Source organism: Luteimonas sp. FCS-9, from assembly GCF_001014645.1.
In the GTDB taxonomy this organism is placed as follows: domain Bacteria; phylum Pseudomonadota; class Gammaproteobacteria; order Xanthomonadales; family Xanthomonadaceae; genus Luteimonas.
Genome location: NZ_LASZ01000001.1, coordinates 168,523 through 223,180, shown reverse-complemented (window position 1 = coordinate 223,180; position 54,658 = coordinate 168,523). Strand labels below are relative to the sequence as shown.

54 protein-coding genes, 2 tRNA genes, 1 pseudogene and 1 riboswitch (1 of these 58 cut by a window edge) are annotated in these 54,658 nt (G+C 71.7%); of the genes and pseudogenes, 25 read left to right on the top strand and 32 right to left on the bottom strand.

Annotated features, from left to right (window positions below):
• Position 1: 1 nt before the first annotated feature.
• Positions 2 to 218, bottom strand: a riboswitch (cobalamin riboswitch).
• Positions 219 to 271: 53 nt separating this feature from the next.
• Together WQ56_RS01070 and WQ56_RS01065 are read right to left on the bottom strand one after the other, a co-directional pair.
• Positions 272 to 631 (bottom strand): TfoX/Sxy family protein, encoded by a 360-nt coding sequence (locus WQ56_RS01070; protein WP_047135199.1) that lies wholly within the window; start codon positions 629 to 631, stop codon positions 272 to 274.
• A complete protein-coding gene (locus WQ56_RS01065; RefSeq protein ID WP_047135198.1) occupies positions 628 to 1,110 on the bottom strand; it encodes a GAF domain-containing protein in 483 nt (160 codons plus the stop codon). The genes WQ56_RS01070 and WQ56_RS01065 overlap by 4 nt, the downstream gene beginning before the upstream one ends.
• Before the next feature lie 72 nt (positions 1,111 to 1,182).
• On the opposite strand from WQ56_RS01065, the gene bioD reads away from it, so the two are divergent.
• The 7 genes from bioD (at position 1,183) to WQ56_RS01030 (ending at position 11,757) form a co-directional block, all read left to right on the top strand.
• Positions 1,183 to 1,896: a dethiobiotin synthase gene (bioD, locus tag WQ56_RS01060; RefSeq protein WP_047135197.1), complete on the top strand. Its 714-nt coding sequence runs from the start codon at positions 1,183 to 1,185 to the stop codon at positions 1,894 to 1,896.
• Positions 1,897 to 2,100: 204 nt separating this feature from the next.
• On the top strand, positions 2,101 to 3,321 hold the full coding sequence (locus WQ56_RS01055; RefSeq protein ID WP_047135196.1) for an efflux RND transporter periplasmic adaptor subunit: 1,221 nt from the start codon (positions 2,101 to 2,103) through the stop codon (positions 3,319 to 3,321).
• A 4-nt stretch (positions 3,322 to 3,325) separates the two neighbouring features.
• Positions 3,326 to 6,544 carry a multidrug efflux RND transporter permease subunit gene (locus tag WQ56_RS01050; RefSeq protein WP_047135195.1) on the top strand — a complete coding sequence of 1,073 codons (3,219 nt, stop codon included), beginning with the start codon at positions 3,326 to 3,328 and terminating at the stop codon, positions 6,542 to 6,544.
• A 272-nt stretch (positions 6,545 to 6,816) separates the two neighbouring features.
• Positions 6,817 to 8,103, top strand: coding sequence for an NAD(P)/FAD-dependent oxidoreductase (locus WQ56_RS01045; protein ID WP_047135333.1), 1,287 nt, complete (start codon positions 6,817 to 6,819; stop codon positions 8,101 to 8,103).
• A 42-nt stretch (positions 8,104 to 8,145) separates the two neighbouring features.
• Complete coding sequence (locus tag WQ56_RS01040) at positions 8,146 to 9,801, top strand: acyl-CoA dehydrogenase family protein (protein WP_082132110.1); 1,656 nt, start codon at positions 8,146 to 8,148, stop codon at positions 9,799 to 9,801.
• Between the two features lie 149 nt (positions 9,802 to 9,950).
• On the top strand, positions 9,951 to 10,256 hold the full coding sequence (locus tag WQ56_RS01035) for a metalloregulator ArsR/SmtB family transcription factor (protein ID WP_197076399.1): 306 nt from the start codon (positions 9,951 to 9,953) through the stop codon (positions 10,254 to 10,256).
• 25 nt (positions 10,257 to 10,281) lie between these two features.
• Entirely contained in the window at positions 10,282 to 11,757 is a 1,476-nt protein-coding gene (locus tag WQ56_RS01030) for a DUF2867 domain-containing protein (RefSeq protein WP_082132109.1), read from the top strand.
• Here WQ56_RS01030 and WQ56_RS01025 read toward each other — a convergent pair.
• The 4 genes from WQ56_RS01025 to WQ56_RS01005 are packed head-to-tail and all read right to left on the bottom strand — an operon-like array spanning position 11,721 to position 15,517.
• A complete protein-coding gene (locus WQ56_RS01025; protein WP_047135193.1) occupies positions 11,721 to 13,499 on the bottom strand; it encodes an ABC transporter transmembrane domain-containing protein in 1,779 nt (592 codons plus the stop codon). The two genes, WQ56_RS01030 and WQ56_RS01025, sit on opposite strands and share 37 nt — an antisense overlap.
• Positions 13,499 to 14,089, bottom strand: a complete 591-nt coding sequence (locus tag WQ56_RS01020; RefSeq protein WP_047135192.1) for a YigZ family protein — start codon at positions 14,087 to 14,089, stop codon at positions 13,499 to 13,501. Before WQ56_RS01020 ends, WQ56_RS01025 begins: the two co-directional genes overlap by 1 nt.
• Positions 14,090 to 14,096: 7 nt before the next feature.
• Positions 14,097 to 14,954: a hypothetical protein gene (locus WQ56_RS01015; RefSeq protein ID WP_052772749.1), complete on the bottom strand. Its 858-nt coding sequence runs from the start codon at positions 14,952 to 14,954 to the stop codon at positions 14,097 to 14,099.
• Entirely contained in the window at positions 14,951 to 15,517 is a 567-nt protein-coding gene (locus WQ56_RS01005; RefSeq protein WP_047135330.1) for an RNA polymerase sigma factor, read from the bottom strand. The genes WQ56_RS01015 and WQ56_RS01005 overlap by 4 nt, the downstream gene beginning before the upstream one ends.
• 193 nt (positions 15,518 to 15,710) lie before the next feature.
• Between WQ56_RS01005 and WQ56_RS01000 the strand changes: the two genes are divergently transcribed.
• On the top strand, positions 15,711 to 18,626 hold the full coding sequence (locus WQ56_RS01000) for a GGDEF and EAL domain-containing protein (protein WP_047135189.1): 2,916 nt from the start codon (positions 15,711 to 15,713) through the stop codon (positions 18,624 to 18,626).
• Positions 18,627 to 18,633: 7 nt separating this feature from the next.
• Here WQ56_RS01000 and WQ56_RS19185 read toward each other — a convergent pair whose 3' ends face one another.
• Entirely contained in the window at positions 18,634 to 19,815 is a 1,182-nt protein-coding gene (locus tag WQ56_RS19185) for a hypothetical protein (protein WP_231583311.1), read from the bottom strand.
• A gap of 15 nt (positions 19,816 to 19,830) precedes the next feature.
• Here WQ56_RS19185 and WQ56_RS00990 point away from each other — a divergent pair, with 15 nt between their 5' ends.
• From WQ56_RS00990 to WQ56_RS00970, 6 genes are all read left to right on the top strand, one after another.
• Positions 19,831 to 20,478 carry a M15 family metallopeptidase gene (locus tag WQ56_RS00990; RefSeq protein WP_231583310.1) on the top strand — a complete coding sequence of 216 codons (648 nt, stop codon included), beginning with the start codon at positions 19,831 to 19,833 and terminating at the stop codon, positions 20,476 to 20,478.
• A 94-nt stretch (positions 20,479 to 20,572) separates the two neighbouring features.
• Positions 20,573 to 20,707 carry a hypothetical protein gene (locus WQ56_RS19405; RefSeq protein WP_255350554.1) on the top strand — a complete coding sequence of 45 codons (135 nt, stop codon included), beginning with the start codon at positions 20,573 to 20,575 and terminating at the stop codon, positions 20,705 to 20,707.
• A 27-nt stretch (positions 20,708 to 20,734) separates the two neighbouring features.
• Entirely contained in the window at positions 20,735 to 22,153 is a 1,419-nt protein-coding gene (locus WQ56_RS00985) for a hypothetical protein (RefSeq protein ID WP_052772748.1), read from the top strand.
• 22 nt (positions 22,154 to 22,175) lie between these two features.
• On the top strand, positions 22,176 to 25,901 hold the full coding sequence (gene tssM, locus WQ56_RS00980; protein ID WP_047135186.1) for a type VI secretion system membrane subunit TssM: 3,726 nt from the start codon (positions 22,176 to 22,178) through the stop codon (positions 25,899 to 25,901).
• Positions 25,898 to 26,881, top strand: a complete 984-nt coding sequence (gene tagF, locus WQ56_RS00975; protein WP_047135185.1) for a type VI secretion system-associated protein TagF — start codon at positions 25,898 to 25,900, stop codon at positions 26,879 to 26,881. Before tssM ends, tagF begins: the two co-directional genes overlap by 4 nt.
• Positions 26,882 to 26,883: 2 nt before the next feature.
• Positions 26,884 to 27,666 carry an OmpA family protein gene (locus WQ56_RS00970; RefSeq protein ID WP_156170164.1) on the top strand — a complete coding sequence of 261 codons (783 nt, stop codon included), beginning with the start codon at positions 26,884 to 26,886 and terminating at the stop codon, positions 27,664 to 27,666.
• 183 nt (positions 27,667 to 27,849) lie between these two features.
• Here WQ56_RS00970 and tssA read toward each other — a convergent pair whose 3' ends face one another.
• Positions 27,850 to 28,887, bottom strand: a complete 1,038-nt coding sequence (gene tssA, locus WQ56_RS00965) for a type VI secretion system protein TssA (RefSeq protein ID WP_047135184.1) — start codon at positions 28,885 to 28,887, stop codon at positions 27,850 to 27,852.
• A gap of 96 nt (positions 28,888 to 28,983) precedes the next feature.
• The gene (locus WQ56_RS00960) at positions 28,984 to 30,237 is read right to left on the bottom strand and encodes a TIGR03862 family flavoprotein (RefSeq protein ID WP_047135183.1); all 1,254 of its coding nucleotides are present in this window, start codon (positions 30,235 to 30,237) and stop codon (positions 28,984 to 28,986) included.
• A gap of 91 nt (positions 30,238 to 30,328) precedes the next feature.
• Between WQ56_RS00960 and WQ56_RS00955 the strand changes: the two genes are divergently transcribed.
• Positions 30,329 to 30,592 carry a DksA/TraR family C4-type zinc finger protein gene (locus WQ56_RS00955; protein WP_047135182.1) on the top strand — a complete coding sequence of 88 codons (264 nt, stop codon included), beginning with the start codon at positions 30,329 to 30,331 and terminating at the stop codon, positions 30,590 to 30,592.
• Positions 30,593 to 30,673: 81 nt separating this feature from the next.
• On the top strand, positions 30,674 to 31,021 hold the full coding sequence (locus tag WQ56_RS00950; RefSeq protein ID WP_047135181.1) for a RidA family protein: 348 nt from the start codon (positions 30,674 to 30,676) through the stop codon (positions 31,019 to 31,021).
• 40 nt (positions 31,022 to 31,061) lie between these two features.
• Here WQ56_RS00950 and WQ56_RS00945 read toward each other — a convergent pair whose 3' ends face one another.
• The 3 genes from WQ56_RS00945 to WQ56_RS00935 form a co-directional block, all read right to left on the bottom strand.
• Positions 31,062 to 31,679, bottom strand: coding sequence for a mechanosensitive ion channel family protein (locus WQ56_RS00945; protein WP_047135180.1), 618 nt, complete (start codon positions 31,677 to 31,679; stop codon positions 31,062 to 31,064).
• 164 nt (positions 31,680 to 31,843) lie between these two features.
• A tRNA-Val gene (locus tag WQ56_RS00940) sits at positions 31,844 to 31,918 on the bottom strand.
• 156 nt (positions 31,919 to 32,074) lie between these two features.
• A complete protein-coding gene (locus tag WQ56_RS00935; RefSeq protein ID WP_047135179.1) occupies positions 32,075 to 32,347 on the bottom strand; it encodes a polyhydroxyalkanoic acid system family protein in 273 nt (90 codons plus the stop codon).
• A gap of 104 nt (positions 32,348 to 32,451) precedes the next feature.
• Here WQ56_RS00935 and WQ56_RS00930 point away from each other — a divergent pair, with 104 nt between their 5' ends.
• Complete coding sequence (locus WQ56_RS00930; RefSeq protein ID WP_047135178.1) at positions 32,452 to 33,258, top strand: FHA domain-containing protein; 807 nt, start codon at positions 32,452 to 32,454, stop codon at positions 33,256 to 33,258.
• 34 nt (positions 33,259 to 33,292) lie between these two features.
• The gene (locus WQ56_RS00925; RefSeq protein WP_047135177.1) at positions 33,293 to 33,529 is read left to right on the top strand and encodes a hypothetical protein; all 237 of its coding nucleotides are present in this window, start codon (positions 33,293 to 33,295) and stop codon (positions 33,527 to 33,529) included.
• A gap of 21 nt (positions 33,530 to 33,550) precedes the next feature.
• On the opposite strand, the gene WQ56_RS00920 is transcribed toward WQ56_RS00925, so the two are convergent.
• Positions 33,551 to 34,159: a protein-methionine-sulfoxide reductase heme-binding subunit MsrQ gene (locus tag WQ56_RS00920; RefSeq protein WP_047135327.1), complete on the bottom strand. Its 609-nt coding sequence runs from the start codon at positions 34,157 to 34,159 to the stop codon at positions 33,551 to 33,553.
• 47 nt (positions 34,160 to 34,206) lie between these two features.
• Positions 34,207 to 35,172, bottom strand: a complete 966-nt coding sequence (gene msrP, locus WQ56_RS00915) for a protein-methionine-sulfoxide reductase catalytic subunit MsrP (RefSeq protein ID WP_047135326.1) — start codon at positions 35,170 to 35,172, stop codon at positions 34,207 to 34,209.
• A 131-nt stretch (positions 35,173 to 35,303) separates the two neighbouring features.
• Here msrP and serC point away from each other — a divergent pair, with 131 nt between their 5' ends.
• From serC to aroA, 3 genes are all read left to right on the top strand, one after another.
• On the top strand, positions 35,304 to 36,404 hold the full coding sequence (gene serC, locus WQ56_RS00910) for a phosphoserine transaminase (protein WP_047135176.1): 1,101 nt from the start codon (positions 35,304 to 35,306) through the stop codon (positions 36,402 to 36,404).
• A gap of 85 nt (positions 36,405 to 36,489) precedes the next feature.
• Complete coding sequence (pheA, locus tag WQ56_RS00905) at positions 36,490 to 37,611, top strand: prephenate dehydratase (protein ID WP_047135175.1); 1,122 nt, start codon at positions 36,490 to 36,492, stop codon at positions 37,609 to 37,611.
• Positions 37,608 to 38,939 carry a 3-phosphoshikimate 1-carboxyvinyltransferase gene (gene aroA, locus WQ56_RS00900; protein WP_047135174.1) on the top strand — a complete coding sequence of 444 codons (1,332 nt, stop codon included), beginning with the start codon at positions 37,608 to 37,610 and terminating at the stop codon, positions 38,937 to 38,939. Before pheA ends, aroA begins: the two co-directional genes overlap by 4 nt.
• 181 nt (positions 38,940 to 39,120) lie before the next feature.
• Here the strand turns inward: aroA and WQ56_RS00895 are convergent, their stop codons facing one another.
• Together WQ56_RS00895 and WQ56_RS00890 are read right to left on the bottom strand one after the other, a co-directional pair.
• Positions 39,121 to 39,699: an energy transducer TonB gene (locus WQ56_RS00895; RefSeq protein WP_047135173.1), complete on the bottom strand. Its 579-nt coding sequence runs from the start codon at positions 39,697 to 39,699 to the stop codon at positions 39,121 to 39,123.
• Between the two features lie 74 nt (positions 39,700 to 39,773).
• A complete protein-coding gene (locus WQ56_RS00890) occupies positions 39,774 to 40,421 on the bottom strand; it encodes an energy transducer TonB (protein ID WP_197076394.1) in 648 nt (215 codons plus the stop codon).
• 121 nt (positions 40,422 to 40,542) lie between these two features.
• Between WQ56_RS00890 and serS the strand changes: the two genes are divergently transcribed.
• The 4 genes and pseudogenes from serS to WQ56_RS00870 all read left to right on the top strand — a co-directional run bounded on the left by serS (position 40,543) and on the right by WQ56_RS00870 (position 44,669).
• Positions 40,543 to 41,823 (top strand): serine--tRNA ligase, encoded by a 1,281-nt coding sequence (gene serS / locus WQ56_RS00885; protein WP_047135171.1) that lies wholly within the window; start codon positions 40,543 to 40,545, stop codon positions 41,821 to 41,823.
• Between the two features lie 133 nt (positions 41,824 to 41,956).
• Positions 41,957 to 42,883: pseudogene (locus tag WQ56_RS00880) on the top strand (LysR family transcriptional regulator); the annotation flags it as partial.
• A gap of 365 nt (positions 42,884 to 43,248) precedes the next feature.
• Positions 43,249 to 43,338: transfer RNA gene (locus WQ56_RS00875), tRNA-Ser, on the top strand.
• Between the two features lie 137 nt (positions 43,339 to 43,475).
• Complete coding sequence (locus WQ56_RS00870) at positions 43,476 to 44,669, top strand: site-specific integrase (RefSeq protein WP_047135169.1); 1,194 nt, start codon at positions 43,476 to 43,478, stop codon at positions 44,667 to 44,669.
• On the opposite strand, the gene WQ56_RS00865 is transcribed toward WQ56_RS00870, so the two are convergent.
• The 16 genes from WQ56_RS00865 to WQ56_RS00790 all read right to left on the bottom strand — a co-directional run.
• On the bottom strand, positions 44,638 to 44,838 hold the full coding sequence (locus WQ56_RS00865; RefSeq protein ID WP_047135325.1) for an AlpA family phage regulatory protein: 201 nt from the start codon (positions 44,836 to 44,838) through the stop codon (positions 44,638 to 44,640). The genes WQ56_RS00870 and WQ56_RS00865 overlap by 32 nt on opposite strands.
• A complete protein-coding gene (locus WQ56_RS00860; protein ID WP_047135168.1) occupies positions 44,825 to 45,814 on the bottom strand; it encodes a phage Gp37/Gp68 family protein in 990 nt (329 codons plus the stop codon). Before WQ56_RS00860 ends, WQ56_RS00865 begins: the two co-directional genes overlap by 14 nt.
• Positions 45,807 to 46,448, bottom strand: a complete 642-nt coding sequence (locus WQ56_RS00855) for a hypothetical protein (RefSeq protein WP_047135167.1) — start codon at positions 46,446 to 46,448, stop codon at positions 45,807 to 45,809. The genes WQ56_RS00860 and WQ56_RS00855 overlap by 8 nt, the downstream gene beginning before the upstream one ends.
• Positions 46,448 to 46,798, bottom strand: coding sequence for a hypothetical protein (locus WQ56_RS00850; RefSeq protein ID WP_047135166.1), 351 nt, complete (start codon positions 46,796 to 46,798; stop codon positions 46,448 to 46,450). The genes WQ56_RS00855 and WQ56_RS00850 overlap by 1 nt, the downstream gene beginning before the upstream one ends.
• Positions 46,791 to 47,792, bottom strand: a complete 1,002-nt coding sequence (locus WQ56_RS00845; RefSeq protein WP_047135165.1) for a hypothetical protein — start codon at positions 47,790 to 47,792, stop codon at positions 46,791 to 46,793. The genes WQ56_RS00850 and WQ56_RS00845 overlap by 8 nt, the downstream gene beginning before the upstream one ends.
• The gene (locus WQ56_RS00840; protein ID WP_052772747.1) at positions 47,789 to 48,757 is read right to left on the bottom strand and encodes a UvrB/UvrC motif-containing protein; all 969 of its coding nucleotides are present in this window, start codon (positions 48,755 to 48,757) and stop codon (positions 47,789 to 47,791) included. Before WQ56_RS00840 ends, WQ56_RS00845 begins: the two co-directional genes overlap by 4 nt.
• Positions 48,754 to 50,331, bottom strand: a complete 1,578-nt coding sequence (locus WQ56_RS17495) for an RNA-directed DNA polymerase (RefSeq protein WP_082132108.1) — start codon at positions 50,329 to 50,331, stop codon at positions 48,754 to 48,756. Before WQ56_RS17495 ends, WQ56_RS00840 begins: the two co-directional genes overlap by 4 nt.
• Positions 50,328 to 50,771 carry a hypothetical protein gene (locus WQ56_RS00830; protein ID WP_047135164.1) on the bottom strand — a complete coding sequence of 148 codons (444 nt, stop codon included), beginning with the start codon at positions 50,769 to 50,771 and terminating at the stop codon, positions 50,328 to 50,330. Before WQ56_RS00830 ends, WQ56_RS17495 begins: the two co-directional genes overlap by 4 nt.
• A gap of 22 nt (positions 50,772 to 50,793) precedes the next feature.
• A complete protein-coding gene (locus WQ56_RS00825; protein WP_047135163.1) occupies positions 50,794 to 51,468 on the bottom strand; it encodes a DUF1566 domain-containing protein in 675 nt (224 codons plus the stop codon).
• 70 nt (positions 51,469 to 51,538) lie between these two features.
• Positions 51,539 to 52,030 (bottom strand): DUF1566 domain-containing protein, encoded by a 492-nt coding sequence (locus tag WQ56_RS00820; protein ID WP_047135162.1) that lies wholly within the window; start codon positions 52,028 to 52,030, stop codon positions 51,539 to 51,541.
• 47 nt (positions 52,031 to 52,077) lie between these two features.
• Entirely contained in the window at positions 52,078 to 52,446 is a 369-nt protein-coding gene (locus WQ56_RS00815; protein ID WP_047135161.1) for a hypothetical protein, read from the bottom strand.
• On the bottom strand, positions 52,443 to 53,249 hold the full coding sequence (locus WQ56_RS00810) for a DNA methyltransferase (RefSeq protein ID WP_047135160.1): 807 nt from the start codon (positions 53,247 to 53,249) through the stop codon (positions 52,443 to 52,445). The genes WQ56_RS00815 and WQ56_RS00810 overlap by 4 nt, the downstream gene beginning before the upstream one ends.
• Positions 53,246 to 53,458 (bottom strand): hypothetical protein, encoded by a 213-nt coding sequence (locus WQ56_RS00805; RefSeq protein WP_047135159.1) that lies wholly within the window; start codon positions 53,456 to 53,458, stop codon positions 53,246 to 53,248. Before WQ56_RS00805 ends, WQ56_RS00810 begins: the two co-directional genes overlap by 4 nt.
• Entirely contained in the window at positions 53,455 to 53,697 is a 243-nt protein-coding gene (locus WQ56_RS00800) for a hypothetical protein (protein ID WP_156170160.1), read from the bottom strand. The genes WQ56_RS00805 and WQ56_RS00800 overlap by 4 nt, the downstream gene beginning before the upstream one ends.
• Positions 53,698 to 53,785: 88 nt before the next feature.
• Entirely contained in the window at positions 53,786 to 54,208 is a 423-nt protein-coding gene (locus WQ56_RS00795) for a hypothetical protein (RefSeq protein WP_047135157.1), read from the bottom strand.
• Positions 54,205 to 54,658: the 3' portion of a hypothetical protein gene (locus WQ56_RS00790; protein WP_047135156.1), read on the bottom strand. The gene runs 47 nt beyond the window's last position; only the last 454 of its 501 coding nucleotides appear in the window; its start codon lies off the right edge, out of view — the gene reads right to left on this strand; the stop codon is at positions 54,205 to 54,207. Before WQ56_RS00790 ends, WQ56_RS00795 begins: the two co-directional genes overlap by 4 nt.

Below are 54,658 nucleotides of genomic sequence, written 5' to 3'. Positions count from 1 at the left end.
CAATCAGGTGGAACTCCGTGGCCGGTCTCCGGACTCGCGCGTGGGCCTTCCGGCCCGGCGCCGCGCCTTCCCGTGCACGGCACAGTGGCGAGAGGCGACGCTTGGACACGCTTACCGTTGCGGGGGCAGTGCCGGAATGGGGCCCGCATCGCGGCGCCCGTCACCGGCTTCCCGTTTCAACCCGGGCAGGCCGGGTCACCGCGAAGCAGGCGCGATTGTACGCCAGCGTCCGGCACGGACGGCGCTCGTCGCCGCGGCGCGACAGGCGCGCTCAGCGCCCGGAATCGTCGGGCGTGGCGGCGTCGCCGGTCCCCGCGGCGGCGTGCACGGTCGTCGTGACCGGGCCGGCTGCGGTCCGCGCGCGCGGGTCGGGCAACTGCGCGGTCGCCGCCTCGGCGGCCTCGGTCAATTGCAGGCGCCGCGCCTCGGGCACGTCCTGCCAGTGGCAGTCGAGCAGCGCGCCCTCGATCGAGTAGAGCAGGTTGAGGCTGGGCCGGAACCCGGCCCGGCGCACGCGCACGAAGGCCTCGACCGCGCCGGCTGCCGCGAGGTCCTCGCGCGTGCGCAACCCCACCTGGCGCAGCCAGGCGGCGGAGCGGGGGCCGATGTTGCGCAGCCGCGGCGTCGTCACCGTGCGTGCTCGACGTAGAGCTGCGCCAGCGTCTCCAGTCCGGCCTGGTCGTCGGCGTCGAAGCGTGCCGGCAGCGGGCTGTCGAGGTCGAAGACGCCGATCAGGCGGTCGCCGTCGGCCAGCGGCACGACGAGTTCCGAGCGCGACGCGGCATCGCAGGCGATGTGGCCCGGGAACGCGTGCACGTCGTCGATGCGCTGAGTCCGGCGGGTGCGCGCGGCGGCCCCGCACACGCCCTTGTCGAGCGGGATGCGCACGCAGGCCGGCAGGCCCTGGAACGGACCGACGACCAGCTCAGTGCCGTCGTAGAGATAGAAGCCGACCCAGTTGAGGTCGGGCAGCGCGTGGTAGACCAGCGCCGAGAGGTTCGCGGCGTTGGCGATCGGGTCGGACTCGCCGTCGAGCAGGGCGCGAGCCTGCGCCGCGAGCGCGGCATACTGGTCGGCCTTGCTGCCGCTCAGAGGTGTGGAGGTGAACATGTCGCGCAGTGTAGCAGCGGGGTCGCGCCCGCCCGGCCGCGTCGGTCCGAGGGGCCCGAAGGGCGCGCCGGCATGAGCGCGCGGACGTTCCTGGTCACCGGCACCGACACCGGCATCGGCAAGACTCACGCCAGCGTGGCGCTGCTGCATGCGCTGCGCGCGGACGGCCGGCGCGCGATCGGCATGAAGCCGGTCGCCAGCGGCTGCGACTGGCAGGACGGCGGCTGGCGCAACACCGACGCGCTGGCGCTGCAGGCCGCCAGCCGGCCCCGTCCGGACTACGCCGACGTCAACCCGGTCGCGCTGCCCGAGGCGACGGCGCCGACGCTGGCCGCGCGCGCTGCCGGCGTGGTCGTCGACGTCGCGGCGCTGCACGCAGCGCATGCGCGGCTGGCGTCGGCCGCCGACGTGGTGCTGGTCGAGGGCGCCGGCGGCTGGGACGCACCGCTGGCCGACGGCCTGGAACACGCGGACCTGGCGCGGCGGCTGGGCGGCGCGGTCGTGCTCGTGGTCGGACTCCGGCTCGGCTGCCTGAGCCACGCGCGGCTCACCGCGCGCGCGATCGCGGCCGACGGCTGCCGCCTGGCCGGCTGGGTCGGCAATCGCATCGATCCTGGCTTCTCGCGCGTCGAGGACTACATCGGCCTGCTCGAGGCGGCGCTGCCGGCGCCGTGCCTGGGCGTGCTGCCGTTCGTCGGCGATGGCGGCGATGGCGGCGGCCCGGACGCCGCCGCGCTCGCGCTCGACCCGGCCTGGATCGACGCGCTTCCGCGCCCGGGCGCCTAGGCAACGTCGGAGGATCGCCTAGGCGGCGCAGGCACCCGCGAGCCGGGGGCCGCCACCGCGCGCAGTCCGTCGCTGGACGTTGGTCCGGGGCGGGCCGCGCCTCGCCGCAGCGCAATGACTTCCTGCATGGTGCGTCACCGCTTCCGAATTAGCTATACTGGCCGGTATAGTAAATCCCGTCCGACTCCTCCCCCAGGGCTTCCCATGCGCCGAATCCTGTCCATTGCCGTGCTCGCCGCGGCGCTTTCCGCCTGCGGCAACCAACAGGAGCAGGCCGCTCCGCCGCCGCCCGAAGTGGGCGTGCTGACCGTCCAGCCCGGCGCGCAGCCGCTGCGCCAGGATCTCGTCGGCCGGCTCGCGCCGTTCCGCAGCGCCGACGTCCGCGCCAGGGTGCCCGGCGTGCTGGAACGCCGCGTCTACACCGAAGGCAGCGACGTGAAGGAAGGCGACGTGCTGTTCGTGATCGACCCGGCGCAGCTGCAGGCGGCGCTGGGCAATGCACAGGCCGCGCAGGCGCAGGCGCAGGCGCAGTACACCAACGCCAAGACCGCCGCCGACCGCGCGCGCCAGCTGGCACCGACCGACTTCATCTCCAAGTCCGACCTCGACAACGCGCTGGCCAACGAGCGCAGCGCGCAGGCCGCGCTGGAGGCCGCCCGGGCCTCGGTGCGCACCGCACAGATCAACCTCGGCTACGCCACCGTGCGCGCACCGATCTCCGGCCGCGCCGGCAAGCAGCAGGTCACCGAGGGCGCGCTGGTCGGGCAGGGCGACGTGACGCTGCTGACGACCGTCGACCAGATCGACCCGCTGTACGTGAACTTCTCGATGAGCGTGTCGGACATGGAGGCGCTGCGCGCCAAGCAGGTCGACCGCAGCGAGCAGGCCTCGGTGCAGGTGCGGCTGCAGGACGGCACGGTGTACGAGCACACCGGCAGCCTCGACTTCTCGGCCGACGTCGTCGACCCGGCCACCGGCGCGATCGCGCTGCGTGCGACCGTGCCCAACCCCGATCGCCGCCTGCTGCCGGGCACGTACGTGACGCTGGTCGCGGACATGGGCCGCCAGGACGGCATCTACGTGGTGCCGCAGACCGCGGTGCAGCGCGACGCGACCAGCGCGTTCGTGCTCGTCGCCGGCCCCGACGACCAGGTCGTGCGCAAGGACATCAACCTCGTGCGCGCCGACGGCGGCAACTGGATCGTCGATTCGGGCCTGGCCGCGGGCGACCGCGTCATCGTCTCGGGCCTGCAGCGCGCCCAGGTGGGCACGCCGGTGAGCCCGAAGCCGGTCGAGGCCGCCGCGGCCGCACCGGCCAACGCCGCCGCGCAGCCCGCCGGGGCGCAGGCCCAGGCGCCCGCCGCGCAACCGGCCGCGCCGCCGGCCGCCGACGCGCCGGCCGCGGACGCCGCCGACCAGGACTGATCCCATGCCCAAGTTCTTCATCAACCACCCGGTCTTCGCCTGGGTCGTCTCGATCCTGATCTCGCTTTCCGGCCTGATCGCGCTGCTGAACATGGGCGTCGAGTCGTACCCGTCGGTGGCGCCGCCGCAGGTGACCATCTCGGCGACCTATCCCGGCGCCGATGCGCAGACGACCGAGCAGGCGGTGACCCAGGTCATCGAGCAGCAGCTCACCGGCATCGACAACCTGCTGTACTTCAGTTCCACGTCCAGTGCCAACGGCCGGGCCAGCGTCACGCTGACCTTCGAGACCGGCACCGACAGCGACATCGCCCAGGTGCAGGTCCAGAACAAGGTCTCCCTGGCCACGCCGCGACTGCCCAGCGAGGTGGTCCAGCAGGGCGTGGTCGTCGCCAAGGAGAACACCGGCTTCCTGATGGTGGTGGGCCTGCGGTCGAGCGATCCGTCGATGGACCGCAACGCGATCAACGACCTGATCGCAGCCCGCGTGCTCGAGCAGCTCGCGCGTGTGCCCGGCGTCGGCAATACCCAGCACTTCGGTGCCGAGTATGCGATGAACATCTGGCTCAACCCCGACAAGCTGCAGGGCTATGGCCTGTCGGCGACCGAGGTGCTGGCCGCGGTCCGCGGGCAGAACGTGCAGTTCGCGGCCGGTTCGATCGGCTCCGATCCCGCGCCCGAGGGCGTGGGTTTCAGCGCGACGGTGTCGGGCGAAGGCCGCTTCAGCACGCCCGATCAGTTCCGCGACATCATCCTGCGCACCGACGCCAATGGCGCGGTGGTGCGCCTGGGCGATGTGGCGCGGGTCGCCTTCGGCCCGTCGAGCTACGGCTTCGACACCAAGTACAACGGCCAGCCGACCGGCGCGGTCGCGATCATGCTCCAGCCCGGCGCCAACGCGCTGGGCGTGGCCGAGGCGGTGACCGCGCGGCTCGACGAGCTGTCGGCGACGTTCCCGCCCGGCGTCGAGTGGTTCAAGCCGTTCGACAGCACCACGTTCGTGACGATCTCGATCAAGGAAGTGGTCAAGACGCTGATCGAGGCGGTGATCCTGGTGTTCCTGGTGATGCTGCTGTTCCTGCAGAACCTGCGCGCGACGATCATCCCCACGCTCGTGATCCCGGTCGCGCTGCTGGGCACGTTCCTGGGCCTGAGCGCGCTGGGCTTCACGGTCAACCAGCTGACGCTGTTCGCGATGGTGCTGTCGATCGGCATCGTGGTCGACGACGCGATCGTGGTGATCGAGAACGTCGAGCGCATCATGGCCGAGGAGCACCTGCCGCCGCGCGAGGCCACGATCAAGGCGATGAGCCAGATCACCGGCGCGGTCGTCGCGATCACCGTCGTGCTCGCCGCGGTGTTCATCCCCAGCGCGCTGCAGGGTGGCGCGTCGGGCGAGATCTACAAGCAGTTCGCGATCACGATCGCCGTGTCGATGGGCTTCTCGGCGTTCCTCGCGCTGGGCTTCACCCCGGCGCTGTGCGCGACGTTCCTCAAGCAGCACGAGCCGCACGGCAACAAGCGCGAGAACGTGGTCTTCCGCGTCTTCAACAAGTACTACGACCGCGTCAACGACACCTACGTCGGCCACATCACCAGCGTGGTGCGGCACTCGCCGCGCTGGATGGTGCTGTTCGTGCTGCTGGCGCTGGTCTGCGGCCTGCTGTACGCGCGGCTGCCGACCAGCTTCGTGCCCGAGGAGGACCAGGGCTACGCGATGGTCATCGTGCAGCTGCCGCCCGGCGCCAGCCTGCAGCGCACGCAGGCGGTGATGGACCGCGTCTACCAGACCTTCCGCGGGCAGGAGAACCCGGAGACGGGCGAGCGGACGGGCGGCGTGCCCGGCTTCAAGAACATCCTGCAGGTCTCGGGCTTCAGCTTCGTGGGCATGGGCGAGAACGTCGGCATGGCGTTCGTCGAACTTGATCACTGGGACGAGCGCGACGTCAGCATCAACGAGTTCGTCGACCACGCCAACGGCATGCTCTACGGTGCGGTGCCCGAGGCGCAGATCTTCGTCGTCAACCTGCCGACGATCCAGGGCCTGGGCCAGTTCGGCGGCTTCGACATGTACCTGCAGGACCGCACCGGCCAGGGCCAGGCGGCGCTGACCGAGGCCCGCAACATGCTGCTGGCCAGCGCCGCGGGCAAGTCCGACACGGTCGTGGGCGTGCGCCCGAACACGCTCGAGGCCGCCCCGCAGCTGGGGCTGCACGTCGACCGCGTGCAGGCGCAGGCGATGGGGCTGTCGGTGCAGGACGTCTACAACGCGATCCAGCTGATGCTCGCGCCGGTGTACGTCAACGACTACTTCTCCGAAGGGCGCATCAAGCGGGTGAACATCCGCGCCGACGCGCCGTACCGCACGGGCCCGGAGTCGTTCGACCGCTTCTACACCCCGGCGCCGGGCACGGCCGCCAACGGCCAGCCGGCGATGGTGCCGCTGAGCAACGTGGTGTCGGCCGAGTGGGGCACCGCGTCGCCGTCGCTGAGCCGCTACAACGGCTACTCGGCGGTCAACATCGTCGGCGCGCAGGCGCCGGGGCGCAGCACCGGCGAGGCGATGGCGGCGATGGAAGGCATCGTCACCGACGAGCTGCCGCCGGGCTTCGGCTTCGACTGGGCGGGCATGTCCTACCAGGAGATCATCGCCGGCAATACCCAGACGCTGCTGCTGGTGCTGTCGGTGGTCGTGGTGTTCCTGTGTCTGGCGGCGCTCTACGAGAGCTGGTCGATCCCGGTCGCGGTGCTGCTGGTGGTGCCGCTGGGCATCCTGGGCGCGGTGGTGTTCACGATGCTGCGCCCGGGCCTGTCGAACGACCTGTTCTTCCAGATCGGCATGATCACGGTCATCGGCCTGGCGGCGAAGAACGCGATCCTGATCGTGGAGTTCGCGGTCCAGCAACGCGCGGAGGGCAAGACGTTGCGCGAGGCGACGATCGAGGCCGCGCGGCTGCGCCTGCGGCCGATCCTGATGACCTCGTTCGCGTTCATCCTCGGCGTCACGCCGATGGCGCTGTCGAGCGGCGCCGGCTCCAACGCGCGTCACGCGCTGGGCACCGGCGTGATCGGCGGCATGCTGTTCGCGACGTTCCTGGGCCTGCTGCTGATCCCGGTGTTCTTCGTGATCGTCCGGCGCGTGCTGGGCGACAAGATGGACGAGCAGGATCCGAAGGCGATCGCCGCGCATCAGGCGCGCAACGAGACACCGCAGGCGCACTGACGCAGGCGGTGGCATGACCCAAGGGCCGTCCCGTTCGCGGGGCGGCCCTTTGTTTTTTGGCGCTCTTTTCAGATGGATGAGAGAGAGCGCTATCTCTTCGGATGGGCCATGGCCTGCCGGCCGTTGCCCATCCGAAGTAGTCCTCAGCCCATCCTTGAGAAATAACCCTTCGCGTGCGCTCATGTGCGAGCCGGGCACGTCTTGGCATGGGTTCTGAGCCCATCAGTCGTATGCTGTCGCGCTGTGATCGCCCCACTCGTGTCATGACCGTGATGCCCGTGTCCCCGCGCCGACCGCTGCGCATCGCCATCGTCGGCTACGGCACTGCCGGGCAGGCCTCGGCCGTGCTGCTCGCACACGACGGCCACCGGGTCGAGGTCTTCGAACGCGCAGCGGCACCGGGCCCGGTCGGTGCCGGCTTCCTGCTGCAACCCAGCGGCCTGCAGGTCCTGTGGCGCATGGGCCTGTTGCCCCAGGTGCTGCACCACGGCGCGCGCGTGGATCGCCTGTTCGGCGAGACGCCGTGCGGGCGCGCGGTGATGGACATGCGCTACGCCGGGCTCGACCCGCGCCTGTTCGGCCTAGGCATGCAGCGCGGCGCGCTGTTCGAACTGCTCGACCGCGCCCGCGACGATCGCGCTGCACTGCATCCCGGCGTCGCGGTCGCGGGGCCCGACGACGCCGACGACCGCTGGCTCGTCGACGCCGCCGGACAGCGCCACGGGCCATTCGATCTGGTCGTCGTCGCCGACGGCGCGGCGTCGCGGCTGCGCGCCCGGATCGGCGGCGTGCGCCACGACCGCGTCTACCCGTGGGGCGCGCTGTGGTGCCTGCTGTCCGCGCGCAACTGGCCGTTCGCCAGCGAACTGCGCCAGCGCTACGTCGCCGCGCGCCGGATGGTCGGCATGCTGCCGGTCGGCGGCCGGCCGGGCGATGCCGAGCCGCGGTTGAGCTTCTTCTGGAGCCTGCCGGTGTCCGGGTTCGCGGACTGGCAGGCCACCGCGATCGAACGCTGGCGCGAAGAGGTCGCTGCGATCTGGCCCGAGGCCGCGGCCCTGCTCGACGCCACCACCACGCATGCTCAACTGGCACGCGCGAGCTATCGCGACGTCGCGCTGCGACGCTGGCATCGCGGTCGCTGGGTGCTGCTCGGGGACGCTGCCCACGCGATGAGCCCGCAACTGGGGCAGGGCGTGAACATGGCGCTGCTCGATGCCGAGGCGCTGCGCGACGCGCTGCGCACCCACGCGCCCGCCGAGGCGCTGTCCGCCTACCAGCGGCTGCGCACGCGGCACGTCGGCGTCTACCAGTTCTGGAGCCGCTGGCTCACGCCGGTGTTCCAGTCCGACCGCGACCTCGTCGCCCGCGCGCGCGACCTGGCGTTCCTGCCGCTGGGGCGCCTGCCCGGCGGGCGCGGGCACATGCTGCGCGTGCTCAGCGGCACGCAGCGTGGCGCCTTCGGTGCGCTCGCGCTGGCGCCCGCGTTCGTCGACGCCTTGCAGGCGCCTGCCGACGCCACGCTCGACGGCGCCGTGCCCGAGGCGCCGCCGGCGACCTGACGGATGCGCGCGTCGTGCGCGAGAATCGCCGCAGGTCCGACGATGGAGACGCGCGCCATGCCCGCCGATGTCACGCACGAGGTCGACAACCAGCCGCCGGAGTTCGCGCCGCGCGATCTGTGGCACGACGACGTCGCGCTGCGCGAGGCAGTCGCGCGCGAGGGCGGCGATACGTTCGCCGAGCGGCTGGCCGTCTACGGCGCGCTTGCCGGCGACGCGCTGTACGCCGCCGGCTTCGACGCCAACCGCGACCGCCCGCGATTGCGTACGCACGACCGCTTCGGTCACCGCATCGACAGCGTCGAGTTCCATCCGGCCTACCACCGGCTGATGGACGCGGCTGTCGGCCACGGCGTCGCCGGCCTGTCGTGGGCGCAGCCGGTGCCCGGCGCGCACGTGGCGCGCGCGGCGCTTGGCTACCTGCACCACCAGGCCGAGGCCGGCACCAGCTGCCCGCTGACGATGACCCACGCCGCCGTCCCGGTGCTGCGCCGCGAGCCGCGGCTGCACGTCTGGGCCGACAAGGTCGCCGCGATGCGCTACGACGCCCGCGACGTGCCGGTCGACGACAAGGCCGGCGTCACGCTCGGCATGGGCATGACCGAGAAGCAGGGCGGCAGCGACGTGCGCAGCAACGCAACGCGTGCGACGCCGGCCGGCGACGACGGCGCCTACACGCTGCGCGGGCACAAGTGGTTCCTCTCGGCCCCGATGTCGGACGGCTTCCTCGTGCTGGCGCAGGCCGCCGCCGGGCCGACCTGTTTCCTGATGCCCAGGCGCCTGCCGGACGGCGACCTCAACGGCTTCCGGCTGATGCGGCTCAAGGACAAGCTCGGCGACTGGAGCAACGCGTCCTCGGAGATCGAGTTCGACCGCGCCTGGGCGTTGCGCGTGGGCGGGGAGGGGCGCGGGGTGGCGACGATTCTCGAGATGGTGATGCTGACCCGGCTCGACTGCATGCTCGCGGCCGCGGCGCAGATGCGCATGGCGCTGGCGCAGGCGATGCACCACGCCCGCCATCGACGGGCGTTCGGCCGCCCGCTTCTCGGGCAGCCGCTGATGCGCAACGTGCTCGGCGACCTGGCGATCGAGGCCGAGGCGGCGGTCGCGCTGGCGTTGCGCGTCGCCGGCGCGGTCGATGCCGCGCCCCGCGACCCGGCGCAGGCCGCGTTCGCGCGCGCGGCGACCGCCATCGGCAAGTACTGGCTGTGCCGGCGCGCGCCGGCGTTCGTCAACGAGGCGCAGGAATGCCTCGGCGGTGCGGGCTATGTCGAGGAGTCGGTGCTGCCGCGGCTGTACCGCCAGGCACCGTTGAATTCGATCTGGGAGGGCAGCGGCAACGTGCAGTGCCTGGACGTGCTGCGCGCACTCTCGCGCGAGCCGGGCGTGGCGCCGGCGCTGCAGGCGCAGATCGACGCGGCGCGCGGCCGTGACCCGGGATTCGACGCCGCGGCCGACCGCCTGGCGCGGCAGCTCGCGGATGCGGCACGGTCGCCGCAGGACGCGGAACCGCGCGCGCGGCGGCTGGTCGAGGCGACGGCGCTGGTGCTGCAGGGCGCGGTGCTGCTGCGCGCCGGGAGTCCGGTCGCCGCCGCGTTCTGCGCCAGCCGGCTGGCCGGTGCCCACGCGCTGGCGTTCGGCACGCTCGAGTCCGACGTCGACCTCGACACGCCGCTGGCGCGCGCGCTGCCGGCCTGAGGGCACGGATCCCCAATAGACAGCGGTCGCGGCGCCGCCGGCCCGTGACGTCAGCGGAATGCCCGCGGGCGGGCAGCCCTGGGGCGCGCCCCAGGGTTGACGACGGCCTCCAGTCGCGTAATTAATTAGGTAATTCGTTAACTGATTGGATTGCCATGGACCGTGTCTTCGAAGCGCTGGCCTCGACACCGCGCCGCAGGATCCTCGCCTACCTCCACGCCGGCGAGCTGACCGCCGGCGAGATCGCCGAGCGGTTCGACTTCAGCAAGCCGGCGCTGTCGGGGCACCTGCGCATCCTCGAGCAGGCCGGGCTGATCGCCCGCGAGAAACGCGGCCAGTTCGTGCATTTCCGGCTCGTGCCCGAGCGGTTGGCCAACACCGTCTTCGCCTGGGCGTCGGAGCTGTGCCCGGTCGCGCGCCCGCTCAAGCGCGAACGCCGCAAGGCCGCGGACTGACGTGTCCCTCCCATAGGAGCCGACGATGCTGCTCACGACCGAGGTCTCCGATACGTTCCCCGGCGTCCGGTTGCCGTCGCACGGCGGCGGCCTGCCGGTCGAGGTCACGCTGATCGCGCAGCTGGCGCCCGGCCAGGGCGATCCGCTGATCGCCGACGCCGGGCGCCGCCAGCGCGGGCATCCCGGTTTCGTCGATGCGCACGACGAGCCCTCCTCGCGGATCGGCGCGATGGACCTGGCGCGCGGCGATCGGTCCTCGCTCTACACCTTCGTTGTTGGCGCGGGCGGCCATCCCTTCCACCGTCACGCGGGCAACCGCGTGTTCACCGCGATCTCGGGCAGTGCGGGTACCCAGCTGCGGTTCTCGACCGCGTCGCAGGCGCAGCTCGATGCCGACCCGGCCGCGTTCGTGCGTGCGCTGCACCTGGTCGACATTCCGCCCGACTGCCTGTTCACCGTGCGCTTCGGCGGCGGCACCTGGCACCAGTTCGTCTCGCGCAGCCCGGTGCTGCCGCACCCGGCGCTGTTCGCGCTGTCCTGCCATCCCGACGAACTGTCGGGGGCGCTGCCGGCCGACGTGCGCCGGCGCGTGCTCGACAATGCCGCCGACATTCCCTCGTTGACCGAACTGCTGCCGCCGGCGGCACAGGGACTGCTCGACGCGGCGTTGCGCGAACCGGCACGCATCGCGACGACCTCGTTGTCGCTGCACGTGCCGCCGACGTCGCTGGCGGCGCGCGCGTGCGCCGGGATGCGGGCGTGGGCGGGACGCCTGCGTCGGCGGCTGCCCGCGCGGGGCGGCAGCGGTTTCGGGACCGAGAACGCCGGCCGGCGCCGGGTCGCCCGGATCGTCCCGCCGCCCGGTTCGCTGCTGCAGGCGCAGTTGCCGGACGCCGGGCACGAGGACGCGGCGGCGATCCGCCTGGAGGCGGCGGAGTGCGCCGGTGCGCGGCCGGCCACGGCGATGGCCGCGCTGCTCGAAGGCTTCGTCGCCAATCCGCCGTCCGGCGTGACGCGGCTGATGGCGCTGCGCAACGTGCTCGTGCGTCCGTTCGGGCTGCGGACCTCGCCGCTCGGTTGCCCGGCCTCGTCGCTGCTGTCCGGCGAGGCACCGGGCCGCTTCGCCGGGCGTTTCCCGGTGCTGGCCGAACGCACGTCCGCCGACGGCGATTGCGTGGAGGTCGTGCTCGGCGCCGACGACCGGCACCTCGCGTTCCGCACCTGCATCCGCGTCGAGGCGCTGCCCGGCGGTGGCCTGCGCTGCGCAATGGCGACGCGGGTGCGCACGCGCAACCGGTTCGGGCGCCTGTACCTGGCCGCGATCCGGCGTGTGCACATGACCTACGTGGCGCCGGCAATGCTGCAGCTGGCGGTCGATCACGCGGTTCGCGCGCTGGGCGCAGGCGCCGCGGCCGGGGTCGCGGGCGCGCGGCGCCCGGGGCCCGGCACGTTCGACGCGCCGCCTCAGTCGATGAACTGCAGCCTGGCCAGTTCGGCGTAGAGGCCGCCCTGGGCCAGCAGCTCGGCGTGCGTGCCCTGGGCGACGATCCGCCCGCGATCGAGCACGACGATGCGGTCGGCCTTGAGGATCGTCGCCAGCCGGTGCGCGATGAGCAGCGTGGTGCGGCCCTGCATCAGGCGCGCGAGCGCATGCTGCACCGCGTGCTCGCTCTGCGCGTCGAGCGCCGAGGTCGCCTCGTCGAGCAGCAGAATCGGCGCATCGCGCAGCAGCGCGCGCGCGATCGCGATCCGCTGCTGCTGGCCGCCCGACAGCCGCGCGCCGCGTTCGCCCAGCTGCGCGTCGTAGCCCTCGGGCAGCTCGGCGATGAACGCGTGGGCCTCGGCCGCGCGCGCCGCCGCCTCGACCTCCGCGTCGGTCGCTTCGAGCCGGCCGTAGCGGATGTTCTCGCGCGCGCTGGCGGCGAAGATCGTCGGCTGCTGCGGGACCAGCGCGATCAGCGCGCGCAGCGCGGCCGGGTCGAGCGTGCGCAGGTCGGCCCCGTCGATCGACAGCGCGCCGGTCTCCGGGTCGTGGAAGCGCAGCAGCAGCGACAGCACGGTGCTCTTGCCCGCGCCCGACGGACCGACGAGCGCGACCGTCTCGCCGGGCGCGACGTGCAGCGTGAACCGCTCGAGCGCGGGGCTGTCGGGCCGGGTCGGGTAGTGGAAGGTCACGTCGTCGAAGCGCAACGCACCGCGTGCGGGCTGCACCACGGCGGCCGGCGCGGCCGGTGCGCGGATCGACGGCGACTCGTCGAGCAGCTCGGAGATCCGGCCCATGCCGCCGGCAGCGCGCTGCAGGTCGTTCCAGACCTCGGCGAGCGCGCCGACCGAACCGGCGCCGAACAATGCGTAGAGCACGAACTGCCCGAGCGTGCCCGCGCTCATGCGCCCGGCGACGACGTCGTGTGCGCCCGACCACAGCACCACGGTGACCGCGCCGAAGATCAGCGTGATCGCGATCGCGGTGATGATCGCCTGCAGCCCGATGCGCCGGCGCGCGGTCGCCACCGACGTGCGCACGGCATCGCCGAAGCGGCCGCGCTCGTAGGGTTCGCGCGCGTGCGCCTGCACCGTGCGGATCGCGCCGAGCGTCTCGTTGGCCAGCGCGTTGGCGTCGGCGATGCGGTCCTGGCTCTGCCGCGAAACCTTCTCCAGCTTGCGCCCGCCCAGCACTAGCGGCAGCACGAACAGCGGGATGCCGACCAGCGTGTACGCCGCCAGCCGCGGGCTGGTGACGACCAGCATCGTCAGACTGCCCAGCACCATCACCACGCTGCGCAGCGCGACCGACATCGTCGTGCCCACGACCGAGCGCAGCAGCTCGGTGTCGGCGCTGAGCCGCGAAACCAGGTCGCCGCTGCGGTTCTGCTCGAAGAACCCCTGGTCCAGGTCCAGCAGGTGCCCGTAGAAGCGGTTGCGCAGGTCGGCGACGACGCGCTCGCCGAGCAGCGAGACGAAGAAGAATCGCGCCGCGGTCGCCAGCGCCAGCGCCACCGCGACGACCAGCAGCAGCGCGAACGCGGTGTCGATCTGGTCGCCGCCGGTGAAGCCGTGGTCGATCATGCGGCGCACCGCCAGCGGCAGGCTCAAGGTCGCCAGCGACGAGGCCGCGAGCGCGACCAGCCACGCGGCGAACAGCCCGCGCTGGCGCATGACGAACGGCCACAGGGTCTTGAGCGCACCGATGCGCGCCTTCGGTTTGCCAGCCTCAGGGGTGGCGCGTTGGGATCGGAAGGCCATCAGGCATTGTCGTCGATGCGGACACGGTTGCGGGTGGCGTCGCGCAGCCGGGTTTTCAAGTCGGCGACACGGTCGAGCGGCAGTTCGATGCGCAGCAGTGCGCCCTCGGCGTCGAAGCGCTCGTCGAGCTTGTGCGCGGCGGCGGCCGGCAGCGCGGCATGCACCGAGCCCAGGGTGTCGAACGGCGCGTGCAGCGCCAGCACGGCGGTCTCGACCAGCGGCACCCGCGGCGCGGTGCGCAGGCACTCGGCCGCGCAGCCGCCGTAGGCGCGCACCAGGCCGCCCGCCCCGAGCTTGACGCCGCCGAACCAGCGCACGACGACGACCGCCACGCGGTCGAAGCCCTGGCCGTCGATCGCCGCCAGGATCGGACGCCCTGCGGTGCCGGCCGGTTCTCCGTCGTCGCTGGAGCGGTACTGGTCGCCCAGCCGCCAGGCCCAGCAGTTGTGGGTCGCGTCGGGGACGTGGACCTGCTGCAGGAATGCGGCCGCGTCCTCGGGCGCGCCGATCGGGGCGGCGTGGGCGACGAACCGGCTGTGCTTGACGTCGAGGGCGTGGCTGGCGGTCGCGGCCAGGGTGTCGAGCGGCATCGCGGCCTCAGTCCAGCAGCGCGCGCAGGTCGGGCGGCAGATCGGCGTCCGGGTGGCGGCGGTGGAACTCCGCGAGGCTGGCGCGCGCGGCGCCGATGTCGCCCGCGTCGAGCAGTTCGCGGACCCGGGCCAACCATGCATCACGGACCTCGGGCGCGTCGGCCGAGGCCGGCGGCTGGTCGTCGTCGGGCACGTCCTCGATGAGCGCGATGCCCTGCGGCTGCGCACTGGCCGCGCGATCGGCTTCCGCGGCTTCGTCTGCCCGTGAGGACGCGGGACCGGCGGTCGCGACGCGGCTGCCGAAGGCGGTGGCGCCGGCATCGGACTCGGGCGCGGCGCCCCAGCCGGGCGCGTGGCGTTCGGGTGGCATCCGCAGGTCGGTCGGGGCGGCCTCGACGGCAGCGCGCGTCGTGTCGGGTGGCGCGGCCGCGGTCGTGGCCGCCGCCGGCGCGTCGGGCTCGGCCGTCGCGTCCACGCGGCGTGCGCGTGCCGGCGGGTCCACCGGGGCGGGCGCCTCGGCGGCCGGCATCGGCGCCGAGGCGCGTGTCGCCATCTCGGCTTCCGACCAGGGCGCGTGCGTGGTCTCGGGGGCGGGTCGCAACTGCCAGGCGATGCCGACCGCGACCGCGACCGACGCGGCGGCGCCGAGCGCCACCGGCCAGCGCCGGCGCCTGCGTGGCACGACGTGCGTCGTTGCGGCCGGCGCGACCGTGCGTGCGGCGCCGGCGTCGTCGTGCACCGCGCGGCGCGCCGCCGCCAGGATCGCGGTGTCGACGGCTGACGACGGCACCGGCGCGCCGGCGGCCAGCCGTTCGGCGAGCAGGCGTTCCTCGGGCGTCAGCGGTTCGCGGTCGGGCGTGTTCATGGATTCAACGTCGCGCGCAGTTTGTCCATCGCGTAGCGCAGCCGCGATTTCACCGTCTCGCGGCCAACGCCGGTGATCCGGCCGATCTCCTCGAGCGTGAGTTCCTGTTCGAGCCGCAGCAGCAGCACCTCGCGCTGCTCGTCGGGCAGACCGTCGAGCGCGAGCTGCAGCCTACGGCGCTGCTCGAACTGCGACAGCTGCCGTTCCGGGTCGTCCGGATCGACGATCCGTGCGGTCCGCAGCTCGGCGTCCTCCGGCGGCGGCGGGCGGTGCCGCGCCGCGCGCCAGTGGTCGGCCAGTCGATTGTGGGCGATGTGGTAGAGCCAGGTGGTGAACAGCGCGTCCGGGCGCCAGCCGCCGCGTGCGGCGATCACCCGTTGCCAGACGTCCTGGAAGATCTCCTCGGCCAGCGCAGTGCTGCGCACCTGGCGCACGAGGAACCGGTAGAGCTTGTCGCGATGACGCCGGTAGAGGGTCTCGAACGCGGTGGCGTCGCCGTCCGCCCACGCCAGCATCAGGGCATCGTCGCCCGGGGGCTCCTGCTGGCTGGCGACGTCTTGCATGGACCGCAGGGTACGTGCCACGGCGCCGGGCGGGAAGCCCGCGGCGGCGTTGCGACGAGGCAGTGCGATGGCGGACATGCGTTCGACAACGCACCGGCGTGGCGGGTGGGGTCGCGTCGCGGCAACGGTCGCGCTTTTGGTTATGCTGCCGCGGGGACCCAGATCGTCGAGCACCGTGCCTGCCTGCCATCGCATGTCCGCGGCCGTTGCGGCCGACGACGCCGAAGCGCCGCTGCGCGCCGTCATCGCGACGGCGCCGGCGGGCATGACGGTCGCCGTGGCCTGGACGTGCCGCCTGCTCGGAGCCGGCACCGCGGCGTTGGACGGGGCGTCGGCGGCGCTCGTCGCGGCCGCGCGCGCCTGTGCCCAGCTCGACGCCGACGCCGACGCCGACGTCGATGCCGATGCCGATGCCGATGCCGATGCGGCGATGGCGTCCACGCCCGGACGGCAGATGCGGAGCCTGCTGCACGAGGACTGCCGGATCGCCATCGCGGTCGATGGACCGCCCGGCGACGGCGCCGTCGCGGAGGCCTGGCTGCCCGTCGCGCTGCAGGGGGCGGCGATGTCGCTCGCCCTCGTGCGCACCGAGCGCCGGCTCGAATCGATGCGGCGCGCCGAGCGGCTGCAGCAGGCGCTCTACGAGATCGCCGAGCTCGCCAGCTCGGCGCTGGACATGGACGAGGTGCTCGCGCGCATCCACGCGGTCGTCGGCCGGCTCACGACCGCCGAGAATTTCTACATCGTGCTCTACGACGACCTGCGCGAGACGCTGCGCTTCCTGTACTTCGTCGACGAGCGCGACCCGTGGCGGGCGGATCCGGAGCAGGAGCTGTGCATCGCGCACATGCCCAACAGCCTCACCACGGTGCTGCTGCGCGAGGGGCGGCCGATGCTCGGTCCGTCGACGACGCTGCGCGCATTGCACGGCGTCGACAACACCGACGCCCTGCACGGACCCGACAGCGCGGACTGGCTCGGCGTGCCGCTGCGGCGCGACGGCCGCGTCTGCGGCGCGATCGTCGTGCAGAGCTACGACCGGCCCGACCGCTACTGCGACGAGGACCGCGCGCTGCTGGAGTTCGTCGCCCAGCACATCCTCACCGCGCTCGACCGCAAGCGCGCCCACGCAGAGCTCGAACGGCGCGTGGCCTCGCGCACGCAGCAGCTGCAGGCGGCCAACCGCGGTCTGCAGGCGCAGATCGCCGGGCGCGAACGCGCCGGCACGCTGCAGCGGGCGCTGTACCGGATCAGCGAACTGTCGGCCGCGCCGGGCAGCCTGGAGCGCTTCTATGCCGATCTGCACGCGATCGTCGGCGAGCTGCTGTACGCGCGGAATTTCTACATCGCGATGCTCAGCGCCGACGGCGGCCGGCTCGAGTTCCCGTACTCGGTCGACGAGCGCGATGCGGTGCGCCGGACGCGGGCGCGCGCCGACGGGCTGACCGAGTACGTGATCGCGACCGGCGCGCCGTTGCTGGCGATGCGCGATGACATCGTGGCGCTGGAATCGTCCGGCGAGCTGCGCAGCCACGGCACCCAGGCGCAATGCTGGCTGGGCGTGCCGCTCGGCCGCGACGGCCGGACCGTCGGCGTGATTGCGGTGCAGAGCTACGACCCCGGGATCACGTTCTCGGCCAGCGACCAGGCGCTGCTGACGTTCGTCGCGCACCACATCGACGGCGCGATGGACCGCAAGCGCGCCCAGGACGCGCTCAAGGCCGCGCACACCGACCTGGAGTTCCGGGTCGAGGCGCGCACCCGCGAGCTGGAAAGCGCCAATCGCGAACTGCGGGCGCAGATCGGCGAGCGGGTACGCGCCCAGCAGCGGCTGGTGCACCAGGCGCGCCACGATCCGCTGACCGGCCTGCCCAACCGTGTCCAGCTGCGCGAGCGCCTCGATGCGGCGCTCTCGCCGCTGCGCGATGGCGGGCGCACGCCGTTCGCGGTGCTGTTCCTCGACCTCGACCGCTTCAAGCTCGTCAACGACAGCGTCGGCCACGCCGCCGGCGACGCGATGCTCGTGGAGATCGCCCAGCGCATCGCCGCGCTGCTCGGTCCCGACGACATGGCGGCGCGGCTGGGCGGCGACGAATTCGCGATCATGCTCGGCGGCGTCGACGATCCCGAAGTCGCCGACCGCAAGGCCGCCGCGCTGCTGGCGGCGCTGGCCCGGCCGATGTGGGTGGCCGGCCGCGAGCTGTTTCCTTCGGCGAGCATCGGCATCGCGATGTCGCATCCGGCCTACGTCGACGGCGACGGCGTGCTGCGCGACGCCGATGCGGCGATGTACCGGGCCAAGGCCTGCGGCCGCGACCGCAGCGAGCGCTTCGACGAGGCCATGCGGGCCGAGGCCACGCGCCTGCTCGACCTGGAGGCCGACCTGCGCCGGGCGATCCTGCAGGACGCCTTCGAGCCGCATTTCCAGCCCATCGTGCGGCTGGCCGACGGCGCGGTGGTGGGCCACGAGGCGCTGCTGCGCTGGCGCCACGAGGTGCACGGCCTGCTGTCGCCGGCCGAGTTCATCGGCGTCGGCGAGGACAGCGGCCTGATCGAGCAGGTCGACTGGCTGATGTACCGGCAGGTGTTCCGGCGCATGGCCGGCGACGCCGCGTCCGGCTACGTGTCGATCAACGTCTCGCCGCGGCACTTCCGCTCCGACGACTTCGTCGACCGGCTGCTGCGGCTCGTCGGCGAGGCGGGGGCCGATCCGCGCCGGCTGCGCATCGAGATCACCGAGGTCGCGTTGCTCGACGACGCGCCGCGTGCGCTGCGCATGCTCAACGAGCTGCGCGCGCACGGCGTGCTGGCGCTGCTCGACGACTTCGGCACCGGCTTCTCGGCGCTGTCGTACCTGCACCGCTTCCCGATCCAGGCGCTGAAGATCGACCAGAGCTTCGTGCTCGGCCTGGGCGGCGAGATGCATGCCGAGAGCCTGGCGCTGGTGCGCGCGATCCTGGCGCTGGCCGCGACGCTGGGCATCGACACCATCGCCGAGGGCATTGAGACCGTGCAGCAGCGCCGGCTCCTCGACGACCTGGGCTGCCAGTACGGCCAGGGCTTCCTGTACGGGCGCCCCGCCGCCGCGTGCGTCGCGACGGTGGACTGAGCGAGGCTCAGCGGCGCGGGCAGGCGGGGTGCTGGCCGGCGCGGCGGCTGCAGACCTGGTCGCGGCAGCGCAGGCCCTCGAGGGTGTTGGCCGCCGGACATGCGCGCAGTTCGCGGTCGGCGCGCGCGGTGTCGGCCGCCTGGCGCCGGCTCGGCGGTGGTGCCGGGCGATCGCCGCCGATCGAGGCCAGCGCCTTCTGGGTGTCCTGCTCGGCCTGCTGGTTGCTGGCGAGGATGTCGGTGATCAGCGCGTCCATCGACTCGTGCGACGCGGGATCGGGCGCGCGCTCGTCCTGTCCGATGATGCGCATCAGCGTGGCCAGCAACGCGGCATCCTCCGTCCCCTGAGCCTGGCGTCCCGAGGTCGACGCGGCGCGCCGCGCCGGTCGTGGCGAGGTGCGGTCCGCGTTCGTGTCGACGGGGACCGGCGGCGCCGATGCCGCGGGCGTCGCCGTCGGCGCGTGCGGCGCGACCGAGGCCACGGGAACGTCTTCGATTCTCGCCAGGGGGTTGGCGGCGACCGCCTCGCCGGTATCATCGACGATCACCGCGCCGCCGGCATCGGGCGACGCCACGGCCGGGGACGCGCGCGTCGGGACCGGCGGGGCGGGCGCGATCGGGGTGCCGACATCGTCGGCCTCGCCGGCCGGTGCCAGCAGGCGCAACACCAGGACCAGGAGCACAAGGACGATGCCCGCGGCGAACAGCCCGATGTGCAATGCACGCCTGGGCGTGCCCGTGCCTGGAGGCGGCGCGGCGCGGGCCGCGGCCCGGCCGGGCGCTTCGAGATCGGCGAGGACGCGTGATGGCGTCGGGCCGCGCGACGCGGTCGTTCGATCCGCCGCCGCCACGAGGCTGGGACGCTTTCTGACTTCCGTGTTCAAGTGCGCTCCCGCCCTTGCGCGGCTGGCGCCGCATTCAGTCCTTCGCCGCATTCTAGCCGGCGTCACCTCTCGGTCAATGGCCGCCCCGGAAGGCCTTGCGCGATGATCGTGCTCGGGGTGGCGGCTTTCTTCGCGATCGTCTGTCTCGGCGTCTGGCTGCTGTGTTTTCCCGACGCCGGCGACCGGCTGCGGCGCCGCCTGGCGCCGCGTGCGGCCCGATGGCGCGATGCGCTGTCTGCAGGGCGCGCACGAACCGCGCGGCGTGCCGGCGCCTCCGTCCTGGCGGTCGGACGGGGCGGGCGGCACGCGGCGGGCGTGTGGATGCGACGCGCGCCGGCGCTCGGGCTGGCGCTGGCGCTGGTCGCCGTCCCGTCGCTGGTGATCCTGCTGAGTCGGCAGACCGTGACCTTCGACAGCTTCCACGGCGAGGACCTGGCCGAGTCGAGGACGCTGATCGCCGAGTTGATGCGCGGCGAGCGCCTGTCGCCGCCCCCGCCACCGCCACCCGAGGTGTTCGCGACCGAGGAGGTGCGGCGCGTGAAGCCGGAAATCGTCGGCGCGGACCGCAAGTGGGACCAGATCGACGCGGACCTGCAGCAACGCGTGCTCGCGATCTTCGAGGTCATGCGCCGCGAGCACGACATCCGGCTGGTCCTGGTCGAGGGCTACCGCAGTCCCGAGCGGCAGGCGGAACTGATGCGCGAAGGGCGCGCGACCCGGGCGGGTGCCTGGCAGAGCTGCCACCAGTACGGACTGGCGATCGACGCCGCGCCGATGCGCGACGGCAAGCTGCAGTGGAACATGGAGGACGCATGGACGCGCCGCGCGTATTTCCTCTACGGCGAACTCGCCGAGCAGGCCGGGCTGACCTGGGGCGGCAACTGGCGCAGCCTGAAGGACTACGTCCACGTCGAGAACGCCGCGGCCTGCCGGCAGGCGCGGCGCGAGCGACTCGCGCGGCAGGGGTGAAAAGCACCGGCCGTCCCTGCTATCTTCGCCGCGGGGGCGCTGCGTGTGGATCGCGCGGATGCCATGGACCGGTCACATCAGGGAAGAGACATCGATGCCACACGCGTTGATCGTGCAGGGGAACGTCGTCGGTCATGAGGGCCACGCCGGTGGGGCGTCGTCGCGCTCGGGCACGCACCGCCGCGGCACGTGCCGCCTGGCGCGGCGCGTCGATCCGGCCACGGTCTGAGGAGACGGAACAGACGCCCGGTCCGCGATGAAGGCGATCCGCATCGTGCTGGTGGTCCTGGGCGTGTTCGCCCTGGTCTGGCTGTGCGCGATCGGCTACTGGCACGTCCGCGACGTGACGCCCGGCGGCGGCCTGCTGCTCGGCTGGCTGCTGGTCGCGCCTTCGGTCGCGTTGCTGGCGCTTTGGGCCGGCGTGCGCTGGCGCCGGGCGCGCCGAGACCGCGTGCCGGATGCGACGCCCGAGGTGCCGCCGGCGGACGGCGACGCGCCCGCGGCGGCACCCGTCCAGTGCGCGCGCATCGCGGCCGCGGCGCTGCACCTGCCCCCCGGCGCGGACGTGGAGGCCATCCTGGCGCCCGGGGTGCCATCGCCGGGCCTCCATCCCACATTGCGCGACCGCGACGGGTTGCCGGTGTTCGCCGCATTCGTGCGTGATCTCGACACAGGGGCGATCGCCGACGCACTCGATGCGGCGGATGCCGGCCACGCGCCGCCGGAGGAGGGCCTGCGCGCACTCGCCCTGCTCGAGCCGGTCGCCGACGCCCTGCTGCTGGCAGCGACCACGGCAATGCCGGCGCCTGCCGAAGCGGACTACGTCGTCAACGCCGGATTGCAGCGGCGCCTGCCCGGGGAGGCCGGCGACGCGCTGCGGATCTCGCTGCTGCTGCCGGCCGCCTGGCCGGACGCGCCGCGCGCCGCCGCCGCGGACTGGCTGCATGCGCGCGCGGTCGAAACCGGCGTTGACGGTCGGCGGCTGCGCGTCGACACCCATGCGCTGCGGACGCCCGACGACGGCTGGCGGTTCGTGGAGGCCGTGCTGGCCGAGGCGCGGCCCCAGAGCGAATGGCGCCTGCTGCTGGCGTGTGACTCGTTGATCGGCGCGCGTGCGATCGCACGGCTCGACGCGGCCGCGGGGCTGCTGCGCAGCCAGCGACCGGAGGGCGTCGTACCGGGCGAGGGCGCGGCCGGCGTGCTGCTGCCGCCACCAGGCGCGCTCGGCGAGGCCGCGGGCGCGGTGGCGGTGCATGGCCCGTGCCGGGGCGAGCCCGTGCGCGGCGCGCCGGCTCGCGCCGCGGCGCGCGAGACCGCGGACCTGGTCCGACACGCGCTCGCTGCGGCCGCGATCGACCCCGACGCCGTCGTGCAGGCTGTGAGCGATGCGGATCAGCACCGGACGCGCGCGCTGCATGCGGTCGCCGCGGTGGCCGAGGCCTGCCCGGAGCTCGACGTCGCGCTCCGCCATCGCGGCCTCGGCGCCGTCGCGGGCGAACTGGGCGCGGCCATGCCGCTGGCGCTGCTGGCCGCCGCCGCGGGGGCCGCCGCCGCGACCCACTCGGCGGTGCTGGCGCTCTCGGTGGCCGGCGAGCGCCATCGGGCCTTCGTCGTCGACCCCGGCCACGCGGCCGCTTCCGTGCCGGACGACCCCGCGTCGCCGGTGTCGTCCTGACTTCCTGGAACCTCAGATCCCGATGTTCAGCAGACTCCGTTACGCACTGTCCGACTATCGTGTCCTCCTCGTGCTGGGCGCGCTCGCGACCGGCCTGGCGCTGTACTTCGGCAGCGACGGGTTGCGCGACATCGGCCTGTGGCTGCTGGCGCTCGCGCTCGTTGCACTGGTGGTCTGGGCTGCGGTCTGGCTGGTCCGGCGGCTGCTCGCCCGCCGGGCCGCGCGCGGGCTGGACGCGATGGTCGAGGGCGAGGCCGACCGCGCCGTGGAGAACGCGCGTCCGGCCGTGCGCGCCGACACCGAACTGCTGCGCGAGCGCATGCTCGCGGCGGTCAAGTCGATCAAGTCTTCGCGCATCGGCATGCTCAAGGGCAACGCCGCGCTCTACGAGCTGCCGTGGTACGTGATCATCGGCAATCCGGCGGCCGGCAAGAGCTCGGCGATCCTCAACTCGGGCCTGCAGTTTCCCTTCGAGGACAACAGCGCCAACGTCATCCAGGGCGTCGGCGGCACGCGCAATTGCGACTGGTACTTCACCACCGAAGGCATCGTGCTCGACACCGCGGGCCGCTATGCGGTCAGCGTCGAGGACCGGCTCGAATGGCTGACATTCCTGGACCTGCTCAAGAAGCACCGGTCGCGCGCACCGATCAACGGCGTGATCATCGCCGCGAGCATCGCCGAGCTGTCGGGCAGCAAGCCGGAGTTCGCGATCGAGCTGGCGAAGAACCTGCGCCAGCGCGTGCAGGAGATCACCGAGCGCCTGGAGGTCTTCGCGCCGGTCTACGTCGTGTTCACCAAGGCCGATCTCATTGCCGGGTTCGCCGAGTTCTTCCGCAATCTCGACCCGGCCGAACGCGAGGGCGTGTGGGGGGCGACGCTGCCGTTCGAGCCCGAGGGGCAGGCCGACGCACTGGCCGCGTTCGACCGCCATTTCGACGAACTGGCCGACGGCCTCAAGGAGGTCAGCCTCACGCAGATGGCGATGCTGCGCGGACGCGGGATCGATCCGGGCCTGCTGACGCTGCCGCTCGAATTCGTCGGCATCAAGCCCGCGCTGCGCACGTTCGTGGCCACGCTGTTCGAGGAGAATCCCTACCAGTTCAAACCGGTGTTCCGCGGCTTCTATTTCACCAGCGCCCTGCAGGAGGGCGACTCCGTGCACTACGCGTCCGAACGCATCGGGCGCGAGTTCCGGCTGCAGGGGGGCACGGAAACCGAGCGCAGCCCGACCGGCCATGCCGCGCACTTCCTGCGCGACCTGTTTCGCAAGGTGGTGTTCGCCGACAAGGGGCTGGTGCAGCAGTACTCCAGTCCGAACCGGACGCGCCTGCGCTACGGGGTGTTCTTCGGCGCGGTTGCGCTGCTGGCGGTCATGCTCGGCCTGTGGACCTGGTCCTACACCGGGAACCGGCAACTGGTGGAGAACGCGAACCGCGATCTCGCCCAGGCCGTGCGTCTGCAGGAGGGCCGGGTCGACCTCAAGTCTCGGATCGACGCGCTGCTGCTGATCCAGGACCGACTCGAGCAACTGGCGCGCCACCGGCAGCGCAACGACGTGACCACGCGCCTGGGCCTCTACCAGGGCGACAACATCGAGCGCAAGCTGCTGCACGAGTACTTCGAGGGCATGCGCCAGGTGATGCTGGCACCGACGGGTGCGCGCCTGGAGGCCTACCTGCACGACGTGGTCGCGCATGCCGATGCGCTCGGCGAGCCGGTCGCCCGTCGCGATGACGCCGCCGCCTCGCCGGTGCTCTACCAGGAGGCCGAGCCGACCGACAGCAACGACGCGTACAACGCGCTCAAGGCCTACCTGATGCTCGCCAGGCGCGGCGAGATCGAACAGGCGCACCTGAGCGACCAGCTCACGCGCTTCTGGCGCGGTTGGCTGGATGCCAATCGCGGGCAGATGAGCCGCGAGGAGATGGCGCGCGCCGCCGAGAAGCTGATGACGTTCTACGTCTCGCGCGCCGATGCGCCCGGCTGGCCGCAGCTGCAGGTCAGCGTGTCGCTGGTGGACGACACCCGTGGCGCGCTCAACCGGGTCATGAAGGGACAGCCGGCGATCGAGCGGGTGTTCGCGATGATCAAGGCACGCGCCGGCGCGCGCTTCCCCACCGTCACCGTCAACAGCCTGATCGGCGACGAGCGCAACAAGGAAGCGATCGCCGGCAGCTACGCGATCTCCGGCGCCTTCTCGCGCAAGGCCTGGGAGGACTACGTCCAGGATGCGATCCGCGAAGCCTCCAACACGCAGCTCAGCACGACTGACTGGGTGCTCGATACCACGCAGCAGAGCGACCTGAGCCTGTCGGGAAGCCCGGAGCATGTCGCACGGCAGATGGAGACGCTCTACAAGCAGGAATACGCGCAGGAGTGGATGAAGTTCCTGCAGGGCGTCAGCGTCGCCGGGTTCGAGAACTTCGACCAGGCCGTGGCGCGCATGAACAGCATCGGCGACCCGCGCAACTCGCCGCTGCGCGCGTTGCTCGAGGCGATCAACGAGCAGACGGTCTGGGACAACCCGCGCGCCGAGCACGCGCTGCACGGCGAGGTGCGGCGCGGCTTCGTCGCCTGGTTCCAGCGCGTGATCATGCGCCGCAACCCGACCTCGATCCCCGTCGAGATCGACCCGGAGACCGGCCGCGAGACGCCGCGTCCGACCGGGCCGGTCGGCAAGGCGTTCGAGGGCATCGCCCGGCTGGTCGCGCCGCGCGACGGCGGCAGCGCCCTGATCGACAGCTATTTCGAGACGCTGGGCGCGTTGCGCACGCGGCTCAACGCGATCCGGACCGAGGGCGACCCCGGTCCGGGTGCGCGTCGGCTGATGCAGGACACCCTGGGCAACGAGGGCTCGGAGCTCAAGAGCGCGCTGGCGCTGGTCGAGGAGCAGATGCTCACCGGGCTGGAGGACGCGCAGCGCGACGCGCTGCGGCCTCTGCTGCTGTATCCGCTGACGCAGACCTTCGCCGCGCTGGTGCCGCCGACCGAGGCCGAGATCAATCGTGCGTGGGCCGCCCAGGTCTACGAACCGTTCCGCGACGGCATCGGACAACAGTTCCCGTTCCGTCCCGACGCCGACGTCGATGCGTCGCCGGCTGACGTCGCCGCGATCTTCGGCGCCACGGGCGCGGTCGCGGCCTTCAACAAGGAGGCCTTGGGCAACCTGGTCCTGCAGCGCGGCAACCTGCTCGAGCCCCGCCGCTGGGCCGGCTACGGCATCGCGCTGTCGCCCGAGCTGATCAGCGGCTACGGCGACTGGGTGAGCGGACAGGCCGGTGGCGCGGCCGGGCAGGAGGCGACGATCTTCGCGATCCAGCCCACGCCGGCCATCGGGGCGGTCGAGTACACGATCGAGATCGACGGGCAGACGCTGCGCTACCGCAATACGCCGCCGACCTGGACGACGCTGCAGTGGCCCAACCCCGGCAGCGTTCCCGGTGCGCGGTTGCTGGCGGTCGCCGGCGACGGGCGGACCGTGGAGGTCTTCAACATGCCCGGCGGCAACGGCTTCGCGCGGATGATGGGCGAGGCGAAGATCGAGAACCGAGGCGACAACAGCCTCCTGACGTGGACCCGGGACGGCATCACCGTCTCGATGATGATGCGGATCATCCGCAGGCCCGGCGCCAGCGGCGGCGGCAACGACTGGCAGCGCGGGTTGCAGCTGCCGGCCCTGGTGGCCGGCCAGGCGGCCGCACCGCCGGTCGACGAGGGCGATGCGGACGCGGAGGGCGGGGCATGAGCCAGCGCATTGCGGTGCGGGCCAGTTATTTCGGCAAGCTGCCCTCGCGTGGCGATTTCGTGCGCAGCGCGGACAACGTGCAGTTGATGGCGCTGCTCGACCGCTGGGCCGCGAGCAGCCTGGAGTCGTTGTCCCACGATCCGGACTGGAAGCGGCTCTACGACGGCGCGGGCGAGTTGCGCTACGCCTTCCTGGGCTCGCGCAGCCGCGCGGTCGTCGGCGGGCTGCTGCTGCCCAGTCGCGATGTCTCCGAGCGTCGCTTCCCGTTCCTGTCGGCGGTCAGGTTCGACGTGTCCGACCCGCTCGGTTTCCTCGGGCGCAGCCCGATGGCGCTCTCACGCGTCTGGACCGGCCTGGTGCGCTGCGCGCGCGACGCGGTGTCGGCGGACGATGCCGCCGGGCCGCTGCAGGCGTTGGCGGAGCTGCGCCTGGAGGTCGAGAGCGATCCGGGAGCGCATGCCGGGGCGTTCGAGGATTTCCTCGAACTGCAGACCCTCGGCTCGCTGCAGGCCTCGCTCGAGGATGCCGGGCACGGCGGGCTCTCGCTTCGCCAGGCGCTGCCGGCGCTGGGCCTGCTGCTGCAGCCGATCCTGGCCGGCGGCAACGTCACGATCGATCGTGGACTGGAGCTTCCGCTGCCGCGCGATCCGCTCTACCGGCCACTGGTGGCGACGTTCTGGCTCGATATCGTGGCCGCGTTCCTGGCGCGCGGCGATTTCGAGCTCACGCTGCTCGTGCGCGAGTCGCCGCTGCCGGTCCTGCTGATCGGCTTCGACGGGGCCGACAGCCGGCTCCTCCACGCCGCACTCGATGCGCGCGTCGCCGGCGAGTACCTGATCCACCTGCGCGACGCGGACTGGGTCGAGGAACAACTGGCCACCGACTACGCGTTCAACCGGCTGGCGAGCTACCTCGACCGCACCGACCTCGCGCTGAAGACCGCGCGCGGCGTGTTCCGCGAAACCTTCCTGGGAGCATGACCATGGGCACGCGCATGCGCTGCAAGCGATGGGGCTGGGCACTGCTGTTCGTGCTGGGGGGCGCATTCGGCGCCGCTTCGGCCCAGGTGGCGGGGGATGCGCCGGTCGTCGTCGAGGGCATCGTGCCCGACCAGGCGACCAAGGCGCAGATCCTCGACAAGCTCCGCACGCTGTACGGCGCCGAACGCGTCGTCGACAAGGTGCGCGTGGAGGCGATCCCCGCGCCGCCCAACTGGGGCACCTACGTCGGCAACATGCTGACCCCCGGCCTGCAGCGCGTGCGCGGCGGCAAGCTGGAGGTCGATGGCCAGTCGGTGCGGATCAGCGGCGACGTGCCCAACGAGGCGCAGCGCCAGCAGGTGCTCAGCGAACTGAGCATGGCGAGCAACACCTCCTACACCGTCACCAGCGGCCTGCGCACCGCGGGCTCCGCGCAGGACGTCCTGGACCAGACCCTGGGCGATCGCATCATCGAGTTCCGCAGCGGAAGCGCGACGCTGACCCCACTGGGCGCAGGCATCCTCGACGAGATGGCGGCGAAGCTGCAGGAACTGGGCGATGCGCGCGTGCAGGTGGTCGGGCACACCGACGACGTCGGCCAGCGCGAGAGCAACCTGGCGCTGAGCCATGCCCGCGCCGAGGCCGTCCGCGCGCACCTGGCCCGACGCGGGATCGATCCGCAGCGCATCAGCGTGCTGGGGCGGGGGCCGGACGAACCGATCGCCGACAACGCGACCGAGGACGGTCGTGCCCGCAACCGCAGGATCCAGTTCCGCCTGCTGTAGGAGCACGCCGCCTTCGTCGGCAAGCGGCGCGTCCATGTCGTCCCCGATGTTGCGGGAACGCCGGGCCGCGGCGCGTCGCACGGCGGGCCCAGGCGCTTGCCCTCCACGTTGGGTGCGTCGATCTCCCGGCGGGCGAGCATGCGTCCCGCGACATGCGCGCAGGCGCCGACCGCAGCGGGCCGCCTAGCCGGAAAGCCCATCCTGCGGCTCGACGTCCAGCAGTTCCTCGACCTGCGCCAGCGTCGAGTCGTCCTTGATCACGCGCTTGAGCCAGACGTGCAGCGGCATCTCGCCCCAGCGCGCCGCCTTGTCGGCCAGGTACGCGACCGGGCTGTGCGGTTCGGTGCGGCGAAAGAACTCGGCGACCTGGCGCAATTGCGCGATCGCCTGCCGGCGCGTGGCGATCGGTCCTGCCGGGACGCCGGGCGTGGACGGCGCCTCCGCGGGCCGGTTGTCCGGGACCGCCTGCGACGTCGCCACGGGCTCGCCGTCGAGCAGGACCCCGGCATCGCGCGCAAAGCGACGCACTGTGCGCTCGAGCGTGTCGAGCTGGTCGCGCAGCCGGCTGAAGTTCGGGCCGTCCAGACCGAGGCGTGCATCCACGGCCTGCTGCAGTTCGCGCAACGCCGCCGCGCAGTCCGGCAGTTCCTCGCTCAACCGCATGTAGAACGCGTGCGGCGTATCGCGCCGCGCGGCTTCGATCGCCTCGAGCGTCGCCGCCTGGTCCTGCTCGCCTGCCCGTGCGTGGGCCGACTCGACGTCGGCCAGGCCGAAACGGCCCTGCGGCGCCTGGATGATCGGCAACGCGCGCAGCCACTGCTGCGAGTTGCCCAGCAGCCAGGTCAGATTGCCGATCCGATCCTCCTGGTCGCCATCGGAGGCAGCGGGGTGCAGCGCGTCCCAGAATCGCTCGCAGAGACCCGCGACCAGACGATAGCCGGCCGCCAGGCCCGGGAACCCGTGCAGCTGCGCACGCGCCTCGGCATACCACGCGGCCAGGCGCAGATCCTTGGTGCGCTCGCGCAGCAGCGTCTCGGTCGTCGCGAGCACGCGCGACCAGTCGGCGTACTTCAGTTCGGTGACCCATTCGCCCTGTGCCAGGGTGGGGTCGTCGGCCCGGCGCGCCTCCTGGATCGCGTCGAACTCGGGGGAAAACGAGAGATCCTCGCCGCACGGGGCGTGATCGGAGATCGGGGCCAGCAGGTCGTCCTGTTCCAGCATGGCAAAACTCGCGTTGGGATGCGTGCTCGATTCTAGCGCGTCGTCCGCGGCCCGCGTCGCGTGAGCTCGCCGGTTGTCGCAGGCGCCGCGCCGCCGTCAGCCTGCGCGGCGCATCCACGCCAGCGCGCCCTGCGCGGCGCGCATGCCGCTGGCGAAGCACGCGGTGAGCAGGTAGCCGCCGGTCGGCGCTTCCCAGTCGATCATCTCGCCGGCGACGAACGTGCCCGGCGACGCGTGCAGCATCAGCGCGTCGTCGAGCGCCTCGAAACGCACGCCACCGGCGCTGCTGATGGCCTCGGCCAGCGGGCGTGGCGCGCGCAGCGTCAGCGGCAACCGCTTGATCGCGCCGGCCACGCGGGCGGGGTCGTCCAGCGCCGCGCGGTCGAGCCGCTCGAACAGCAGCGCGGTCTTGGCGGCGTCCAGGCCGGTCGCGCGGCGCAGGTGCTCGCCGACGCTGCGGCGTCCGCGGGGGCGTGCGAGGTCGCGTTGCAGGCGCGCGGCGTCGCGCCCCGGTGCGAGGTCGAGTTCGAGCACCGTGCTGCCGTCGCGCGCGATCGCATCGCGCAGCGCGCCGGAGATCGCGTAGATCGCGCTGCCCTCGATGCCGGTCGCGGTCAGCACGCATTCGCCCTGCAGCGCGTGCGGCGCGCCGTCGGCGTCGCGCCAATGCAGCACCACCGGCTTGAGCGGCGCACCGGCATGGCGCTGCGCCAGATGCGCGCTCCAGCCGATGTCGAACCCGCAGTTGGCCGGCGCCAGCGGCGCGACGTCGACGCCACGCGCGGCGAGCAGCGGTTGCCAAGCGCCGTCGGAGCCGAGTTCGGGCCAGCTGCCGCCGCCCAGCGCCAGCACCGTGGCGTCGGCGGCCTGCACGTGCGGCCCGTGCGGTGTCTCGAACGTCAGGTGGCCGTCGGCATCCCAGCCCGTCCAGCGGTGCTGCACGTGGAACCGCACGCCGTCTTCGCGCAACTGGCGGACCCAGCCGCGCAGCAGCGGCGCGGCCTTGAGATCCTGCGGGAAGACCCGTCCCGAGCTGCCGACGAAGGTCGGCACGCCGCGGGCCGCGGCCCAGTCGCGCAGCGCCTGCGCGTCAAAGCCGTCGAGCCAGCGCCCGACCGCGTCCGCGCGTGCGCCGTAGCGGGCATCGAATGCCGGCCGAGGCTCGGAATGGGTCAGGTTCAGCCCGCCCTTGCCCGCGATCAGGAACTTGCGGCCGACCGACCCCTTGGCGTCGAACAGGTCGACCTCCGCGCCCGCAGCGCGGGCGATCTGCGCGGCGAACAGCCCGGCCGGGCCGCCGCCGACGATGGCCAGGCGGGACAGAGCAGGGGAGCGGGGCGCGTCGGACATCGCGCCATTATGCCGGCCGGCGCCGCTCATCCTGCGGCCACGCGCGCATTGCTAGGCTCGTCCAGGCGTTGGACACAGGCAGGAGTCGGCCATGGCGACCGGATGGGCAGGCGACGGAGCGGTGCAGGACCAGATCGACGCGACCGTCAAGGACGCGATCGAGCGCGCGCGCAGCCAGTTGCGCAGCGGCCCGGGGCTGACCCGATGCGAGGAATGCGATGCCCCGATCCCCGAGGCGCGCCGCGTCGCCGTGCCCGGCGTGCGCCTGTGCGTGGACTGCCAGGCGCAGCAGGACGAGGACCGGGCCGCGACCGGCTACAACCGGCGCGGCAGTAAGGACAGCCAGCTGCGTTGACCCACGCCGAGGGGCGCAGCGCTTGCCGCGCCCTGCGCGCGCTCGCTACCGTGGCCGCCCGTCACGTCCAGGACCACCCCCATGATCGAGCGCATCGACGCCGGCCCGCGCATGTCAGAAGCCAGCATCCATAACGGCATCGTCTACTGCGCCGGCCAGGTGCCCGAGACCGCGGGCGCCGACATCGCCGTCCAGACCCGCGAGGTGCTGGCCGCGATCGATGCGCTGCTCGCGCAGGCCGGCAGCGACAAGACCCGCATCCTGCAGGCGCAGGTGTACCTGGCCGACATCGCCGACTTCGATGGCATGAACGCCGAGTGGGACCGCTGGGTCGTGCCCGGCCAGGCGCCCGCGCGGGCGACGGTCGAGGCGCGGCTCGCCGATCCCGACTGGAAGATCGAAATCGTCGTCTCGGCGGTCGTGGACTGAAGGTCCGGTCGCGGCGAACGTTCAAGTCCGCCGCGCGTTGTCACACGTCGAGCGGATCGCCGCGCTTGGCGCCCGCGCCCTTGGGCTCGGGCAGCGCGCCGCCGCGCCAGCGCCGCAACGCACGCTGGAAGAACAGGCTGTTGGGCACCTGCAGTACCGTGCCCGCGCCATCACCCTCGTCGGTCTCGCGCAGCGTCGTGTAGACCACGTTGATGTCGACCACCTGGCCGCGCAGGCCGGGCTTCTCGCCGTTCTCCAGCAGCTCGACGTGGTCGTAGAGCCGGAACGGGCGCGTGGTCAGGATCAGCATCGTGCAGAAGATGTTCGACAGCACGCTCCAGGCCGCGAAGAACGCCACCGCGCCGACCGCCGCGAAACCGGTGAATGCGGTCCACAGCACCGTGCCCGACACGCCCATGCGCTCGAGCGCCAGCAACAGCGCCGCCGCGTAGATCAGGAACGTCATCACCCGCCGCGCGCCCACCACCGCCTCGGGCGGCAGCGTGTAGCGATGTCCGACCCGCTCGATCAGCCGGCGCATCAGCAGCCGCAGCAGCCACGCCACGAGCAGGATCAGCAGGATCTGGCCGACCGGCACGACGATGTCGAGCCAGTCGTGCAGCCACGGGGGCAGACGATCGATCAGGCGCACAACCACTCCACGCAGGGCGCCCACGGCGCCGTCACGGGCATTCTACGCGGGGCGTCGCGGCGCGGTCGGCGTGCTGGCGGGTGGCTGCCGTCGCGCTGCGATCGACGGGCGCTTGCTTCCGGACCGCAGACACGAAAAAGCCGGCGCTGGGCCGGCTCGTTCGATGCTGCTGGTGGGCGGTGCAGGGTTCGAACCTGCGACCCTTGCCGTGTGAAGGCAATGCTCTACCGCTGAGCTAACCGCCCGAAACGCTGTCGCCCGGACGCGGGAACATGGGCGTTCCGTTGTCCGCATCGCCGTGGCCGCGAGGCCGCCGGTGCGATCGGGACGCGCATTCTACGGTCGAATCGGCGCGTCGACAAGCGCGGCGTGCGGACGTGTCGCCCGGGCACGAAACGGCGTCAGAACCGCTCCGACAGCTCGCGCCGGATCTCGGCCTCGATCGGCCCGCGCATCGCCGAGAGCAGGAAGCCGAGCTTGGCGGTGACGCGCAGGCTGTCGGGCAGCAGCGCGATCGCGCCGTCCACGCCGGAGCGGTTGAAGTTCAGCGTGTCGCCGTCCCAGGCGTACTGCATGTCGAAGCGCTCGGCCAGCGTGCGGGCGACGTCCTCGACCGCGGTGCGCGCCTGCGCCGGGGGCAGGGAGTGGGAATGGGTGATGTCGATGCCGGACATGTCGGTCGCTCTGCCTGGATTGGGCGCCCATTCTGCGGCGCGGCGGCGCATCGACCAAGTGACGGATGCGGCGGGCGCCGTCGCTCGTGCTAGATTCCCGCCGCATGACCGCGCTCAAGCTGCGTTTCCCCGGCTCCCCGACCGACGAGCTGCCCCTCGACGTGGGCATGCTCGGCATCGGCCTGCGCGCGGACGGCGCCGGGCTCGGCCCGGTCGACGACGACGCGGCGCCGTGCGTGCGCTTCTGCGTGGACCGCCGCGGCGTCTGGCTGACCGTGGGCGAGGACATCGGCGGCGTCCACGTCAACGGGCGGCGCATCCAGCGCATGGCGATGCTGCGCGCGGGCGATGCGATCTTCGTCGACGGGCACGAGCTGCGTCTGGTGCCGGGCCAGCCGGCGGCGTCGCCGCTGGCGGACGAGCCGGTGCGCGGCGATCCGGCCGAGCCCGATCCGCGCATGGTGCTGCGGGGCCTTGGCGGCCGCTACCACGGGCGCTGCTTCACGCTCGACCGCGCCCGCGTGATCGGTCGCCATGCCGAGGCCGACATCCGCATCGACGATCCGGCCTTCGCCGACCGGCATGCCCGGCTCGAACGCGTCGGCGAGCGGGTGCGGCTGGTCGACCTGGGCTCGCCCGAAGGCAGCGTGGTCAACGGCGAGGCCGTGCGCGACGCGCTGCTGCAGCCGGGCGACCAGATCGTGTTCGATGCGCACCACCGCTTCGTCGTCGAGGCGCCTGCGCGCGCGGGCGCGGCCACGTTCGGCCTCGGGCACGCGGACGATGCTGACGACGGCGCAGACCGGTTCGACGCGCCGTCGCCGGGTCGCCTGCGGCTGCCGTGGCTGCTGCTCGCCGCGCTGCTGATCGCCGCCGCGCTGGGCGCGCTGCTGCTGTTCGGCGCGGGTTGACGCCCCCGGACCGAATTCTCGACGGAGCGAACGCATGGGCACCTTCAGCATCTGGCACTGGATCATCCTGTTGTGCATGCTCGCGATCCCCGCGACCGTGGTCGGCATCATCGTTTGGGCGATCCGGCGCAGCCGACGTACGCCGCCGCCGCCCGTGCGCGACGTGGGGCTCGTCGCCCAGGTCGTCGAACTCGACCGGCTGCATCGCGAAGGCGCGATCGACACGGACGAACACGCCCGGCGTCGCGCAGCGTTGCTCGCAGGCCGCTGAAAGGCGCGAGCGGAGTCGCGATCAGCGCGCGGCCACCCGGCGCCTCGCCACCGCCTTCCAAACGCGCCAGCCCAGCAGCACGGTCAGCAGGCCCGCATACAACGCGGGCTCGCGCCAGTCGGATTTCACGATCCACCAGAAGTGCAGCACCGCCAGCGCCGCGATCGCATAGACCAGGCGGTGCAGCCGGCCCCAGTTGCGTCCCAGGCGTCGCATCCAGCCGCGGGTCGAGGTCACGGCCAGCGGCACCAGCAGCAGCCAGGCGAGGAACCCGACGGTGATGTAGGGTCGCCGCGCGATTTCGGTCGCGACCTGCGACAGGTCGCCCACCAGGTCCAGTGCCAGCCACGCGGCGAAGTGCAGGCTGGCGTAGGCGAACGCGTACAGCCCGAGCATCCGCCGGAAGCGCAGTGGCGCGGTCCAGCCGGTGGCCTGGCGCAGCGGCGTGATCGCCAGCGTGAGCAGCAGCAGGCGCAGCGCGCCGGTGCCCAGTTCGTGCTCGATCGCGACCACCGGTTCGGCGCCGAGCGCGTCGATGTTGCCGCCGCCGAGCACGCCCCATACGCGCCAGCCCAGCCAGCCCAGAGGCGCCAGCGCCAGCACGTGCACCAGCGCCTTGCCCGCGACGATGCCGGTCGGCGTCGCCGCGCGCCGCGGCGCGCGAGCCGGCGCAGGGGTCAGTACCACTTGCGCAGGTCCATGCCGGCGTAGAGCGCGGCCACCTGGTCGGCGTAGCCGTTGAACGGGCGGGTCTCGATGCGGTTGGCGAGCAGCCGGTTGGTCCCGGCAATCCGGCGTTCGGTCTTCTGGCTCCAGCGCGGGTGGTCGACCGCCGGGTTGACGTTGCTGAAGAAGCCGTACTCCGAGGGCTGCAGGTCGTTCCAGGCGGTGCTGGGCATGCGCTCGACGAAGCGGATCTGCACGATCGACTTGATGCTCTTGAAGCCGTACTTCCATGGCACGACCAAACGCAGCGGCGCGCCGTTCTGTTGCGGCAAGGCCTTGCCGTACAGGCCGGTGGCCAGGAACGCGAGCGGGTGCATCGCCTCGTCGATGCGCAGGCCCTCGCGATACGGCCAGCGGATCGAGCGGAAGCGCAGGCCGGGCATCTGCTCGCGGTCGGCGAGCGTGGTGAACGCCACGTACTTGGCCTTGGCCGTGGGCTCGAACCGGCGCAGCACCGCGGCCAGCGGCACGCCGGTCCACGGGATCACCATCGACCAGCCCTCCACGCAGCGCAGGCGATAGATGCGTTCCTCACTGGCGATGCCGCGCAGCAGGTCCTCCAGCGCGATACGCCCGGGTTTGGCGCATTCGCCGGCCACCTCCACGCTCCAGGGCGCGGTGCGCAGGGTCTTGGCCGCGCGCGAGGGGTCGGCCTTGCCGGTGCCGAACTCGTAGAAGTTGTTGTACGAGGTGATGTCCTCGTAGCGGGTGAGCGCTTCGTCGGTCCGGAAGCCGCTGCGCGCCTGGGCGGGCGCGACCCGGGCGGTGCTGGGCGGCGGCGGCTCGGCGCCGGCGCAGCCGGCCAACCCCAGCGCGGGGGTCGCGGCCAGCAGGGCGAGCAGGCGACGGCGGTCGCGGTAGACGGCCTCGTCGGTGATCTCGGACTCGGGAATCCGCAGGGCGTCGCGCAGTGACATCGCAGGCTCCTGGCGCATACGCGCCGCAGATGGGGCAACGCGGGATACGTTGCCATCGCAACCATCGGCCGCGCGTCAAGGCTGCTGCGCTGCGGCATACTTGCCGGCCTGCGAACAAGCGGAGTCGAGCGATGGCGCGAGCCTACAACTTTGCCCCCGGACCGGCGGCGCTGCCTGAAAGCGTGCTGAAACAGGCCCAGGCCGACATGCTCGAATGGGGCGACGCCGGCGCCTCGATCGTCGAGATGAGCCACCGCGGGCCCGAATTCATGGCCGTGGCGACGCAGGCCGAGGCCGACCTGCGCACGCTGCTCGCCGTGCCCGACGATTATGCGGTGCTGTTCCTGCAGGGCGGCGCGACGACCCAGCAGGCACTGATCGCACTGAACTTCGCGGCGCCCGGCGACACCGTGGACTACGTGGTCACCGGCCACTGGGGGCGCACGGCGCTGCGCCAGCTCACCCCGGCGGTGACGGTCAACGTCGCCGCCAGCGGCGAGGCCGACGGCTTCCGCACGATCCCGGCGCGCGAGACCTGGGGCCTCACCCCCGGCGCGGCCTACGTGCACATCACCGCCAACGAGACCATCCACGGCGTCGAGTACCGCCCTGCCTGGGGCGCGCCCGCGCCCGACACCGGCGATGTGCCGTTGTTCGCCGACTTCAGCTCCAGCATCGCGTCCGAGCCGATCGACATCTCGCGCTACGGCCTGATCTATGCCGGCGCGCAGAAGAACCTCGGCCCGGTCGGGATCTCGGTGGTCGTCGTGCGCCGCGACCTGCTCGAGCGGGCCGGCCAGCCGCGTGCGGACATCTTCAACTACGCCTCGCACCTGGCCAACGACTCGATGCTCAACACCCCGCCCACATGGAACTGGTACCTGGCCGGACAGGTGTTCCGCTGGATGCTCGACCAGGGCGGTACCGCCGAGTTCGACCGGCGCAGCGACGAGAAGGCCGGTCTGCTGTACGCGGCGATCGACGGCTCGGGCGGCTTCTACCGCAACGATGTCGCGCGGGACGTGCGCTCGCGCATGAACGTGCCGTTCTTCCTCGTCGATCCGGCGCTCGATGCCGATTTCCTGGCCGGTGCGCGCGAGGCCGGGCTGATCGGGCTCAAGGGCCACCGCGTGCTCGGCGGCATGCGTGCGTCGATCTACAACGCGATGCCGGTCGACGGCGTCCGCGCGCTCGTCGCCTACATGCAGGATTTCCAGCAGCGGCGCGGGTGAGCGGGCATGCCATGCCGATGCCGTCGGGCATCGGCACCGGCGCGCTGCGCGACCGTAACCACGCACAGATTCTGAGAGGATGTTGATGGCCGCAAAGCCGAAGAAGAAGACCGCCGACAAGCCCGCGACGCCGCCCGACCTGGCCGCCGTGCGCGCGCAGATCGACGGCATCGACCACCAGATCCAGACGCTGATCGCCGAGCGCGCGCAGTTCGCGCGCCAGGTCGGCAAGGCCAAGGGCAAGCTCGCCGCCGCCGTCGACTACTACCGCCCCGAGCGCGAGGCCCAGGTGCTGCGCCGCGTGGTCGACCGCAACGACGGCCCACTGTCGGACACCGAACTGGTGCGGCTGTTCCGCGAGATCATGTCGGCGTGCCTGGCTCAACAGGAGCCGCTGAAGATCGGCTACCTGGGGCCGGAGGGCACGTTCTCGCAACAGGCCGTGCACAAGCAGTTCGGCCATTCGGCGATGGGCCTGCCGCTGGCGAGCATCGAGGAGGTGTTCGACGAGGTCGCCGCCGGCAACGCCGACTTCGGCGTCGTCCCGGTCGAGAACTCTGGTCAGGGGACGATCCAGTCCACGCTCGACCTGTTCCTGACCTCGCCGCTGCGGATCTGCGGCGAGGTCGAGCTGCGCGTGCACCAGTACCTGCTCTCGCGCACCGGCCGGCTCGACGACATCGAACGCGTGTACTCGCATGGTCTGTCGCTGGCGCAGTGCAAGGGCTGGCTGCGGCAGAACCTGCCGCAGGCCGAGAAGCACGCGGTGGTCAGCAACGCCGAGGGCGTGCGCCGGGCCAAGAAGTCCGACGACGCCGCCGCGATCGCGGGCGAGAACGCCGCGCACGTGTACGGCATGAAGGTCGTCGCCGGGCCGATCGAGGACCGCAGCGACAACACCACGCGCTTCCTGGTCATCGGCCGCGGCGCGTTCCCGCCGTCGGGCAACGACCGCACGTCGCTGATGGTCTTCATCCGCGACCAGCCCGGCGCGCTCTACCGCATCCTCGAGCCGCTGGCGCGGCGCGACATCAGCATGAACCGCATCGAATCCAGGCCTGCGCACGGCGCACTGTGGCAGTACGCCTTCTTCATCGACGTCGCCGGCCATGTCGACGAGTCCCCGCTCAAGGATGCGCTGGGCGAGATCGACGCCTTCGCCGGCGACGTGCGCGTGCTCGGCTCCTACCCGGTGGCCGTGCCATGAGCGCCGCCCGCTGGATCGCCACCGCCGGCGCGCCGCTGCGCGGCGAACTCGACGTGCCGGGCGACAAGTCGGTCTCGCACCGCGCGATCATGCTCGCCTCGCTGGCCGACGGCACCTCGCGCATCACCGGCTTCCTCGAGGGCGACGACGCCCGCGCCACCGAGACGATCTTCCGCCGGCTCGGCGTGGCGATCGAGACGCCGGCTCCGGGCGAGCGCGTCGTCCACGGCGTCGGCATCGATGGTCTGCGCGCCGCCGAAGGCCCGCTCGACTGCGGCAACGCCGGCACCGGCATGCGACTGCTCGCGGGCCTGCTCGCCGGCCAGCCCTTCGACAGCGCGCTGGTCGGCGACGCGTCGCTGTCCAAACGCCCGATGCGCCGCGTGACCGAGCCGCTGGCGCGCATGGGCGCCCGCATCGACACCGGCGAGGGCGGGGTGCCGCCGCTGCACGTGCGCGGCGGCCAGCGTCTGGCCGGCATCGAGTACGAGAACGCGCTCGCCAGTGCCCAGGTCAAGTCCGCGCTGCTGCTCGCCGGCCTGTATGCCGAGGGCGAGACCGTCGTCCGCGAGCCGCGGCCGACCCGCGACTACACCGAGCGCATGCTCGCCGCCTTCGGCTGGCCGATCGACTTCGCGCCGGGCGTGGCGCGGCTGGCCGGCGGCCATCGCCTGCGTGCGACCGACGTGCACGTGCCGGCGGATTTCTCGTCGGCGGCGTTCTTCCTGGTCGCGGCCTCGATCGTGCCCGGCTCGGACCTGCTGCTGCGCCGCGTCGGCATGAATCCGCGCCGCACCGGCCTGCTGCACGTGCTGCGGCTCATGGGCGCCGACATCGTGGCATCCGACGCAGGCGAGCAGGGCGGCGAGCCGGTCGCCGACCTGCGCGTGCGGTATGCACCGCTACGCGGCATTAATGTGCCGGAAGTCCACGTGCCGGACATGATCGACGAGTTCCCGGCGCTGTTCGTCGCCGCCGCCTGCGCCGAGGGGCCGACCCGGGTGACCGGCGCCGCCGAGCTGCGGGTCAAGGAGTCGGACCGCATCGCGGTCATGGCCACCGGTCTGCGCACGCTCGGCGTCGCCATCGACGAGGCGCCCGATGGCGCCACGATCCCCGGACGGGACGCGTCGGACGTTGGCGGGGCGGTCTTAGGCAGCGGCGATGTGGAGAGCCATGGCGACCATCGCATCGCGATGGCCTTCGCCGTGGCCGCGCAACGCGCCGATGGCGAGATCGGAATCGGCGACACCGCCAACGTCGCGACGTCGTTCCCCGGCTTCGTCCCGCTGGCGCGCGGCGCGGGGTTCGGGCTGCAGGGCGACTAGGCGCGGCCGGCCGCACCGCGACGGTTCCATGCCACTGCCTTCGCAGCTGCCCTTCAGTCCCGCTGCGCGGACAAGGGCCGAACCGTCCCCGAAGGCCAATCACCGGTGACGGTCTTCATCGCAGCGATCGCGTCTGCCCATCCCCGCGCGCGGGGATGGGCGCGCCGACCGGTCTCGACGCTCAGTTGCGCGCCGTGCTGCCCGCCTGATCCTCGAGCGTGAAGTCGACCGGGACCCGGACCGAACTGGCCTCCGGCTTGCCGTTGCGGATCGCCGGCTCGAACGTCCAGTTGCGGGCCGCGTCGACCGCCGCGCGGTCGAGATCGCGCGACCGGCTGCGCTTTTCCACGCTGATGTCGGTCGGCTTGCCGGTGGCGTCCACCTGCACCAGCAGCGTCACCGAACCCTCCTCGCGATTGCGCAGGGCGGCGGCCGGGTAGGCGGGACGCGGCTGGTCGACGACGCGAGCCGGCCGATCGGCAGGCGCTGCAGGTGCCGCCGGACGCGCGGCGCGCGGCGCCGGGGCTTGCGTCGGTTCGCGCTCGGCCGGCGGTGTCGTGCCGTCGCCGATCGTCGGTGGCGGGGGCAGTGGCTCGGTCTGCGGCACGTCGCGCTGGCTCAGGAAGTACCAGCCCAGCGCAACCAGTGCGACCAGCAGCAGGATCCAGATCAGCGGGCTCGAGCCCTTGCGCGGCGGCGGCTCGGGCGGCGGGGCGACGGGGGGTGGGACATCGCCGGGACGCCGGATCGGGTCGTTCATGTCGTAGCTCCACGCCGAAAGATGGGCCGAGCCTCCCACCGGCAATGTCGAGGTCGCGTCAGCGCAAGCCGCGCTCAGCGCCGCTCCGTCGGGTCGAACAGGACCGGCACCCGCACCTCGCCGGGCACCGGCCGGCCGTCGCGCATCGCCGGCTCGAAGCGCCAGCGCCGCACCGCGGACACCGCGGCGCGATCGAGCCGGGCATGGCCGCTGGCGGCGATCACGTCGATGTCGGAGACCCGTCCGTCGGCGTCCACGTGGACCCGCAGCATCACTTCGCCGGTCTCGTTGCGCCGCAGCGACGCGCGCGGGTAACGCGGCTGCGGCGTGGACCGCGGGCGCGGCGCGCTGTCGGCCACCGGCGCAGGGGCGGCGGCCGACGGCGGCACCGCCGGCGCAGGTGCCGGCCCGGCGACGGGTGCATCCGCGATCCTCGGTGCGCCCGACGCGGGCGGTTCCGTCGGGCCGAAGCGGCCGCTCGCGCCGTCCGGGCTCGCCGGCAGCGGCGCGGGCAACGGCGTCGCGCGCCCATTCGACGCGTCCGGCGTCCCGACGGCGATCTCGCCATCGGGCGCGCGGGCATCGCGTTGCCCCCACCACAGGCCTGCGAACAGCAGCCCACCCAGCGCGCAGGCCGCCGCGATCAGCAGCCACGCCCGGCGGGTGGGCAACGCCTGCCGCAACGCATGGCGGGCGCGTGGGGCAGGCGAGGGTGCGGGCACGGCAGGCTCCATCGAAAAACGGGGCGCACGATTCTGTCACAGGCCTCCGCGCCGGACGCCGCTTCGGCCGATCGCCGATCCGGGCGATAATGCCGTCCCCGCTTTCGATGACGACGCCCCGATGCTCGATCCCAGCCTGCTGCGCCAACACCTCGCCGACACCGCCGCGCGGCTGCGCGACAGCCGCGGGTACGACCTGCCGGTCGCGCGCATCGAGTCGCTGGAGGCCGAGCGCAAGCAGATCCAGGTGCGCACGCAGGACCTGCAGAACCTGCGCAACACCCGCAGCAAGGCGATCGGCCAGGCCAAGGCGCGCGGCGAGGACGTCGCGCCGCTGCTGGCCGAGGTCGCAGGCTTCGGCGACGAGCTCAAGGCCAGCGAATCCCGCCTGGACGGCATCAAGGCCGAACTCGAGACCCTTGCGCTCGGCATCCCGAATCTGCCCGATGCCAGCGTGCCCGTCGGCCGCGACGAAGCCGACAATGTCGAGCAGGCGCGCTGGGGCGATCCGCGCGCCTTCGACTTCCCGGTCCGCGACCACGTCGAACTCGGAGCGCGCCACGGCTGGCTCGACGCCGAGACCGCCGCCAAGCTCAGCGGCGCGCGCTTCACCGTGCTGCGCGGCCAGCTCGCGCGTCTGCACCGGGCGCTGGCGCAGTTCATGCTCGACCTGCACACCGGCGAGCACGGCTACGAGGAGACCAGCGTCCCGGTGATCGTCAACGCCGACACCATGCGCGGCACCGGCCAACTGCCCAAGTTCGAGGAGGATCTGTTCGCCACGCCGTTCGGCGAGGAGACCCGCTACCTCATTCCCACCGCCGAGGTGCCGCTGACCAACACCGTGCGCGACAGCATCGTCGACGCCGCCGCGCTGCCGCTGCGCATGAGCGCGCACTCGATGTGCTTCCGCTCGGAGGCCGGCAGCCACGGCCGCGACACCCGCGGCATGATCCGCCAGCACCAGTTCGAGAAGGTGGAGATGGTCTCGGTCGTGCGGCCTTCGGACAGCGACGCCGAGCTCGAGCGCATGACCCGGTGCGCCGAGACCGTGCTTGAGCGCCTGGGCCTGCCGTACCGCCGCATGCTGCTGTGCAGCGGCGACATGGGCTTTGCAGCCTGTCGGACCTACGACCTCGAAGTCTGGCTGCCCTCGCAGCAGACCTACCGCGAGATCTCCTCGTGCTCGAACTGCGGCGATTTCCAGGCCCGCCGCATGCAGGCGCGCTGGCGCAATCCCGAGACCGGCAAGCCCGAACCGGTGCACACGCTCAACGGCTCGGGCCTGGCTGTGGGCCGCACGCTGATCGCGGTGATGGAGAACTTCCAGAACGCCGACGGCAGCATCGAGATTCCGGCCGTGCTGCAACCCTACATGGGCGGCGCCACGCGGCTGGGCTGACGGGCGCGACTCGACCGGTCGAGGTGGTCGTTGCAGTGATGAACCGCCGGGAAGCCGCCCGGCATGGTTCGTTGTGAAAATAGGATAAAAGTGGTCCAATATCGCGTATTGTCCTGATAGCAAGGCGGCTCCGATGCAGGATCTCAACGATCTCTACTACTTCGCCATGGTGGTCGAGCACGGCGGCTTCGCCGCGGCCGAGCGCGCCCTTGGGATCCCGAAATCCCGACTGAGCCGGCGCATCAGCCAGCTGGAGACCGAACTGGGCGTGCGGCTGCTGCAGCGCTCCACGCGCCGGTTTGCCGTCACCGACGTCGGCCAGAGCGTGTTCCGGCATGCCCAGTCGATGCTGGCCGAGGCCACCGCCGCGCGCGAGGTCGTCGATCGGCTCAGCGCCGAGCCCCGCGGCCTGGTGCGCGTGAGCGTGCCGGTGAGCATCGCCCAGCAGTCGATCCCGCAGATGCTGCCCGAGTTCCTGGCCCGGTATCCGCAGGTGCGCGTGCAGTTGCACGTGAGCAACCGCCGCGTGGACGTCATCAACGAGGGCTTCGACGTCGCCGTGCGCGTGCGCGCCAAGCTCGACGACGACGGCAGCCTGGTCATGCGCAGCTTCGGTCAGATCCAGGAACTGCTGGTCGCCAGCCCCGGCTATCTCGACCGCATGGGCCGCCCGAAGGATCCTGATGAGCTCGGCCAGCACACCACGATGAGCATGGGCGAGGACGAGGTGAAGCAGCGCTGGGACCTGCAGGCCGCCGACGGCACCACCCGGCGTGTGGAGCTCAAGCCCCGCGTCGCAGGCTTCGACTTCCCGATGCTGATGGCGCTGGCCAAGCAGGGCCTGGGCATCACGATGCTGCCCGAGACCCTGTGCGCCGAAGCCGTGCGCAACGGCGAGCTGGAGGTCGTGCTGCCCGACTGGCATCTGCCGCAGGGCATCGCCCACGCGGTGTTCGCCTCGCGCCGCGGCCTGCTGCCGGCGGTGCGCGTGTTCATCGACTTCCTGGCCGAGAAACTGCCCCCGCTGATCGAGGCCTCGAGCCTGGATTGCCGCAACTGCGACCGCAAGGCCCGCGACTGCGCCCCGACGCCCCCGCCGCGCATCGTGCAGGGCGCGGCGCGTGCGACAATGGCCTGAGGCGGTCGGCTGAGTGGTTGAGTGGTTTAAGGCAGCGATCTTGATCCGCAGGCCGCAGGCCGCAGGCCGGAGGAAGCGTCGACCTTTAGGTCGATGGTCAAACCGCCGGCACCGCGCGAAGCTCGGTGTAGCGTGGAAGCGCAGTAACAACGGAGAGATGGCCGAGTGGTTTAAGGCAGCGGTCTTGATCCGGAGGCCGCCGGCCGGAGGAAACATCGACCGCAGGTCGATGGTCAAACCGCCGGCACCGTGCGAAGCGCGGTGTAGCGTGGAAGCGCAGTAACAACGGAGAGATGGCCGAGTGGTTTAAGGCAGCGGTCTTGAAAACCGCCGAAGGGTCAAACCTTCCGTGGGTTCGAATCCCACTCTCTCCGCCATCCAAGCGTCCGGGTGTGTCCGCTTCCATCCGTGAAACCGCGAAATTCCTGGGTGAAACTACCGTTTCACGTCCGCCGGCATCCGCTCAAATCCGCTACAATCGTCGCCTGACGGATGGGTAGATGGGTGGGTAGGAATGGCGCGCGAGCTTTTCAAGCTGTCGGCACGCAAGGTCGCCTCGGCGACCACACCCGGATATTACGCCGACGGCGGTGGGCTGTACCTGCAGGTCACAAAGACCGGCGCGCGCACCTGGGTGTTCCGCTACCGGCACGCCGGCCGCCGGCCCGAGATGGGCCTGGGCCCGCTGCACACGGTCAGCCTCGCTGAGGCGCGAGAGGCGGCGCAGGCGGCGCGCCGGTCCCTGCGCGAGGGTATCGACCCGCTCTCGGCTCGACGCGCGGCGACCGCGCGCGCAGCAGGCGTGCCGACGTTCTGGGAAGCGGCGCAGGCGTTCATCGAAGAGCAGCGCTCCGGCTGGCGGAACGCGAAGCATGCCGACCAGTGGACGAGCACGCTCGAGACCTATGCCGTGCCTGCGATTGGCAGGAAGCGGGTCGACCTGGTCGATACCGATGACGTGCTGGCCATCCTGCGGCCGATCTGGACTTCCAAGACCGAGACCGCGACGCGCGTTCGTCAGCGAGTAGAGGCCGTGCTCGACGCGGCGGCCGCCAAGCGTCTCCGGAGCGGCGAGAACCCCGCGCGCTGGAAAGGGCACCTCGCGCTGCTGCTGCCCAAGCCGACGTCGGTCGCGCCGGTCACCCACTTCAGTGCTTTGCCGTTCGCCGCGGTCCCGGAGTTCATGCTCGCCCTGTCAGCGCGTCGCGGGGCGGCAGCGCGGGCGCTCGAGTTCACCATCTTGACGGCCGCGCGCACCTCGATGGTCACCGGGGCGGTGCCGGGCGAGTTCGCCGGCGATCTCTGGACGGTGCCGCGCGAGCGCATGAAAGCGAAGCGGGAGCACGTGGTGCCGCTGTCCGCGCCGGCGCTGGCGATCGTGCAGCCGCGCCTGGGGCGCGAGCTGCTGTTCCCGAACGACGCCACCGGGGAGCAGCTCAGCGAGAACGCGATGCTCGCGGTGCTGAAGCGCATGGGCTACGGCAGCATCACCGTGCACGGCTTTCGGTCCACGTTCAAGGACTGGTCGCGGGAGACGACGTCGTATCCCGACGACCTATCCGAAATGGCTCTTGCACACATCATCAGCGACAAGACCCGCGCGGCCTACGCGCGCGGGACGATGATCGAGAAGCGTCGCGAGCTGATGGCGGCCTGGGCCGCCTGGTGTTGGTCTCTCACGCCCGAGCGGCGTGGATCTGCCGCTTGATCCAGGCGTCGACCTCGGACAGCACCCATAGGCTGCGACGGCCGATTTTGATCGGTGCCGGGAACGCCCCGGACTTGATCTGCTCGTAGATCCACGACGAGCCCATGCCCGTCATACGCTGCACGTCGTCGATCGTGCGCAGCTCCTCGAGTCGCTCAGCGGCGCCCATGGTCGTCTCCATAATCAGTCGATGGCCAAGCGCTGTGCGTGGCGCCATCCAAGGTGCGGCCGGCGAGCTTCTTTCCTGCGCGCCGCACGGTCCTGCCGTCGTCGAAAGTGTGATGCGGCCCAGCGCCGGCGACCTCGGAGACCGACACCCACTCACCCCATTGCTTGAACAAGAACGGCACGCCTGCGGCGGCGCACTGGTTGCGCACGTCGCGGGCCCACTGAGGGTTCATCGGCCGGGCGTGCACGCCGGACTCCCCGCCAACGATGACCCAATCGATCTGTCGCAGGGCCTCAAACTCGGTTACGCGCCCCTGCTGGTCCAGGTACTGCCGGTAGGACTGCCCCCGTGCCTGATGCGCCCATGGGGCCCACCGGAACATCACCTGGCCGAGTAGGGGCTCCATGCTGAGGAAGCGGACAGCGGCGGGCGCCGCCAACAGCTTCGGGATGTCGCGGTCAGCCTCGGCCTGGTTGCAGATCGTTGCGCCCAGCCAGACGTTCGCCCAGGGCCACTGCGCGATGGGCGTGTGGTTGAACTGGCTGGTCCCGCACTGCGCGTCGCGCGGTAGCGCTGAAACCGCGTCCGCGATCATGCGACCGGCGTTCCCGATTCGCTTCGTCAGCAGCAGCCAGTCTAGGTTCGGCGTGGCGCGAATCAGGGCGAAAAGATCCACGCGCCACTGCGTGTCGACCTCGTTATCGAACACGTCGGCGAGCGAGGCGCAGAACACGCGCCGGCGCCGGCCGTGCCCACTGACGAACGCGGCGTGTTGAGCGTTCCAGCGCAGGGGGAGCTTCCAGTTGGTGGTAGCGGTGCGGCGGCGCGCCTGTCCAATCCCCCATTCGACGCCGAGCGCGCGCGCGGGCGTGCTGACTGCGGCGTAGCAGTGGTCGCAGGCCGGCGACACGCGCGTGCAGCCGATCCAGGGATTGAAGGTGGAGTCGCACCACTCGATCGCGGAGGTCTCAGCCATGGTTCCCGGACTCCTTCTCGTACTCCGCCCAGGCCGCCTCGACCCGCGCGAACTCGGCATCGCTGCCGCCGCGGTCCGGGTGCGCCTTCGAGCGCAGGCGCCGGTAGCTGCCCAGCGGATCGGCGGGGTCGAGAACGTCGCGCCAGGAGAGCGAGACGGGCCCCTGCAACTGCGCGTATCCGGCGAATGCCTGGCGCAGGTCGCCGACGCCCCAGCGCTCCATGCCGCGCATCGCGCCCAGATGCGCTGCGATCGCGGCGAGGTTGTCGGCGACGCGAGTCCAGCGATCGCATGCCAGGCAGTAGTCCTCGCCGTCCAAGGTGAAGTAGACGGCGACGCCGCTGTCCTCGGGCGCCTTCGCTGTGCTGTACGGCAACCCGGCGCGTGTGGTCGGTATGTTCGTGCTGATCACGACGTGATCGGGATCGATCCGCCAAGGACGGCCGGTGCGCGTGAACGCCGATATCTCGCTGTGCACGCGGCTGACCGCGTCGGCAATGGTCAGCGCCCGCTTGTAGCGGAAGCCGCCGCTGGGATTGCTGTCGCGTTTTCCGAAGTCGGCGACCTTGCGCTCGGCGCGCGGCGTGCGCGGCCGGTACGCGGGCCAGGTCAGTGGGTAGGCGTCGATGGACATCAGCGGTCCTCCCCATCAGCGCGCAGGGCCGTGCTCAAGATCGCCCGCATTCGCTCTTGGCTGATCCAGTCACCCACGAGATCACTGCGCCACAGACGTTTGTCAGGATGAGACCGGAGTCTGGACATCGCCTCATCCACCTCGTCGCCCGCGCGCTCTGCGACTTCCAGTTCGGCGTGGCCTGCGTCGGTGAACGTGTAGACGTTGCCGTGCCTACCTGCACGCCGCTTCGTCAGAAACCCGAGAGTTGTGAGCGCGTCCAGCTTAGCCACTCCGATGTCCGCGCCGGCGTTGTCTTCCCAGCACTCGGCGCATCGTCGCAACAGCGCCTGTACGATGGAATCAGCCATTGCGCACCTCCTGCGCTGCCGGCGGCAGCACCCCGCACACGTCGGCCAGCATCATCGCCATGTTCGCGACGTCGGCCGCGTTCTCACGGATGCGATGCTGGTCGTCGTCTCGCGCTGCCTTTTGCAGCTTCGCGACGTGGTAGTAGATCTCCAGCAGCGCCGTCTCGCGGTCCATTTCCAGCCACCCGGGGCGGTCGCCCTTACCGGCATTGGCGTGCAGCTCGGCCTCCATCATCGCGACGAAGGGGGCGAGCACGTCGGCGTACTTGCCGAGAAGCGGGGAATCGACGCCGACCTCGGCATCGGGCGCTGCCGGCTTGGGCGCTGCCGGCTTGGGCGTGGCACGCTTCTGCGCTTCCTCGACCCATCCCAGTACCTCGGAAGCATCGAGATAGCTGTGCGTCTGGCCGCCCATCTTCTCCCGTCGCACCGGCTCCCCGAGCAATTTCAAGCGGAGCCATTCGAGAGCTTCCGGCACCACCGCCACGGGCTGCGATGCGCGGTCTTGTGCGAGGGCGGCCGCCGCGACCTTCACGTCGGCGGCGAGCGAGACATTCAAGCCGGTGGATTCGAGCGCCGGCACCACTTCGCGCATCAGGCCGACAAGCCGGGCCACAGCATCACCGGCCACCGGAGCGACGGCAGGCGCGTGCCGTTCGATAATCATGTGAAGGTCTTTCAGCCGCACGCTGACCGAACTCAGCCCGTCTGCCGGGTCAAGCTCACACACGTCGCGGATCACCATGTCGATCCAGTCGCTGGCCACCGGGGCGGGCGCGTCCTGCGCCGTCATTTCGGCGATCCGCGCTTCATACCGCTCGCGCATCACGTCGATGGCCTCGCCCGGGTCGTCGCAGTCGGTAACGCCGGCCCGGTCCAGGGCGCCGCATATCGACTGCACGATCAGCGTGAGGGCGTCGTAGCTCGGCGACTGCGAGGCCGCTTGATCGGCGCGGGGCGTCAACTGCTCAGGATTGCTGACGGGTTCGTTCATGGCTGATGCTCCTGCGCCGCGCGTTGTTGCGGCTTGGCGGCGTTGCGGGGTGGGGTTCGATCGGGGTGGATGAGGTCGCGCAGGACGGCGGCACGCTCGAACTGCATCGAGCTGACCGCCTTGTCGAGCTCGCGCTGGAGCTGCTTCCGCCGGGTCTTGGCGGGCACCTGCTTGCGAGGCAAGCCCGGCGTGTAGCTGAAGAACTGGTTGGCGGGGTGACACTCGTGGTCGCGGCGACCGGGGCCGTAGACGAAAGTCCACATGCCGTTGATGCCGCCGTAGACCCGGCCGCGCCGGAGGCGGCCATTCCGCGCGTCGCGAATGAAGCGCACGTCACCGTGGTGCAGCGGCACGCCGTCCTGGTCGGTCCGGGACCAACTGCTCAGTGCACGATCGCTTGGCCAGCCGGCGCGATCACGCTCGAATCGATGATCTGTCCAGCTGGAGTTGAAGAACGCGAGCGGATCCGGACTCGGGCTTGCCACCTTGGCGGGCGCAACTTCGTAGCCGCCGAGCACTGCGCAAAGGTAGTCGCAGATGCGGCGGCGTGTGCGCTGCATTTCCAGTCGCAGGACATACGGCATCACCGCCTCTTTGTTCGACTCGTAGCGTCCCTCGTGGTCCGGCCTGGTCGGACAGTTGACCGACTGGAACATCTTGAGCGAGATCGTCCGGCCGCTGATCTCCAAGTCGGCCTTGAGGTCGCCCTTGACACAGAATCGGCGGCGCTGCGCGGACCAACGAGCCACGTTACCGCCGTAGCACTTGACGCTCGCGGCGTCGACCTCGGGCATCGTGCAAGTCCAGCCGATGCGGTTGAGCGTCTGGATGATCCGAGCGAAGACGTCGCGCTTGAACTGGGTCTCCCACGCGTTCCGGCCTATCAGCGGAACCTTCGGCTCCTCCCAAATCGACAGGCTTGCGTCACCCAGGTGGATGGTCCCGCTCCGGCAGGGTGCAGTCATGCTTTTCGCTCCATGGCCGCGCGCTCGAGGCGCTCGGCATCGTTGATGTACTGGTCGTGTCGTCGGCGCTGCTCGGCCGGCGTCCAATGGGGATCGTGGAGCGCGACGTCGTCCGCGATCCGGTGGGCGGCGGCCAGACGGGCCGGGTCGTCTCGATACAGGTCCAGCTGGCGCTGGGCGCGCACGTTCAGCGCCTCGCGCGCCGGTCGGGGCTGCCGCATCGGTTGGCTCCTGAGGGTGATGTGCCTGGCCCGCAGGCGGTGGGAGAAGCGGCGGGCGCGGGCAGCGGTCGGGATCCACGGGAATCGCCGCTCGATGCGGCGCCACAGCCTCCAGGTCGCTGCATGGCGCATGTGGCCGGCATAGCTGGCCAGCACCGTGCGGATGTGGTCGAAGTCACCCGGCGTGCCGCGCAACTTGTTTCCGCGGACGTGCGCGACCTCCCAGTTGCTCAGCGCCTCCTGCAGGTGAGCGACGACACGTCGGCGGACCAGCGTGTGGGTCGGGTAGATGACGTAGCCCAGGAAATCGAGCCCGGCCGTCAGCGGTCGCAGCTCGGTAGCGTCCTTCAACCGGAGACCGAGCTTCTCCGAGAGGAAGGTCTCGATCTGGCGCAGCCAGCGCTGCAGCTGCGCGCGGTCCTGATGGAACAGCACGAAGTCGTCGACGTAGCGGACGTAGCGTCGCGCCTTGAGCGTGTGCTTGACGAACTGGTCGAGCGCGTCCAAGCACACGTTCGCGAGGAACTGGCTGGAGAGGTTGCCGATCGGCAGGCCGCAGTGCCGCGGAGCCATGTCGAGGCGCTTGTGCCGCGGCACGAGGGCCAGCTGCTCGGCTGTCGCACGGAGGCGCACGCCGGCCCGCAGCGGGTCACCCCGCAGCAGCGCATGCGTCGCGCGCATCGCAGCATCCGGCGATCCCGCGCGCTGCAGCACCGGCTTCATCTGGGCCCAGAGGAGGTCGCGCCGGATGCTGTTGAAGAAGTTGTGGATGTCGAGCTTGAGGAAGAACCCGCCGCCCTGGCCATCTTGGACCTGGTGCACGCAGCGCTGGGCGTATCGCACGGCTGCGTGGCTGCCCTTGCCGACGCGGTTCGCGTAGCTGTGGGCGATGAACCGGGGCTCGTAGATGGCCTCGAGCTGGGGCACCAGCCAGTGGTGGACAACGCGATCCCGAAAGGCGGGGGCGTGGATTTCCCTGGCCTTCGGCCGGGTGGCAATGAAGCACGTGGACGCTGAGGGCGCCCACGTGCCGGCGTTGAGCTCGGCCTGGACCGAATAGAGCTGATCGATCCAGCGGCGCTCGAAGCCCAGCTTGTCGAAGCTGGGGCGCTTGCCGCGCCTGGCGGCCTGATAGGCATCGAACAGAGCGCGCAGCTCCACGCGCCCTGCACCCTGAAACTCACGGGCACGACGACACGCCAGCCCGAACCCCGAGTTGTTCCGGTGGTTGTTGTTGACGTTGCCGTTGTTGAGATTGACGTTGAACGCGGACGACGCCGACGACGACGCCGTCTCCCCGCGAACTTGCGACCCGGCCACGCAGGCCCGGACGGGATAGCGTGGCTTCGTCATGATTTGGCCCTCTGGCGGGCGTCGCGGGTACTCAGTTTCTCGCCGCGCTGCGCTGGCCGACCGGCGCGCGCATTCTGGGCGTTGGGGTGCTGCTCGATGCTGCGCTTCCAGCCGCCGGCCTGCATGCCGAGATCGTGCGCGGCGCCGGCGAGCCGCTCGAACTGAGCGAATCGCTGGAACGCACGCACTAGCTTGCAGACCTGCAGACGTTCCTTGAACGCATCGATCGCGTCGACCAGTTGGGTCGCGCATTCGAGGCGGCCCTCGCCGCGGTGCCACGTGCGGGAGGCGAGGATCAGGATGGCGTCTGCACGTCGGCGCAGCTCCGCACCGGTCTGGTACCGGTGGTAGCGGGGGAACGTGCGCACGACCTGTTCGACGTCCGCGCACAACCTGCGCGCGGCGTCGACGATGGGTGGCGGCTGGAAGCGCGAGGCCATGGTCAGTCAGGCAAAGGTCAAACTACTGACGGGCACGACGACACGCCAGCCCGAACCCCGAGACGTCCCGGGGGCCGTCGTAGACGTCGCCGAGGTTGAGATCGACGAGGAACGCGGACGACGCCGACGACGACGCCGTGCCGTCTTCCTCGACCAGCACCGTGCTGGTCCAGTACCAGTCGCGGAGCGGGAGGTTCGGGAACAGGCTCGGGTCCACGGCCGGCTTGCGGCGCGTGCGGTCGATCACGTGGCGCTCGTAGACCTTGTCCGATGCCAGCTGCCAGTCGTCGTAGCCGAGCAGGCGCAGGCCGCGGGCGGCGGCTTCCACGTCCTGCTGCGTTGCATACGGGCTCCCGTCGCGCGACAGCGGCTTGGTGGCGATCATCACGCCGGTCTCCGGGAACAGCACCGCGACATGGTCGGTGCGCGGGTCGGAGGCCGGGACCTGCGTGCCGTCGTTGAGCACCTTTCGCGGCTCGGCGACCTGCGTGCGCATGGCAGCTCCCGGCGCCTGGCGCGGATCCTTGCCGGTGAAACCGCCGCGGTGGAACCGCGGCCCCAAAAGCGCGAGGAGCGCCGCGGACGCGTCCGGCTTGCTGTCGAGCTTGATGATCAGGTCGCCCTCGACGTTGACGTGGAGAGCCGGCGCCGCGGGTTCGCTGCGCAGATCGATGTTGCTCTGTTCGCTGTTGGTCACGATGGATTCCTATGGGTGAGTGGGCTGGTGCGGCAACGCGCGGGGGAGGTGGGTCGCGGCAGAGGGGCGACTACTGACGGGCACGACGACACGCCAGCCCGAACCCCGAGAGGTACCGGGGGACGCTGCCGACGTGGCCGAGGCCGAGAAAGACGCCGAACGCGGACGACGCCGACGACGACGCCGTGTCTTTCGACCAGGGCGTGTTCGTACCGGTCCAGTACCAGTCACCGCGCGCGAGATTGGGGAACAGGTTGCTGTCGAGCGCCGGGTCGTAACGGTCGTGCTTGAGGATGTGGCGCAGCCACACTTCGTCGAGTGGCGCGGTCTGCCAGTCGTTGTGCCCCAGCAGATCGAGAGCCGCGGCGGCGGCATCGACAGCGTCGGCGTTCGGCAGCGACTCGCCGTCCGTATCGGTGAGCGGCCGGCAGGCGACCATCCAACCGTCGGGGAACAGCACGGCGACGTGGTCGGTACGCGGATCGGTTGCGGGGACTTCGCTGCCGTCGGCGAGGATCTTGAGCGCCTGGTCGGTGGCAGCGTTCGGGATGGAGTCGGACACGGGGAATCCTTTGCCGGCGTGCCGGCGGTTGGGGTGAAGGGACTGCGTCAGTACGTCGGCGTGGGGGTGGGGGTTGCTGTGGGCTCCCGCCACGGCTCAGCCACCTGCTCGCGGGGCTCAGCGCCGGCTTCTGACGCGAGAGCTGTGGAGAGATCAACGGGTGCGTGCTGAGCGACGAGCCACTCGCCGATGCGGGCGAGCTGGCGCGTGGGCACTGCAAACTGCGCGGTGCCGATCTGCAGGCAGGGCGTCGGCGTGTCGGTGCGCACCCCCGCGTGGGTGCTCGCCGTGCTATGCACCAGCGCGGTCGGCGCGCCGGTCAGCGACAGCGTGGCGACGAACTCGCCGGCGGCGTTCGTGCGGCGCAGGGCCAGCGTGAACGGGCGGAAGGCGACGGTGATCGAGGGCTCTTTCATGCTGCGGCGTGCTCCAGGGTGGGTGGCAGGGCCCAGACGCCGGCGTCGACGCGCACAGCGATGCGCTGCACGGTCTGCCGGACCTTGGCCTGCCAGAAGGGATTCGGGGTCGGCCGGTGGCCGTCGATCTCGCGGTAGAGCTGTTGCAGGCTGGCGCGGCCGCCCAGGGCCTCCATGGCGGCGCGGGTGATCGCGACCCAGGCCGAGCCCTCGCCGCTGGCCAGCAGGGCCCTGTACCGCGTGCGCAGGCGCGTCACGGCGTGCTGCTCGTGATACAGGGCGAACCCGACGAGTCCGCGCGCCGCGCCCTTCGTGAGCACCGCAAAGCAAATCGGGTAGACGAGCCGCCCGAAGAGGTTGCGCGGCAGCATGTCCTGGCGGATGGACCAGCGCTCGGCCAGCGCTACCGTCGTCGACGCCGTCTGCAGGCAGTAGGCCGGCAGGATCATGCCGACGCGACCTTCGTCCGGGAGCAGCTGCCAGCAACGCTCAAGGATCTCGCCGATGGTGCGCGTCACAAACGGCGGATTCCCGACCACGGCCGTCGGCTGCACGCGCAGGTCGACCATCCGGAAGTCGCCGACGATGACCGGCCGGCCGGTGTTGGCGCGTGCGATCGCGGCGAGGTCGGGATCGATCTCGACGCCCGTCGCCGCGACGTGCTCCGGGACAGCGCGCAGGAACGCGCCGCGGCCGCAGGTCGGCTCGAGCACGTGGTCGTCGGCACCGAGGTCCGCGAAGTAGCGGTCCACGAGCTCTGCCGCTGCCCAGTCCGGCGTCATGTGCTGGCCGAGCGCCTTCATGCGGACGCCACCAGCACAGCAACGACCACCCCGCCTACGACCGCGAGGGCCCAGGTGATCTGCTCGACGCGGTCGGCAACGCGCATGGAGACGCCGCGCGCCTGCAGCCAGTCGCCGAACACGATCGCGCCCCAGGCGGTGGCCGAGATCCAGGCCAGCAGGCTGAGCGCCGTCAGGGCGACGATGAGGGTGTGGTCTGCAGTGGTCACAGCGCACCGCCCACGCGGCGCAGCGCAGCCTCGGCCGCGTCCGCCACTTCCTGGGCGAACGCGCCGTCGGTGTTGCCCTCCTGGAACGAGCGCAGCGCGGTAACAGTTGCGCCGAGCATGCGGCGCAGTTGGACGAACGTGGCGTCGACCTCGGCCAGCGCATGCGCCTGCGAGCCCTCAGCGGCCTCACGGTCGGCGCCGGCGCGCTCGAGCACTCCGGATACGTCGAGGATCCTCATGGCCGGCAGCCCGTGGCGTCAACGGCGCCCAGGAGCGCCCAGAGCGCGGCGCCCGCGGCGACGCCGATCCAGAACAGGGCGCGGCGGGTCACGGCTTCGCTCCGGACGCGCGTTGCAGGGCCGCGTCGATCATCTGGATCGTCAGGTGCTCGGCGATATCGGCATCCGACTCGAACATGTCGGGCGCGGCGGCGCGAAGCGCGCTTGCCAGGACGCCGCGGGCAGAGGACAGGGCGTTGCGCATGTCCCGCGCCGCGGCGATCAGCTGTGCGTCGGGGTGGTCGGCATTGGCCCGGAGGCGGTCACGCACATAGGGCGCCATGTTCCCGGCGCGAACCACCGTCGGCATCAGGGCCCGCTGCTGCGCGGGCGTTGCGACCTTCATCAACTCCGTCGCCAGCAGCACGAGCTCGGCGATCAGGCTGATCGCCTCGTCGTCCGTCATGGGGGTGTCCATCGCCATGCGAATCGCAGCACGATCGGCCGCCGTCAACGCGGTGCCGCGGCTCATCGACCCGACTCCACGAACGCCAGATCGCCGAAAACGCACTGCGCCCGCACCGCCGCCCGGGAGGGGAGGATCACGGCGGCGCGGGAGCAGGCGAGGGGAACCACGTAGCTGCCGTCCTCGATCGCGTCGACGGCGTCCAGCGCGCGCTGCCAGCGGTCGGGATCGACGCCCGCGGCGACGGTGCGGGTCAGGGCGAGGCCGCAGTCGGGCGTATGGCCCAGCTCGTTGAACCCGTTGAGCGCGGTGCGCGCGGCCACGGCTGCTTGGTCGTACGCGTCACTGCGCACCGCGCCGTAGACGACGACCGCGGCGCAGAGCCGGCGTTCGGCCAGCACCAGGGTCGCCGGCGCGCCGGCGTCGTCGATGACCGCGGCAGCCGGGGCGGCGGCCTCGCCGGGCGAGCAGGCCACGATCGCGACGGTGATGGCGCCGTAGACGGCGGCGAAGGCC

Coding starts and splice junctions, on each gene's coding strand:
- WQ56_RS01065 (WP_047135198.1), bottom strand. CDS start 1,110: ATGTTCACCTCCACACCTCTGAGCGGCAGCAAGGCCGACCAGTATGCC.
- bioD (WP_047135197.1), top strand. CDS start 1,183: ATGAGCGCGCGGACGTTCCTGGTCACCGGCACCGACACCGGCATCGGC.
- WQ56_RS01055 (WP_047135196.1), top strand. CDS start 2,101: ATGCGCCGAATCCTGTCCATTGCCGTGCTCGCCGCGGCGCTTTCCGCC.
- WQ56_RS01050 (WP_047135195.1), top strand. CDS start 3,326: ATGCCCAAGTTCTTCATCAACCACCCGGTCTTCGCCTGGGTCGTCTCG.
- WQ56_RS01045 (WP_047135333.1), top strand. CDS start 6,817: ATGCCCGTGTCCCCGCGCCGACCGCTGCGCATCGCCATCGTCGGCTAC.
- WQ56_RS01040 (WP_082132110.1), top strand. CDS start 8,146: ATGGAGACGCGCGCCATGCCCGCCGATGTCACGCACGAGGTCGACAAC.
- WQ56_RS01030 (WP_082132109.1), top strand. CDS start 10,282: ATGCTGCTCACGACCGAGGTCTCCGATACGTTCCCCGGCGTCCGGTTG.
- WQ56_RS01025 (WP_047135193.1), bottom strand. CDS start 13,499: ATGGCCTTCCGATCCCAACGCGCCACCCCTGAGGCTGGCAAACCGAAG.
- WQ56_RS01020 (WP_047135192.1), bottom strand. CDS start 14,089: ATGCCGCTCGACACCCTGGCCGCGACCGCCAGCCACGCCCTCGACGTC.
- WQ56_RS01015 (WP_052772749.1), bottom strand. CDS start 14,954: ATGAACACGCCCGACCGCGAACCGCTGACGCCCGAGGAACGCCTGCTC.
- WQ56_RS01005 (WP_047135330.1), bottom strand. CDS start 15,517: ATGCAAGACGTCGCCAGCCAGCAGGAGCCCCCGGGCGACGATGCCCTG.
- WQ56_RS01000 (WP_047135189.1), top strand. CDS start 15,711: ATGTCCGCGGCCGTTGCGGCCGACGACGCCGAAGCGCCGCTGCGCGCC.
- WQ56_RS00990 (WP_231583310.1), top strand. CDS start 19,831: ATGCGACGCGCGCCGGCGCTCGGGCTGGCGCTGGCGCTGGTCGCCGTC.
- WQ56_RS19405 (WP_255350554.1), top strand. CDS start 20,573: ATGCCACACGCGTTGATCGTGCAGGGGAACGTCGTCGGTCATGAGGGC.
- WQ56_RS00985 (WP_052772748.1), top strand. CDS start 20,735: ATGAAGGCGATCCGCATCGTGCTGGTGGTCCTGGGCGTGTTCGCCCTG.
- tssM (WP_047135186.1), top strand. CDS start 22,176: ATGTTCAGCAGACTCCGTTACGCACTGTCCGACTATCGTGTCCTCCTC.
- tagF (WP_047135185.1), top strand. CDS start 25,898: ATGAGCCAGCGCATTGCGGTGCGGGCCAGTTATTTCGGCAAGCTGCCC.
- WQ56_RS00970 (WP_156170164.1), top strand. CDS start 26,884: ATGGGCACGCGCATGCGCTGCAAGCGATGGGGCTGGGCACTGCTGTTC.
- tssA (WP_047135184.1), bottom strand. CDS start 28,887: ATGCTGGAACAGGACGACCTGCTGGCCCCGATCTCCGATCACGCCCCG.
- WQ56_RS00960 (WP_047135183.1), bottom strand. CDS start 30,237: ATGTCCGACGCGCCCCGCTCCCCTGCTCTGTCCCGCCTGGCCATCGTC.
- WQ56_RS00955 (WP_047135182.1), top strand. CDS start 30,329: ATGGCGACCGGATGGGCAGGCGACGGAGCGGTGCAGGACCAGATCGAC.
- WQ56_RS00950 (WP_047135181.1), top strand. CDS start 30,674: ATGATCGAGCGCATCGACGCCGGCCCGCGCATGTCAGAAGCCAGCATC.
- WQ56_RS00935 (WP_047135179.1), bottom strand. CDS start 32,347: ATGTCCGGCATCGACATCACCCATTCCCACTCCCTGCCCCCGGCGCAG.
- WQ56_RS00930 (WP_047135178.1), top strand. CDS start 32,452: ATGACCGCGCTCAAGCTGCGTTTCCCCGGCTCCCCGACCGACGAGCTG.
- WQ56_RS00925 (WP_047135177.1), top strand. CDS start 33,293: ATGGGCACCTTCAGCATCTGGCACTGGATCATCCTGTTGTGCATGCTC.
- msrP (WP_047135326.1), bottom strand. CDS start 35,172: ATGTCACTGCGCGACGCCCTGCGGATTCCCGAGTCCGAGATCACCGAC.
- serC (WP_047135176.1), top strand. CDS start 35,304: ATGGCGCGAGCCTACAACTTTGCCCCCGGACCGGCGGCGCTGCCTGAA.
- pheA (WP_047135175.1), top strand. CDS start 36,490: ATGGCCGCAAAGCCGAAGAAGAAGACCGCCGACAAGCCCGCGACGCCG.
- aroA (WP_047135174.1), top strand. CDS start 37,608: ATGAGCGCCGCCCGCTGGATCGCCACCGCCGGCGCGCCGCTGCGCGGC.
- WQ56_RS00895 (WP_047135173.1), bottom strand. CDS start 39,699: ATGAACGACCCGATCCGGCGTCCCGGCGATGTCCCACCCCCCGTCGCC.
- serS (WP_047135171.1), top strand. CDS start 40,543: ATGCTCGATCCCAGCCTGCTGCGCCAACACCTCGCCGACACCGCCGCG.
- WQ56_RS00870 (WP_047135169.1), top strand. CDS start 43,476: ATGGCGCGCGAGCTTTTCAAGCTGTCGGCACGCAAGGTCGCCTCGGCG.
- WQ56_RS00865 (WP_047135325.1), bottom strand. CDS start 44,838: ATGGGCGCCGCTGAGCGACTCGAGGAGCTGCGCACGATCGACGACGTG.
- WQ56_RS00860 (WP_047135168.1), bottom strand. CDS start 45,814: ATGGCTGAGACCTCCGCGATCGAGTGGTGCGACTCCACCTTCAATCCC.
- WQ56_RS00855 (WP_047135167.1), bottom strand. CDS start 46,448: ATGTCCATCGACGCCTACCCACTGACCTGGCCCGCGTACCGGCCGCGC.
- WQ56_RS00850 (WP_047135166.1), bottom strand. CDS start 46,798: ATGGCTGATTCCATCGTACAGGCGCTGTTGCGACGATGCGCCGAGTGC.
- WQ56_RS00845 (WP_047135165.1), bottom strand. CDS start 47,792: ATGAACGAACCCGTCAGCAATCCTGAGCAGTTGACGCCCCGCGCCGAT.
- WQ56_RS00840 (WP_052772747.1), bottom strand. CDS start 48,757: ATGACTGCACCCTGCCGGAGCGGGACCATCCACCTGGGTGACGCAAGC.
- WQ56_RS17495 (WP_082132108.1), bottom strand. CDS start 50,331: ATGACGAAGCCACGCTATCCCGTCCGGGCCTGCGTGGCCGGGTCGCAA.
- WQ56_RS00830 (WP_047135164.1), bottom strand. CDS start 50,771: ATGGCCTCGCGCTTCCAGCCGCCACCCATCGTCGACGCCGCGCGCAGG.
- WQ56_RS00815 (WP_047135161.1), bottom strand. CDS start 52,446: ATGAAAGAGCCCTCGATCACCGTCGCCTTCCGCCCGTTCACGCTGGCC.
- WQ56_RS00810 (WP_047135160.1), bottom strand. CDS start 53,249: ATGAAGGCGCTCGGCCAGCACATGACGCCGGACTGGGCAGCGGCAGAG.
- WQ56_RS00800 (WP_156170160.1), bottom strand. CDS start 53,697: ATGAGGATCCTCGACGTATCCGGAGTGCTCGAGCGCGCCGGCGCCGAC.
- WQ56_RS00795 (WP_047135157.1), bottom strand. CDS start 54,208: ATGAGCCGCGGCACCGCGTTGACGGCGGCCGATCGTGCTGCGATTCGC.